The 57,121-nt window shown below is 45.2% G+C and carries 58 protein-coding genes and 2 pseudogenes (2 of these 60 only partly in view); 29 read left to right on the top strand and 31 right to left on the bottom strand.

Features of this window, described 5'->3' with window-relative positions:
• Both ACS5PU_RS16895 and ACS5PU_RS16890 read left to right on the top strand, forming a co-directional pair.
• Positions 1–577: the final stretch of an FAD-dependent oxidoreductase gene (locus tag ACS5PU_RS16895; RefSeq protein WP_439460331.1), read on the top strand. 968 nt of this gene lie to the left of the window's left edge; only the last 577 of its 1,545 coding nucleotides appear in the window; its start codon lies off the left edge, out of view; it ends in the stop codon at positions 575–577.
• A 108-nt stretch (positions 578–685) separates the two neighbouring features.
• Positions 686–2,884 carry a hypothetical protein gene (locus ACS5PU_RS16890; protein ID WP_439460330.1) on the top strand — a complete coding sequence of 733 codons (2,199 nt, stop codon included), beginning with the start codon at positions 686–688 and terminating at the stop codon, positions 2,882–2,884.
• Between the two features lie 439 nt (positions 2,885–3,323).
• Here the strand turns inward: ACS5PU_RS16890 and treY are convergent, their stop codons facing one another.
• The 3 genes from treY to ACS5PU_RS16875 all read right to left on the bottom strand — a co-directional run bounded on the left by treY (position 3,324) and on the right by ACS5PU_RS16875 (position 9,553).
• Positions 3,324–7,373 carry a malto-oligosyltrehalose synthase gene (gene treY / locus ACS5PU_RS16885; protein WP_439460329.1) on the bottom strand — a complete coding sequence of 1,350 codons (4,050 nt, stop codon included), beginning with the start codon at positions 7,371–7,373 and terminating at the stop codon, positions 3,324–3,326.
• Entirely contained in the window at positions 7,366–9,243 is a 1,878-nt protein-coding gene (gene treZ, locus ACS5PU_RS16880; RefSeq protein WP_439460328.1) for a malto-oligosyltrehalose trehalohydrolase, read from the bottom strand. The genes treY and treZ overlap by 8 nt, the downstream gene beginning before the upstream one ends.
• 76 nt (positions 9,244–9,319) lie before the next feature.
• Positions 9,320–9,553, bottom strand: coding sequence for a hypothetical protein (locus ACS5PU_RS16875; RefSeq protein ID WP_439460327.1), 234 nt, complete (start codon positions 9,551–9,553; stop codon positions 9,320–9,322).
• Positions 9,554–9,691: 138 nt separating this feature from the next.
• Here ACS5PU_RS16875 and ACS5PU_RS16870 point away from each other — a divergent pair, with 138 nt between their 5' ends.
• Complete coding sequence (locus tag ACS5PU_RS16870) at positions 9,692–9,967, top strand: hypothetical protein (RefSeq protein ID WP_439460326.1); 276 nt, start codon at positions 9,692–9,694, stop codon at positions 9,965–9,967.
• Positions 9,968–10,015: 48 nt separating this feature from the next.
• Here the strand turns inward: ACS5PU_RS16870 and ACS5PU_RS16865 are convergent, their stop codons facing one another.
• On the bottom strand, positions 10,016–10,858 hold the full coding sequence (locus ACS5PU_RS16865) for a DUF72 domain-containing protein (RefSeq protein ID WP_439460325.1): 843 nt from the start codon (positions 10,856–10,858) through the stop codon (positions 10,016–10,018).
• 218 nt (positions 10,859–11,076) lie between these two features.
• Between ACS5PU_RS16865 and ACS5PU_RS16860 the strand changes: the two genes are divergently transcribed.
• The 3 genes from ACS5PU_RS16860 (at position 11,077) to ACS5PU_RS16850 (ending at position 13,962) form a co-directional block, all read left to right on the top strand.
• A complete protein-coding gene (locus ACS5PU_RS16860; protein ID WP_439460324.1) occupies positions 11,077–11,541 on the top strand; it encodes a low affinity iron permease family protein in 465 nt (154 codons plus the stop codon).
• A gap of 26 nt (positions 11,542–11,567) precedes the next feature.
• Positions 11,568–12,812 carry a DUF2252 domain-containing protein gene (locus ACS5PU_RS16855; protein ID WP_439460323.1) on the top strand — a complete coding sequence of 415 codons (1,245 nt, stop codon included), beginning with the start codon at positions 11,568–11,570 and terminating at the stop codon, positions 12,810–12,812.
• A 580-nt stretch (positions 12,813–13,392) separates the two neighbouring features.
• Positions 13,393–13,962: a YciE/YciF ferroxidase family protein gene (locus tag ACS5PU_RS16850; RefSeq protein WP_439460322.1), complete on the top strand. Its 570-nt coding sequence runs from the start codon at positions 13,393–13,395 to the stop codon at positions 13,960–13,962.
• Between the two features lie 507 nt (positions 13,963–14,469).
• Here ACS5PU_RS16850 and ACS5PU_RS16845 read toward each other — a convergent pair.
• From ACS5PU_RS16845 to ACS5PU_RS16835, 3 genes are read right to left on the bottom strand one after another with little or no spacing between them, the layout of a single operon-like run.
• On the bottom strand, positions 14,470–14,763 hold the full coding sequence (locus tag ACS5PU_RS16845) for a hypothetical protein (RefSeq protein WP_439460321.1): 294 nt from the start codon (positions 14,761–14,763) through the stop codon (positions 14,470–14,472).
• Positions 14,764–14,803: 40 nt separating this feature from the next.
• The gene (locus tag ACS5PU_RS16840) at positions 14,804–15,316 is read right to left on the bottom strand and encodes a DUF4385 domain-containing protein (RefSeq protein WP_439460320.1); all 513 of its coding nucleotides are present in this window, start codon (positions 15,314–15,316) and stop codon (positions 14,804–14,806) included.
• A 12-nt stretch (positions 15,317–15,328) separates the two neighbouring features.
• On the bottom strand, positions 15,329–15,529 hold the full coding sequence (locus tag ACS5PU_RS16835) for a hypothetical protein (protein WP_439460319.1): 201 nt from the start codon (positions 15,527–15,529) through the stop codon (positions 15,329–15,331).
• Positions 15,530–15,798: 269 nt separating this feature from the next.
• Here ACS5PU_RS16835 and ACS5PU_RS16830 point away from each other — a divergent pair, with 269 nt between their 5' ends.
• From ACS5PU_RS16830 to ACS5PU_RS16795, 8 genes are all read left to right on the top strand, one after another.
• Positions 15,799–16,296: a DUF421 domain-containing protein gene (locus tag ACS5PU_RS16830; protein WP_439460318.1), complete on the top strand. Its 498-nt coding sequence runs from the start codon at positions 15,799–15,801 to the stop codon at positions 16,294–16,296.
• 86 nt (positions 16,297–16,382) lie between these two features.
• Entirely contained in the window at positions 16,383–17,363 is a 981-nt protein-coding gene (locus ACS5PU_RS16825; RefSeq protein WP_439460317.1) for an SDR family oxidoreductase, read from the top strand.
• Positions 17,364–17,939 carry an arylesterase gene (locus ACS5PU_RS16820; RefSeq protein WP_439460316.1) on the top strand — a complete coding sequence of 192 codons (576 nt, stop codon included), beginning with the start codon at positions 17,364–17,366 and terminating at the stop codon, positions 17,937–17,939.
• An 18-nt stretch (positions 17,940–17,957) separates the two neighbouring features.
• Complete coding sequence (locus ACS5PU_RS16815) at positions 17,958–18,581, top strand: hypothetical protein (RefSeq protein WP_439460315.1); 624 nt, start codon at positions 17,958–17,960, stop codon at positions 18,579–18,581.
• A 271-nt stretch (positions 18,582–18,852) separates the two neighbouring features.
• Positions 18,853–19,053 (top strand): hypothetical protein, encoded by a 201-nt coding sequence (locus tag ACS5PU_RS16810; protein WP_439460314.1) that lies wholly within the window; start codon positions 18,853–18,855, stop codon positions 19,051–19,053.
• A gap of 44 nt (positions 19,054–19,097) precedes the next feature.
• Positions 19,098–19,538 carry a hypothetical protein gene (locus ACS5PU_RS16805; protein ID WP_439460313.1) on the top strand — a complete coding sequence of 147 codons (441 nt, stop codon included), beginning with the start codon at positions 19,098–19,100 and terminating at the stop codon, positions 19,536–19,538.
• A 307-nt stretch (positions 19,539–19,845) separates the two neighbouring features.
• Complete coding sequence (locus tag ACS5PU_RS16800) at positions 19,846–20,364, top strand: RNA polymerase sigma factor (RefSeq protein ID WP_439460312.1); 519 nt, start codon at positions 19,846–19,848, stop codon at positions 20,362–20,364.
• 131 nt (positions 20,365–20,495) lie between these two features.
• Complete coding sequence (locus tag ACS5PU_RS16795) at positions 20,496–20,996, top strand: CinA family protein (RefSeq protein WP_439460311.1); 501 nt, start codon at positions 20,496–20,498, stop codon at positions 20,994–20,996.
• 402 nt (positions 20,997–21,398) lie between these two features.
• Here the strand turns inward: ACS5PU_RS16795 and ACS5PU_RS16790 are convergent, their stop codons facing one another.
• On the bottom strand, positions 21,399–22,556 hold the full coding sequence (locus ACS5PU_RS16790; RefSeq protein WP_439460310.1) for a zinc-dependent alcohol dehydrogenase: 1,158 nt from the start codon (positions 22,554–22,556) through the stop codon (positions 21,399–21,401).
• A 244-nt stretch (positions 22,557–22,800) separates the two neighbouring features.
• Here ACS5PU_RS16790 and ACS5PU_RS16785 point away from each other — a divergent pair, with 244 nt between their 5' ends.
• Positions 22,801–24,837 carry an ATP-binding protein gene (locus tag ACS5PU_RS16785; RefSeq protein ID WP_439460309.1) on the top strand — a complete coding sequence of 679 codons (2,037 nt, stop codon included), beginning with the start codon at positions 22,801–22,803 and terminating at the stop codon, positions 24,835–24,837.
• Between the two features lie 357 nt (positions 24,838–25,194).
• A pseudogene (locus ACS5PU_RS16780) lies at positions 25,195–25,416 on the top strand (DUF3471 domain-containing protein); the annotation flags it as partial.
• Between the two features lie 301 nt (positions 25,417–25,717).
• Here ACS5PU_RS16780 and ACS5PU_RS16775 read toward each other — a convergent pair.
• Together ACS5PU_RS16775 and ACS5PU_RS16770 are read right to left on the bottom strand one after the other, a co-directional pair.
• On the bottom strand, positions 25,718–27,166 hold the full coding sequence (locus ACS5PU_RS16775) for a S41 family peptidase (protein ID WP_439460308.1): 1,449 nt from the start codon (positions 27,164–27,166) through the stop codon (positions 25,718–25,720).
• Positions 27,167–27,457: 291 nt separating this feature from the next.
• Positions 27,458–27,631, bottom strand: a complete 174-nt coding sequence (locus ACS5PU_RS16770) for an SDR family NAD(P)-dependent oxidoreductase (RefSeq protein ID WP_439460307.1) — start codon at positions 27,629–27,631, stop codon at positions 27,458–27,460.
• Positions 27,632–27,825: 194 nt separating this feature from the next.
• On the opposite strand from ACS5PU_RS16770, the gene ACS5PU_RS16765 reads away from it, so the two are divergent.
• The 4 genes from ACS5PU_RS16765 to ACS5PU_RS16750 all read left to right on the top strand — a co-directional run bounded on the left by ACS5PU_RS16765 (position 27,826) and on the right by ACS5PU_RS16750 (position 31,319).
• Positions 27,826–28,689, top strand: coding sequence for a helix-turn-helix domain-containing protein (locus tag ACS5PU_RS16765; protein ID WP_439460306.1), 864 nt, complete (start codon positions 27,826–27,828; stop codon positions 28,687–28,689).
• Positions 28,690–28,773: 84 nt separating this feature from the next.
• Positions 28,774–29,634, top strand: coding sequence for an NAD-dependent epimerase/dehydratase family protein (locus tag ACS5PU_RS16760; RefSeq protein WP_439460305.1), 861 nt, complete (start codon positions 28,774–28,776; stop codon positions 29,632–29,634).
• 374 nt (positions 29,635–30,008) lie between these two features.
• On the top strand, positions 30,009–30,179 hold the full coding sequence (locus ACS5PU_RS16755) for a hypothetical protein (protein ID WP_439460304.1): 171 nt from the start codon (positions 30,009–30,011) through the stop codon (positions 30,177–30,179).
• Between the two features lie 252 nt (positions 30,180–30,431).
• Complete coding sequence (locus tag ACS5PU_RS16750) at positions 30,432–31,319, top strand: YwqG family protein (protein WP_439460303.1); 888 nt, start codon at positions 30,432–30,434, stop codon at positions 31,317–31,319.
• Positions 31,320–31,491: 172 nt separating this feature from the next.
• Here the strand turns inward: ACS5PU_RS16750 and ACS5PU_RS16745 are convergent, their stop codons facing one another.
• Positions 31,492–31,923: a hypothetical protein gene (locus tag ACS5PU_RS16745; RefSeq protein WP_439460302.1), complete on the bottom strand. Its 432-nt coding sequence runs from the start codon at positions 31,921–31,923 to the stop codon at positions 31,492–31,494.
• 371 nt (positions 31,924–32,294) lie between these two features.
• Between ACS5PU_RS16745 and ACS5PU_RS16740 the strand changes: the two genes are divergently transcribed.
• From ACS5PU_RS16740 to ACS5PU_RS16730, 3 genes are all read left to right on the top strand, one after another.
• On the top strand, positions 32,295–32,891 hold the full coding sequence (locus ACS5PU_RS16740; protein ID WP_439460301.1) for a GIN domain-containing protein: 597 nt from the start codon (positions 32,295–32,297) through the stop codon (positions 32,889–32,891).
• Positions 32,892–33,350: 459 nt separating this feature from the next.
• Positions 33,351–33,830, top strand: coding sequence for an Hsp20/alpha crystallin family protein (locus tag ACS5PU_RS16735; protein WP_439460300.1), 480 nt, complete (start codon positions 33,351–33,353; stop codon positions 33,828–33,830).
• 58 nt (positions 33,831–33,888) lie between these two features.
• Complete coding sequence (locus ACS5PU_RS16730; RefSeq protein WP_439460299.1) at positions 33,889–35,397, top strand: sensor histidine kinase; 1,509 nt, start codon at positions 33,889–33,891, stop codon at positions 35,395–35,397.
• A gap of 235 nt (positions 35,398–35,632) precedes the next feature.
• On the opposite strand, the gene ACS5PU_RS16725 is transcribed toward ACS5PU_RS16730, so the two are convergent.
• From ACS5PU_RS16725 to ACS5PU_RS16710, 4 genes are all read right to left on the bottom strand, one after another.
• Positions 35,633–36,001, bottom strand: a complete 369-nt coding sequence (locus ACS5PU_RS16725) for a response regulator (RefSeq protein WP_439460298.1) — start codon at positions 35,999–36,001, stop codon at positions 35,633–35,635.
• Positions 35,994–37,535 (bottom strand): PAS domain-containing sensor histidine kinase, encoded by a 1,542-nt coding sequence (locus tag ACS5PU_RS16720; protein WP_439460297.1) that lies wholly within the window; start codon positions 37,533–37,535, stop codon positions 35,994–35,996. The genes ACS5PU_RS16725 and ACS5PU_RS16720 overlap by 8 nt, the downstream gene beginning before the upstream one ends.
• A 218-nt stretch (positions 37,536–37,753) precedes the next feature.
• Positions 37,754–38,020: a DUF3253 domain-containing protein gene (locus ACS5PU_RS16715; protein ID WP_439460296.1), complete on the bottom strand. Its 267-nt coding sequence runs from the start codon at positions 38,018–38,020 to the stop codon at positions 37,754–37,756.
• A gap of 297 nt (positions 38,021–38,317) precedes the next feature.
• Positions 38,318–39,682, bottom strand: coding sequence for a hypothetical protein (locus ACS5PU_RS16710; RefSeq protein ID WP_439460295.1), 1,365 nt, complete (start codon positions 39,680–39,682; stop codon positions 38,318–38,320).
• 254 nt (positions 39,683–39,936) lie between these two features.
• On the opposite strand from ACS5PU_RS16710, the pseudogene ACS5PU_RS16705 reads away from it, so the two are divergent.
• The 6 genes and pseudogenes from ACS5PU_RS16705 to ACS5PU_RS16680 all read left to right on the top strand — a co-directional run bounded on the left by ACS5PU_RS16705 (position 39,937) and on the right by ACS5PU_RS16680 (position 44,857).
• Positions 39,937–40,923, top strand: a pseudogene (locus ACS5PU_RS16705) (2-hydroxyacid dehydrogenase).
• A 627-nt stretch (positions 40,924–41,550) separates the two neighbouring features.
• Positions 41,551–41,991 carry an Hsp20/alpha crystallin family protein gene (locus tag ACS5PU_RS16700; RefSeq protein ID WP_439460294.1) on the top strand — a complete coding sequence of 147 codons (441 nt, stop codon included), beginning with the start codon at positions 41,551–41,553 and terminating at the stop codon, positions 41,989–41,991.
• 79 nt (positions 41,992–42,070) lie between these two features.
• A complete protein-coding gene (locus ACS5PU_RS16695; protein WP_439460293.1) occupies positions 42,071–42,382 on the top strand; it encodes a hypothetical protein in 312 nt (103 codons plus the stop codon).
• A 71-nt stretch (positions 42,383–42,453) separates the two neighbouring features.
• Positions 42,454–42,885 carry a response regulator gene (locus tag ACS5PU_RS16690; RefSeq protein ID WP_439460292.1) on the top strand — a complete coding sequence of 144 codons (432 nt, stop codon included), beginning with the start codon at positions 42,454–42,456 and terminating at the stop codon, positions 42,883–42,885.
• Between the two features lie 212 nt (positions 42,886–43,097).
• Positions 43,098–43,457, top strand: coding sequence for a hypothetical protein (locus ACS5PU_RS16685; protein ID WP_439460291.1), 360 nt, complete (start codon positions 43,098–43,100; stop codon positions 43,455–43,457).
• Between the two features lie 830 nt (positions 43,458–44,287).
• Positions 44,288–44,857: a Crp/Fnr family transcriptional regulator gene (locus ACS5PU_RS16680; RefSeq protein ID WP_439460290.1), complete on the top strand. Its 570-nt coding sequence runs from the start codon at positions 44,288–44,290 to the stop codon at positions 44,855–44,857.
• A gap of 511 nt (positions 44,858–45,368) precedes the next feature.
• Here ACS5PU_RS16680 and ACS5PU_RS16675 read toward each other — a convergent pair.
• The 16 genes from ACS5PU_RS16675 to ACS5PU_RS16600 form a co-directional block, all read right to left on the bottom strand.
• A complete protein-coding gene (locus tag ACS5PU_RS16675) occupies positions 45,369–45,635 on the bottom strand; it encodes a helix-turn-helix domain-containing protein (RefSeq protein WP_439460289.1) in 267 nt (88 codons plus the stop codon).
• A 284-nt stretch (positions 45,636–45,919) separates the two neighbouring features.
• Positions 45,920–46,630 carry a hypothetical protein gene (locus ACS5PU_RS16670; protein WP_439460288.1) on the bottom strand — a complete coding sequence of 237 codons (711 nt, stop codon included), beginning with the start codon at positions 46,628–46,630 and terminating at the stop codon, positions 45,920–45,922.
• Positions 46,599–47,441 carry a DNA adenine methylase gene (locus ACS5PU_RS16665; RefSeq protein ID WP_439460287.1) on the bottom strand — a complete coding sequence of 281 codons (843 nt, stop codon included), beginning with the start codon at positions 47,439–47,441 and terminating at the stop codon, positions 46,599–46,601. The genes ACS5PU_RS16670 and ACS5PU_RS16665 overlap by 32 nt, the downstream gene beginning before the upstream one ends.
• 15 nt (positions 47,442–47,456) lie before the next feature.
• On the bottom strand, positions 47,457–47,657 hold the full coding sequence (locus tag ACS5PU_RS16660) for a hypothetical protein (protein ID WP_439460286.1): 201 nt from the start codon (positions 47,655–47,657) through the stop codon (positions 47,457–47,459).
• A 4-nt stretch (positions 47,658–47,661) separates the two neighbouring features.
• Positions 47,662–48,495 carry a hypothetical protein gene (locus ACS5PU_RS16655; RefSeq protein ID WP_439460285.1) on the bottom strand — a complete coding sequence of 278 codons (834 nt, stop codon included), beginning with the start codon at positions 48,493–48,495 and terminating at the stop codon, positions 47,662–47,664.
• 10 nt (positions 48,496–48,505) lie between these two features.
• Positions 48,506–48,838, bottom strand: coding sequence for a hypothetical protein (locus ACS5PU_RS16650; RefSeq protein WP_439460284.1), 333 nt, complete (start codon positions 48,836–48,838; stop codon positions 48,506–48,508).
• A gap of 9 nt (positions 48,839–48,847) precedes the next feature.
• Complete coding sequence (locus ACS5PU_RS16645; RefSeq protein ID WP_439460283.1) at positions 48,848–49,636, bottom strand: DUF4099 domain-containing protein; 789 nt, start codon at positions 49,634–49,636, stop codon at positions 48,848–48,850.
• A 16-nt stretch (positions 49,637–49,652) separates the two neighbouring features.
• Positions 49,653–50,192, bottom strand: coding sequence for a M23 family metallopeptidase (locus ACS5PU_RS16640; protein ID WP_439460282.1), 540 nt, complete (start codon positions 50,190–50,192; stop codon positions 49,653–49,655).
• Positions 50,182–50,625, bottom strand: coding sequence for a hypothetical protein (locus tag ACS5PU_RS16635; protein WP_439460281.1), 444 nt, complete (start codon positions 50,623–50,625; stop codon positions 50,182–50,184). The genes ACS5PU_RS16640 and ACS5PU_RS16635 overlap by 11 nt, the downstream gene beginning before the upstream one ends.
• Before the next feature lie 28 nt (positions 50,626–50,653).
• Positions 50,654–52,690: a type IV secretory system conjugative DNA transfer family protein gene (locus tag ACS5PU_RS16630; protein WP_439460280.1), complete on the bottom strand. Its 2,037-nt coding sequence runs from the start codon at positions 52,688–52,690 to the stop codon at positions 50,654–50,656.
• Between the two features lie 155 nt (positions 52,691–52,845).
• Entirely contained in the window at positions 52,846–53,682 is an 837-nt protein-coding gene (gene traN / locus ACS5PU_RS16625; RefSeq protein ID WP_439460279.1) for a conjugative transposon protein TraN, read from the bottom strand.
• Between the two features lie 2 nt (positions 53,683–53,684).
• On the bottom strand, positions 53,685–54,893 hold the full coding sequence (gene traM / locus ACS5PU_RS16620) for a conjugative transposon protein TraM (RefSeq protein ID WP_439460278.1): 1,209 nt from the start codon (positions 54,891–54,893) through the stop codon (positions 53,685–53,687).
• Between the two features lie 11 nt (positions 54,894–54,904).
• Positions 54,905–55,294: a hypothetical protein gene (locus tag ACS5PU_RS16615; protein WP_439460277.1), complete on the bottom strand. Its 390-nt coding sequence runs from the start codon at positions 55,292–55,294 to the stop codon at positions 54,905–54,907.
• Positions 55,284–55,904, bottom strand: coding sequence for a conjugative transposon protein TraK (gene traK, locus ACS5PU_RS16610; protein ID WP_439460276.1), 621 nt, complete (start codon positions 55,902–55,904; stop codon positions 55,284–55,286). The genes ACS5PU_RS16615 and traK overlap by 11 nt, the downstream gene beginning before the upstream one ends.
• 3 nt (positions 55,905–55,907) lie before the next feature.
• Positions 55,908–57,044, bottom strand: a complete 1,137-nt coding sequence (locus tag ACS5PU_RS16605; RefSeq protein WP_439460275.1) for a plasmid transfer protein — start codon at positions 57,042–57,044, stop codon at positions 55,908–55,910.
• Between the two features lie 4 nt (positions 57,045–57,048).
• Positions 57,049–57,121 carry the end of a hypothetical protein gene (locus ACS5PU_RS16600; RefSeq protein ID WP_439460274.1) on the bottom strand. It continues 650 nt past the right edge of the window, so 73 of the gene's 723 nt are visible here — the last part of the coding sequence; its start codon lies off the right edge, out of view; its stop codon occupies positions 57,049–57,051.

Raw genomic sequence — 57,121 nt, 5'->3', positions numbered from 1 at the left:
GTACTTTGATATCAGCGAAGTAAGCTTCAAGTGGTCATCCCAATATTATGTCCCTGTTGACGGCCTTCCCTATATCGGCCAACTGCCGGCCGGAGATGAGGGTATTTTTGTGGCCACGGGATTCAATGGCAATGGAATGATCCTGGGCAGCCTGTCGGGGAGGATCATTAGCGATGAAATCCTGGGCAGGGAAAACGAACTTACCGAGCTGTTAAGCCCCTCCAGACTAAAACCCTTATCCGGCTTTAAAGAATTTATAAAGGAAAACGCGGACGTGGCCTATCATTTCCTAGCAGACAGGTTTGGCGCAGCCGAACAGCCTATAGCCGATCTACCCAAGGGCAGCGGTAAGCTCCTGGAAGTCGAAGGCGAAGAGCTGGCCGTTTACAAGGATCCCGAAGGAAAAGTAACGGCGCTCAATCCGGTGTGCACACATGCGGGATGTATCGTGCAGTGGAATCCCACCGAGCTGAGCTGGGACTGCCCCTGCCATGGCGGGCGCTTCTGCGTTCAAGGTAAAGTCCTTACCGGTCCGCCCCGTAAGGATCTGGAACAGATTGAACTTAAAAAACCATAACCCAGCCAGAATGCAGTTTCGGGATGCTTTAAGAAGGTTCCCGGATAAGGGATGACTAAACGATACCAATTGAAAAACTCTTTTAACGACATACAAACCCCTCAGGACATGAAAGGATTATCGCCATGGGCATTAACTGCGATGAACGAATTCGCAGCTGCCACCCAGCTACACCGTAAAAATATTGGAGAGACAACCTTTACCATTATCAAGACAGTATCCGCTATATGGATAACGGTGACTGAAGGATCGGCTGAGCCTATCCATTTTAGCCCATGTCCGGTAGAAACCCGCGGCATACGGGGGCTGAAAACCCGGACCGCAGAAAATTCGCTCCACATCCACATTAGCTCGCTCATAGGAGAAATCGAAATCAGCATCAGCTTCGGTGAAGACGCTTTCCGCTTCCTCACCTATACCTGTTCGCTAAGACCAAAAGCTGACTTATTCATTCCCTACTGCCCAAGGGACATCCTGACCGCGCAATTCTTAAAGGACAGCCAAAAATCCTGGGGAGATCTGCACCTTAGCCAAAAGGGCACCCGTTCAGGCATCGCCTATTTTACAAGGGTAAAGAGCAAACTGCGCGTACTCTACCTCCAGAACCTCACCGCATTATCATCTTATGCTGAGCAGACTGGGACCAGCCTATCTGGCGTGGTATCAGGCCAGTTGCCTGAAATTGGACTTTCGCTGCCTCCTGCCACCGAAAAGCCCTTAAAAAAAGGACAGCAATATATCATCTCCGAGGCTTACATTTGCCTAAAAACCCTTACCAATGAAAATAGCGACCTTAGCCTAGATTACCTGGACATGCTCTCGGCAGCTTATCTGTTGATGCCCCGGCCAGAGACCCGGTACCTGCCATGGCCCGAAATCCTGAAAAAAGGGCTTAAAGACCTGATTGAAAACCACGGCTGCTGGTCAATGCTCCAGGGCAACAATTACCTGAATGCCTATGTCAGCGACTACGATACCCCGCCTGAGATCATGGTACAACTAGCCGTATTGCTTCCACTTATCGATTACATGGAATGGAGTGGCGAAAAACTGGATATCACCAGCACGATCAGGCAGGGACTACCCTCATTTTACAGCAAAAAACTAAAAACCATTTTGCGCTGGCACCCGGCGGCAGAAGATAAGCTCACAGGCGAAGAGGAACAAAAAATGCCGATGGTGATGGATTCCTGGTACCTCCATCATCCCCTTTTGAATCTATCTAGAATGGCACTAAAGGGTGACAAAGATGCCCGGAAATTATTTTTTGATTCCATCGGCTACGCCATTAACGTTGCGCGAAAATTCGCGTATCAATGGCCTGTATTCTATAAAATGGATACCCTGGAAATCATTAAAGCGGAGACCGCGGAAGGTGAAGGGGGAGAACAGGACGTTCCAGGCCTTTATGCACTGGTGATGCTCCAGGCCTATGAACTGAGTGGGGATAAAAAATACCTGGCGGAGGCTGAAAAGGCCGCCCGAAAACTTTCAGGCATTGGCATGAACATCATGTATCAGGCCAACAATACCGCTTTTGCGGCAGGTGGATTACTAAGGTTATATAAAATTACCGGTAAAGAACTTTACCTCACCCTAAGTTACCGCTGCCTGGCCTCAATTTTCCAAAACGTTCAGTTATGGGACTGCAATTATGGATTTGGCAAACATATACCCACCTTTTTTGCACTCTTTCCGCTCGCTGATGCACCCTATACCGCCGCTTACGAGGAGCAGGAAGTTTTCTGTGCCCTGCATGATTACTTAAAGCATGCCGAAGGCATTGCTATCCTGCCAAGCCTGAGGCTGCTCTGCACAGAATTTATCCGCTACCTGGTTGAGCGTGCCCCTTATTATTATCCTCCGATGCTGCCCAGGGAAATGGTCTCAACGGAAGTGAAGACCGGAGAACTGGACCCTGACCTATGGATTGCCATTGAGGATATTCAGGATGGAAATAGCCCTAGCGGTACCGTCGGTCAGGAAGTTTACGGCGCGGGCAATGCCTTTGGAATATTACCGCGACATTTTATCCGCACCGATGACCAGGATTTTCTCATCTTCTGCGACTATCCTATGACCGCCGTGCGGCATGGAAAACAGCAGGTCAGTTTCCGCCTGCAAGGTGACCTGCGCATGCAATGCAGGCTGCGAATAGTCCCGGCTGAGGAAAACAAACGCCTAAACGGTGTGACCTTCACTATCCATGCAGACCAGGTAGCGCTCAAAGTACATCAGGGTAAAAAGGGGGAGCTGGAAGGAGAATTAGCAGGAAACGCGAAGGTGCTCATCTCCTGGAAGGCATGAGATAAAGTCTTTTAGGGCGAGTGTACCAGCAAGCCTACTAAGGCATGAAACCTGCAGAAACCAAGGCAAGCGCCCAGTTATAGGCATTAGCACCTTGCTAAACTAACCTTAAATGCAAAGGAAAATTCCGTTAAAGAAACGAATTAATAAAATATTATAAATGCCATTGTCACCAGGATGCCTAGCAAGACGGTCGCCGCCATTAAGCCGGCAATCAGGCGTTCAAAAGAATCCAAACTTTTCATGTTAATGGCAAGCAGATTAGCCTTTGAAAATGTTTGTAATAATAGCACAAAAACCTTTAAACGAATCATTCACAGTATCATATTTTCCTTTTTCTAATTGCGCAAGCGAAGGCAATGTTTTCAGGGGCCAGTGATGGACCCGGGGAAACCCGGTCCATTCCAATTCGGTCAAAAAGTACTACTCTCCCTCAACCCTAGCCAATTCTGCCAAAAACCTCTGCCTGCTGGCCAAGCCAATGGCTATGTTCTGCGCTCAATTCATTTGCTCCCAGCCGCCAAAGCCAGTTACCTGCCAGGCTGCCCGGACTATTCATCCTTGAATCGCTCCCGAGTCCCAGCACATCCTGAATAGGTACGATTGCGATTTTTGCCTTCGATGAATAGGCCATCCTGGCCGCCAATTTATGCACGTTTCCCGCACTAAGCCCAGGCCCTGCATACAACTCTAAACGCTTTTTCCCCTCAGCGTCCAGTTCATTTTCATACCAGCCCCTGACCGTATTATTATCATGGGTACCGGTGTAAACCACACAGCAATCATCAGAAAAGTTATGCGGGATATTGGGTGATACCAACAAATCCTCACCGAAAGCAAACTGAACAACCTTCATGCCTGGAAAGCCAAATCCTTTGCGTAGCGCATCTACATCATCAGATAGCTCACCCAAATCCTCGGCGATGAAAGGGAGCGAACCAAGCGCTTTCTCCATCAAGCGAAAAAACGCCAGACCCGGGCCTTTCTCCCACAGCCCCCCACTTGCATCCTCTTCTGCGGCATCGACCTCCCAAAAATTTGAGAAAGCTCTGAAATGGTCCAGGCGCACGAGGTCAAAAAGTTTACTATTTTGCTCCAGTCTATTCTTCCACCAATTAAAATTATCAGCTTTCATCTGCTGCCAGTCAAAAACCGGCATGCCCCAGAGTTGCCCTTTATCGTTAAAATAATCCGGCGGCACCCCCGCTATCTTTAAAGGGTTCAATTCGCTATCCAGTTTAAACATCTCGGGCTGTGCCCACACCTCAACCGAATCCCTGTCCACGTAAAACGGGAGGTCACCGATGACCTTTATGCCATTTTCCCCGGCATACCGCTTCAATGCTGCCCACTGCCTGTAAAAAATAAACTGCTGCCATTTAATTTCGCTGATCTGGGCGGCATTAGCCTTTGAAAACGACCGTAGCACTTTTTGATCCCTTCCTCGATACTCCCGGGGCCAATGATACCATTCCCTGTTTTGATGATGATTTTTAACCGCTGCATACAGGGCAAAATCTTCCAGCCATCCGCCCTCATCGGTGCAAAACCCCTGGTACTCTTCCCAGAGCGGACTACCGGCCGTTCTCTGAAAGCGCTCATAAGCCAAGCTTAAAAGCCTGAACTTCGATTTTTCCACTGCTGCAAAATCGATCCTAGTATCCTCAATCAGCTTAGCATCTGCTAATTCTTCTTCCCTTATCAGCCCGTCCTCCAAGAGCCCCTCTGGACTGATGAGCAGCACATTGCCTGCAAAGGCTGAATTGCTGGAATAGGGCGAATGCCCGGTATCTGCCTTGGTTGGGTTTAGCGGCAGTATCTGCCAATAGCGCTGGCGTGCAGCGGCCAAAAAGCCGATAAAATCCTTTGCGCCTGGCCCAAGGTCGCCTATCCCAAAAGATGACGGCAGGGAACTGATGTGCATGAGGATTCCAGCCGACCTTTCGGGTTGCTGCTGCCAAAATGCAATCACTGCAATGGGAACCTGCCCAAAGATTTGGTTGATCCGGATCCCCTCATGCAGGATATCTTTAGCTCCGGTCTGCTCCCAAAGTAAATCACGCCACCTCACTGGCAGCGTTTTTGGCAGAACGATCTCGGTATCCAGCCAGTCGAAAGGCTCCTCTGAGATGGAATCAGCTAAGCCTGCCATTCCCAGTGGAACGGCTACCAAAATACATTCGCCTTCAAAGCTCCTTAAAAATGCAAAAATATTTTCCCGGTATTTTCCCCTCACCGTCAAAGGAATGTACTCTCCCTGCTCAAAAACCGCAGGATAGTTGCTCCTAATTTTCATCAGCACACTGGTCAGCCAAAGCTTAATCTTGCCCGAGTAACGCTGCTGCCAAAGTTTTTTAAGGTCTAAGCCGGTCAAATCGCCGAGCATTTCCTCACTTGTTTTAAAATCCACCGGTCTGCGGTTATCCGGATCAACCAGGCTTAGATCCCATAGTTCGCAGCCCTGATAAATGTCGGGTATCCCCGGACAGGTAAATTTAAGCAACAGCTGGGAGAGGCTATTTACCACCGCGAAGTCGGCAATCTTATCTAGCAACTTAGCCATGATGCGATAAGCCTTGCCTTCGGGGCGGATGAGCCTGTTCACAAAATCCTTTACCCGCTCTTCATAGACTTCGTCGGGTCCTGCCCAGTCTGAACGCTTTTTCGCCTCCCGCAATGCCTTCCGGACATATTCCTCTAAGCGCTCGCCGATATCATCCGCCTCTTCTCCAGGCATCGGCAAAATTCCCAAAATGGTCTGGATCATCAGGTAAACATCGTTTGAATGCAGCCAGTTAACCCAAGCGTCTTTTTTTTCAAGGCCCTTCGACCAGTCCGACAATTCCTTCAACACTTTAGCCCATTCTTTGGGAATATCGCTGAGCACATTCAATCGCGCCCTGACATCTTCTCCCCGTTTGGTATCATGGGTAGCGGTTGCATTGAGCGCTAGCGGCCAAAGGCTTTGTCTCTCCTGCATGCGATCATGAAATTCCGCGACGCTTAAGCCAAACGCATTGGGAGCATCGCCCACCTCATTATGCGCGATAAAACGATTGTAAGTGAACATCAGCGTATCTTCAATTCCCTTAGCCATCAGCGGCCCGGTAAACTGCATACAACGCTGGTAAAAACGCGATATTTTTTTATTAAGCGTATTGCTATTACTTTCCGGTTCGGTCAAAAAAAGTGCTTCGAGCAGGCTGCCCGCATCATGCAAAGCCTGCTGTGCAGTAACCTGGTGGAGCAATTCTGCAACCTTATCCCTTTCATCGGCAGGCAAAGGAAAGCTATAGTTGTAATACCGGTAAACTGGCATCGCGATCAGCATTTCTCCTAAGGCCTTTTTCAGGTTTTCCCTGCCGACCTCTTCCACCTTTTTCCGCTCTACCAACTCGAGCTGCAACAACAGGTGAATCAGGTTGTCCAGTTCACCCTTCATGTGACCATACAAAATGGCACTTTTCTTCTCGTGCACCATCGAGCCGACATCCAATTTTTTTCCGGTAACCTTTTGATAGAAGTCATTAAAAGGTTTTCTGGCATTTTGATTGGTGAACAGGTTATTTACCATCGCCAGGAAATCATATCCGGTGGTACCCTGCGCCGCCCAGCCCGATGGCAACTTCTCCCTATCTTCCAATATCTTCTCCACGGTAATATATACCTTCTGCCCAACACGCTGCCTTAACGCCTGCAGGTAAGCCTCGGGATCAAAAAGCCCGTCAATATGATCGATCCTTAATCCCTGAAATACCCCTTTTTCTACCATATCAAAAATATAGGCGTGATAGGCATCAAAAACTTCCTTATCCTGGATATTCAGACAGATCAGGCTGTTCACGGTAAAAAACCTCCTGTAATTGATCCTAGATTCTGTCTGCTGCCAATGGCATGGACGGTAGTTTTGCATGCCGATCACCTCGAAAAGTAAACCAGGATCCCGGTTTACTTGCCTTGTGCCATGGATTTTCAAAAAGCTCAACCCCGATTCATTTACCGGCCAGCTGTGCCCGCCAAACTCAAGGCAATATCTGCCTTCTGCCTTTTTTACCCGGATAGCTCCCGTCGCTACTGCCTCTTCAAGGTCAGTGCCTAAAAAAGGTACCATTATCTTATCGCTAAAATCAATATCAAAATAATTAGCGAACGCTGACGCTTTCCCATGCTTTAGCACATCCATCAGCCAGCTGTTGTCAGGATGAAAGGCCATGTGATTGGGCACAATATCCTGCATCCAGCCAATCCCAAAAGCCTTCAATTTCCTACTTAGGGAAATTAGCTGCTTTTCGGTACCGATTTGGGGGTTGATCATCAGCGGATCGGTTACATCATAACCATGGGTACTTCCTGGCATGGCCTTAAAGACCGGGGATGCATATACGGTATCAACGCCTAGGCTTTTCAGGTAGGGAATAATCCGCTCAAGTGATTTAAAGTTAAAGTCTTTATTAAACTGAATACGGTAGGTAGATCTTGGTTTATACATTTTTAGCTGTTAATATTAAAAGTGATTCGGCTTTAATGCTGATGCCCCCAACAGCGGAAACCTGATTTATCGTACGGCCCGGTCCTCCCCACTTGAGCGAGGATGAATCCAGCAGTGTCTCCCAGTCCTGACTAGTAGTAAGCTGGAAGGCCTGCTCCTTGCCCGAAAAATTCATTAGCACTATAACCTGAACTTCATCGTTCCAGCGTTTAAGTATCAGGCAATTCTGATCCGGTAGCGCTGTGGCCTCTAACCGGGTACGGTCTAAGCAGGCGAGCACGGGATGGTTTTTTCTAAGTGCTATCAAAGCCCTGTAATAGTCTAACAGCTGCTGCTGCTTAAAACCTTTCATACCTGCCCAATCTAACCTCGATTTGATAAAAGTTTTTTCATCCTGGGGATCCGGCGCATCGCCGGATTGATGGAAAGCTGCAAATTCTGCTTTCCTTCCCTTTCTTACCGCGTCAATTAGCCCGGGATCGGAATGGCTGATAAAAAACTGGAAAGGATGCTCCTCTCCATATTCCTCCCCCATGAAAACCAGTGGAACGAAGGGACTGCAGAACACCGCACCTGCCAGCAGTTTGAGCATTTCCGCGCTTAAGAGCTGGCTACTGCGTTCTCCTAGCATGCGGTTGCCTACCTGGTCATGGTTCTGGGAAAAAACGATAAACTGTTCTCCCGAGTTCCCCGCTGCAGGCGCTCCGAAGGTTTTATCCCTATGCTGGGAATATTGCCCATCGTACACATAGGCACATTCGTAGGATTTAGCAAGGTGGTCCACACCATTAAAATCGCTATAGTAACCCTCCTTTGCCTGTCCTGCCGCTACACGCAGCGTATGGTGAAATTCATCCACCCATTGCCCATCCATGCCATAGCCTCCGAAACTTAAAGCATTGATATACCGGTTATCGTTCAGGTCAAGCTCGGCAAAAAGCTGGTATTGTCTTCGGGTCTGTAAAGCAAGCTGGTCAGTATATGATCTAATCTCAGCGAGGATATGGACAGCACCAAAATCCTTAATTGCATGAACTGCATCCAGCCTCAACGCATCGATATGAAAATCCCGGAACCACATCAGCGCATTTTCAATAAAAAAACCTCTCACGCCATCGCAGCCCGCATCATCAAAATTGATTGCCTTTCCCCAGGGAGTGAGATATTTCTCTGTAAAATACGGACCAAAATCACCGAAGTAATTTCCTTCAGGCCCCATATGATTATAGACCACATCCAGTATCACAGCCAGTCCTTTACTATGGCAGGCATTTACCAGCAGTTGCAAATCCGCTGGACCGCCATAGCTATGCTGCACCGCAAAGGGGTATACTCCATCATAACCCCAATTCCTGCTGCCTGGAAACTGCGCCAGGGGCATAATTTCGACAGCTGTGATGCCAAGTGAAACCAGGTGATCTAGCTTAGCTTCAACGCCCCTGAGATCACCACCTTGAGTGAAGGTTCCAACATGCAGTTCGTAAATGATATAATCTTTTCGGGGAATCCCTTTCCACTCCTGATCAGACCAAGCAAATTCCCCAGGATCGAACGCCGACGAACTTCCGCCAAGTCCATCCTTCAAATACAGCGCAGCCGGGTCAGCCCTGACCACCCTGGAGATACCGGAGCCATCTCGCCCGTCTTTGTCCTCCTTCCAGATTTCAAAGGCATAACTATCCCCTGCTTTTATTTCATTTGTAAGGATGAACCAATACCCGCGCTCCAATTGCCCCATTTCCAAAGGGCTGGGTAATTTAGCTGAAATGAGCAATACCTTGCAGGCAAATGGAGCCCAAAGCAGGACCTCTGCACTGCCGTCCTGCAAAAAATTCAGGCCGATTTTTCTCCGGCCGATCGCTATCTGCATAATTTTTAGTAATAAGATTTAAATGTTCGGACAACCGGCAAAGGGCCTCCATGAAATTGACAAGAGCGCACAGCTTTTACTGGTTAAGTGAGAAACTATCCAGAACCCCTCCCGAAGATGATAACAGGTTAATTTTTGCCAGGGTAGATTCATCAATAATCTCTATAACATGGGCCTTAAGCTCGGCAGAGCGTGTTACCGGATTCTCATTCTCAGCCAGGACCAGGTTGATCTCAGCGGCTCCCTTAATCTCTATCCGACCAATACGCCTACGTAAGAAAGCTTTCAGCTGTACAATTAACTCTTCCATATGATCTTTCTTTAAAAAAGCCCGGATCGGGGGAAAAAGTTTTACTATAGAAAAAATTGTTGATTATATCCTGGATCAGTTGTCCACTAAAGATGATTGCGCTTAAAACAAAAGACCTTCTTTTAGAGTTCCACTAGCATGACAGCCTTTGATATCCGAATTTCCCATAACGGGGAACCCACCATCTTAAGCATTATCCCAAAGGATGATTATTTTATCATTACCCACCATGGGCAGATCATTGGCGCAACCAGACGGGAAGGTTTGGATTGGATATTAATGGAACGGACTGAAATTGAAGAATGGCAGCTAGCTGCATACGAACAACACGCCATAGGAAACAGCAAGCATCTAGTTCTCGGCGCAGCAGAAATAAACCTGATTGCAGGTGAAATCGAAAACCACCTGAAGTAAAAAGCCCGACAATCCACTCAGCACTACAATTACCCCCAACAAGAACCTTTACCGGACATTAACCATTTCACCGACCAATCTGCGGAGCGTTTGTAAATTCCCATAGGCATTCCCCATGGTATTATTAAAATATACATAAACCTTTTTCCCCTCCGATAACCAGTCTCTAATATATTCTGCATACTCGCACAGCACGTCCTCGCTGTAGCTCCCCCTGTAATTGCCGCCAGGCCCATGAAAACGCAAATAGCGAAAATCCGTATCGGATCTTTGCACAGGCCCTGCTCCCATCCCTTTATCATGAACAACCATTCCCAGGCTATACTCATCCAAGCGCTCCATTACCTCATCCACATATAGCGAAGGATGGCGGAACTCCAGGGCGATCTTCCATTTTCCCTCCAAATCATTTTCGCGCAGATCGGACATTAGGCGGGAGAGTTGGCTGAACTGGCCTATTCTGACGCTGGGTGGGAACTGCACCAAAAGACAGCCCCTTTTTTCCCCGGCAGCTGAAACCACATCCATAAACCTGTGCAGCTCATCAGCATTATAGCCGAGTTGCGCCCCATGGGTAATCCCTTTGAAAAGTTTAAAGGTAAACCGAAATCCCTCTGGCACTTCAGCTGCCCACTTTTTAACCGTCGCGGACATCGGGATTTTATAAAACGAACTGTTGATCTCGATACTATCCATCAATGAGCTGTAATAGCAAAGCCTGGACTTACCTCTAAACTCCTCAGGATAATGCAGTTTATTGGGTACGGGCAATATCAGCCCGCTTGTTCCCGAATAATAACCTTTGATTTGCTTTTCCATTAACCAAACAACAAGGCCCGCTACCAAATTGTTGCCAGATCGGCGTATTAGATCCTTTTCTGCTTTCCCCATCTCGGTATCTATATTTTAGTAACCTACTGGCAAAATAAAACAAAGCAATATAAGAAAAGGCATAACCCTTTGAAGATCTCTTCAATTTATAAACCAGGACAAAACCGATAAACACTCTGCGGGAACATAACAAAAGACACTGTAGATCAACCACCTGCAACGAGGCTAAAACCATTCACAACAAAATATTGTACTCTGTATAACTTTAAACAATCAACATGAAAAAACAGAACCTATTCGAAAGCATCTCCAACCAGATTACCTGCTGGACAGGTAGCCCCTGGGCCTTTATCATCGCCTTTGGAATCGTAATCATCTGGGCTGTCAGCGGTCCGTTATTCCATTACTCGGATACCTGGCAACTGGTCATCAATACCGGAACCACCATTGTCACCTTCCTGATGGTCTTCCTGATTCAGAAAACCCAGAACAAGGATTCAAAGGCCATACAATTAAAACTCAACGAACTCCTTGCCGCCAGCCGCTTTGCCAGTAACCGCATGGTCGATATCGAGGACCTCACCGAGGCAGAGCTGGACACGCTGCGTAAATATTACCAAAAACTCTCGGAGGTAGCTGAAAAAGATGACGATATCCACAAATCACATTCAATTGATTCGGCAGAAAAGCTTGCAGAGAAAAAAAGCCAGGCACCAAAACGCAAGAAACCGAGTCAAAATTAACCCGCATCCATTTTAATACCTACGATATGTCATCACGCAGCGAAAAGATAAAAGCATTCAACAAAAACAGAATCCATTCCATAATACCTTTAAAATATGCTGCGATGCTGGAAAACGCTTTCCGGTTTTACCGCGGGAGCTGCCACCTTTTTTATGAACGGATCGCAGCACTCAACTCCATGCCCAAATCCCCTACCGGATGGATCAGTGGCGATTTGCACCTGGAAAACTTTGGTAGCTACAGGGGCAATAACAAACTGGTCTACTTTGACCTCAATGATTTCGACGAGGCTGTCAAAGCACCAGTATTATGGGAAGTGGTACGCCTGGTGACCAGTATCTTCATCGCTTTCCAGACCCTGGAGATCGACGGCGAACAGGCGGTGAATATGGCTGCGCTCTTCCTGAAAACTTATGGCACAACACTCGCCACAGGAAAGGCGATGGATCTTGATCCCAGGACAGCCAAAGGCATAACCGGTGATTTTTTAAAACGCGCTGAACGGAGTTCTGCAGATGAACTTTTAAAGAAACGCACTTTAAAAAAGGGAAGTAAACTACAGCTGAATACCACCGACGAACGCCATTTTAAACTCAAAAAAGAACTCAAATCCGATCTGATCTCCTACATGGAAGAATGGCTATCCCAAAATAACGATAGCCCTTACAATTACCGCGTAAAAGATGTGGTTTATCGCCTGGCCGGAACAGGAAGCCTTGGACAGAAACGCTACCTTTTCCTGCTCAAAAGCACACAAAGAAAAGACCGTTACCTGCTCATCGACATGAAACAAGCCTATCCCTCTTCGTTAATCCCTTTCCTCCAAATCATGCAGCCCAAATGGGCCAATGAGGCGGAGCGGATCGTATCGATACAGAAACGCATGCAACATGTGTCCGCATCTCTGCTTTCCACAGCAAATTTCAGGAATGAGCACTATGTGGTACAGGAACTTCAGCCTGTAAAAGACACGCTGAAATTCAAACTCATCAAAGCAGAGTACCGTAAACTTTACCAGGCCATAGATGACATGGCGATGCTCACCGCATCCTCGCAGCTCAGGAGCTCAGGGATGGATGGCTCTGCTACCAAGGATGAACTCAAAGCTTTTGCAATCAAGGGACACTGGCAACAGCAGATCCTTGACATCGCTAAAGAACAAGCTGCGCTAGTAGGCGCGGATTTTGGTGCCTTCCAGCAGGACTACAGAAACGGTGCTTACAAAACTCGGCATGAAAGTAAAGCAAAAGATGAGCTCGTTTTAAGCTAAGGGGCAAGGTTTCGTAATTAAATTTAGCAGACAGCTATGCAAAATGGATAATCTTATTATATCCCAACCAATCTCACTTGATTACCAGTATCGTCCCTAGCCCTCTCTCCAAGCGAAAATAATACTGTACTTCCGCATAACGCAGGAGGACTTCAACATTGCCAACGGTCCCCTTTCTGCCGTCCGCACCCCTAATACGGTCCCCGATCTTTATACGGGCAAGTACGCTCTCACAGGTCTTCTGACCAACCTCAATATAATGGTCTGCAACTATAAACCGGCCACGAGCTACCCTCTGCGGCTTTCCCCATGCCGGGACTAAATGATGGTTTTCTGAACGCATGGATATTATTTTAGAGAAGATCTACGAAAAAAAATCCTTTTTGGCTTCCCGAAGAAAAAAACACGTATAACTACGTGAAATAACCGCTATGACATCACCAGATGTCCCGTAGCAATCGTCCCAGAGGCTGCCTGCAAAACGCCATACCAGGTAAAAATACGTGTAAGCGAAATCAACAAAACTATTGCTGCCAACCGATGGTTCTTTTTCTAGACATAACCTATAAATGACATCACTATGGCAACGACAAAAACAGCAGCCAAAGCCCCTGCTAAAACAAAGGGCACAACGGCATCAAAAACGGGAAAAATTGAAAACACGGAATTCCACGAATTCTTTGTAGATGAACTAAAGGACATCTACTGGGCAGAAAAACACCTGGCTAAAGCGCTCCCAAAAATGAAAAAAGCTGCCACCAGCCCTGAACTAGCATCAGCATTTGAAAAACATACTGCCGAAACCGAGCAGCATATCACAACCCTGGAGCAAGTATTTGAGCTATTGGAAGAAAAAGCCACGGCAAAAAAATGCGATGCCATGGCAGGCCTACTGGAAGAGGCTGACGGGATTATTGCTGATACCGACAAAGGTACCATGATACGCGATGCGGGCCTTATCCTAGCAGCACAGAAAGTGGAACACTACGAAATTGCTACCTACGGTACCCTTAGGGTATTTGCCCAGAACATGGATCGCGAAGATATCGCCGATCTTTTGACCGCAACGCTTGAAAACGAAAAGGCTACTGATGAAGCCTTGACGCAAATAGCCACTGGTACAATAAACGCAGAAGCAGCAGCAGAATAATCCCTTCTAGCCAACTGCCTTCCCACAAAAGGATCATGGAAAAACCTTCCATCAGCTAAGCCAAACACGGGCTGTCCGCTTTCCGGACAGCCCGTGTTTATTATCCGCCCTCCCGGATAAACACCATCACCGATGCGCGCATCGCCAGTACCCCTCACCAGATCATCGACCTGGCCGAAGAGGCTATCAGCGTATTGGCTGACCGCGAAAAAATATCAATGGTACTCACCAACCTAATCAGCAATGCGCAGAAATACTCGCCCATGGGAGCGATATTACTGTTAGCTGCAAACCGAAAGCGGACGAAGTGATCGTCAAAATAGGCGATAAGGGCATGGGTATCCGCGCTGCAGATCAAAAGCATTCCCGGATTCGGGATAGGGCTTTACCTGGTGTCAACTATTCTCGACCAGCATGGATCTTCTATTATCCTGCAAAATGTGCTACTTTTTCTTTCAGCCTTCAGGCCGTTACTGCAGCAGCACCTGCCGCATGATCAAGCTAACATTATTCCAATTCCCCTTCAGCCAGCCCCTCAAGAAACCAGCCTGATTTGTAGTCAAAAAATGCTTCCCGGTCTCCTGCTTCGCTGATCACTCTACCCTTAAAATCATGGGCAATATCCTTTTCCGACTCTAAAACTGATTTGGCCAGTGCTGCATATTCCTCTACATCCAGGCCGTCCCTAACCACGTAATAGGGCTCGCCCTGCTCAGTATAGCGGGTTTCCACTAGCCCTTCTTCAAACCTGGCCCTATCATCACCGCCCACGCTGGGGCTTCTCTGTTTATCTTTCATCATTATTTATTTTATTATCATCATTATCTCTTCCCGAAAGCAATCAACCGTAAACTTTTTTCCAATACGCTTTCGCCTCTCTATAGACAGGATGCTCCTCGGCTCTCATCCAGTAAGCATAGAACACAGCGGCAGCCTTCGCTTTCAGCTCATCGCCCGTTCCCCTCTCTAAAACCGCATAATCTCTGTCCTTATCATACTTACGGCCTCCCTTATAATTCGCATAGCGCCTGGCGCGGGTGTAGCCCATTTGCAGGTATTTCCGCGCAAGATCTGCCCCCACAAAATCTCCATTATCCATAAAGCCGGTAAACATTTCATAAATAGCCTCAGCGCTGGAGCGTGCAATACCGGGATCCTTAAAACGCCACAACGGGCCGAGTAGGGACTTATAAGGCTCACAGATCAATACGCCCTGTTCTCCCTTACCAACCCGGTACAGCTCTGGATGCTCCCGATAATCCACATCACTTTTCCAGCTATAGCCCGCATGCTCAAAACCCAGATAAGACGGCCTGCGGGGCCTGGTACTTTTAGTATCTTTCCCAACCCTCATCCATCTTTCCCATTATCCGCCCGGCATCCTTGGCGCGTTAGTGGTACTATCCTGGTGCGCATCACCCGAAAGCGAATCGGCAGATTTACCGGTAGTATCAACCACCTTATAGGAAGTATCTTTCTGACCATCTTTACCATTGGCACTTTTGCCCATGCATGCAGCAAGGCTGAATGCGCCTGCTACAAAACAGATTACAAACCATTTTTTCATCTTATGCAATTTAAATTTATCACTCTTAGAGCCAGCCAAACCACCACAGCACTTTGTGGCAGTGGTCCTGATCCCTCTGGTTTTAACAACAGTCCCCGCAAAGAAAAGGTTTGCTCCCTATTCCAATCAACCATCCATAATCCTAATCTTAATATTACCCATCAGGCTCATAACTATCCGGTCAGGCTGTTTAGCGCATTACTGCCATTTTCCAGTAAAACAATCAAAACAATTTTTAGGTTCTTTAATAACCTTATGCCTAAAACACCATGTCACTAGAAGAACTGATCGGAACCCCAAAGGATATTGGCACGCTGGCCATCTGTACCAGGGCTGCTGCTATCTTCTTAATTGCATACGTACTGATTCGCTTATCGGGCAGGCGTTCTTTCGGACAGCACAGTCCACTGGACAATATCATTGTAATACTACTGGGTGCTATTTTAAGCAGAGCTATCGTTGGTGCTTCCCCCTTTTTTCCTGTAGTCGCGGCCTGCATACTAATTGTGCTGCTCCACCGCGGCCTGGGTTATCTGGTTAGTATCAGCCCCGGCTTTGGAAAACTTGCTGAAGGAGAAAAGATCAAACTTTACGAAAATGGCAAGTTTATCGGGCGCAACCTTAAAAAATCACTCCTGAGCGAGGAGGAGGTAATGCATGCTATGAGGGCAAAACTTTTCACCCAGAACCTCGCTACAGTAGATAAGATATACATGGAAAGAAACGGAGAAATCACCATCATCAAAACAAGGGACACTGAAAAATAACCCCACATAGCATCAGCTTGATAATAAAACCTGCAATAATATAACCATGGTGCAAACATTCACCCTTAAAGCAAGTTTAGCTAAATATGGAACAGCATAAAAACACAGCACACAACACAAGGACAATAGTCGTTACCGGTGCCTCGAGTGGAGCAGGAAGGGCTATCGCACTCGCCTTTGCCGCAAACCATGACCGGCTGGTTATCTCCTCGAGAAACCTGGTGGCCCTAGAGGAACTCGCCTCTGAATGTGAAAGCCTTGGCGCTGAAGTCAAATGCGTAGCCTGCGATACCTCAGACTATCACCAGGTAATTAACCTTGCAGCTCAAGCGGCAGACTTTAGAGACGGGATCGACGTTTGGGTCAACAATGCCGGTGTACTGGCTATGGGCAGCTTCGATGAGACGCCTATGGAAGTAAGCGAACAGGTGATCCGGACCAACCTCTTAGGCTACATGCACAGTGCTCATGCAGTAATGCCCTACTTTAAAAATCAGGGACATGGTATCCTGATCAATAACATCTCTATCGGCGGGTTCCTGCCCGTGCCCTTTGGCGCAGGCTACTCGGCGGCAAAATTTGGTCTGCGCGGTTTTTCGGCCTCCCTAAAATCTGAACTCCGTGCTTACAAGAATATCCATATCTGTGATGCCTTTCCCGGTTTTCTAGACACGCCCGGCATGCAGCATGCCGCCAACTACACTGGTAAAGCGCTCAAACCTGGGCCACTGGTTTACGATCCTAACCGACTGGCCAATGAAATCCTTAAACTCTCCCTGAACCCCAGACCAGAAAAAATGATAGGCAGTTTTTCCACGCTCATGCGCCTATCACGGGCACTATTGCCAACCCTGACCACTACCATTGCAGGCAGCCTCATCCGCAGCTACCTTACACATGCCAAAACGATAGGCCCTACCAATGGCAATATTTTCAGCCCTGTAGCTTATGGCAACTCTGTTCACGGCGGCTGGGGCATGCCCGGGAAGCCGAAAGCACACCGCAAATATATCGCGATCGCTGCAGGACTGCTATTAAGTGCTTTACTCATTAAAAGGAAATGGTAGATGGCCAGCAAGATTATCTTTTTCGGGGATAGCCTGGTAGCAGGCTATGGGCTTAAAGACCCGGCTACAACGTCCATACCGGCCCTGATCGGCGCAAAGCTAAAGCAGCTAAATTTAACTTACAGCGTGGTCAATGCCGGCATTAGCGGGGACACTACCTCCTCGGCTTTATCCAGGCTTGAAGGGGTACTAGATCAAGAACCTGCCATCTTCATACTGGAACTTGGCGCCAATGATTTCCTGCGCGGCACCAGCCCTGTGCTGATCCTGGCCAATCTGCAACTAATCATCTCAAAAGTAAAATCCAGCTGCCCATCTACCTCGATCCTGCTCTTGGGTATTGAGCTCCCGGACTGGGCAATAGGCCTACATAAAGCGGATTATAGTGGCATATTTCAAGCGCTTGCCGAAAGAAACGGCATCCCGCTAGTGCCCTCGCTGTTAAAAAACGTAGCTGGCATCCATTACCTGAATATGTACGATGGCGTTCATCCGCTAAGGGAAGGTTATCAGATTGCGGCAGAAAATATCTGGCCGGAACTCTACAAGATTATCCTTCAGCGCGAAGCAGCATAAAAACCAACCAGATTAACCATGAGAAAAAGAGCAAGGATCATAGAACAGGAAAAATTAGAAAAGGCAAGGGCTTTCGAACTTGCAGCTGATTTCCCGCAAGCCATTAAAACCTACCGGTCAGTGCTCTCTGGAAACCCTGTGCATTTAAAGGCAGCATCGCGGCTGCTCATTTTGCTGCGAAAAACCAAAGACTCATCTTCCGAGCTAAAATTACTAAAAGCGCTAATCCGCGCCCAAAAGGAGCACCTGGAAACCGTTCATCAAAACTGGATCACTAAACACCCTGGCCTGGCCGAAGATACTGCCCCGCTGGCCAAAATCCTTGGCCTTATCGGCAAGAAAAACCAGCCTATCCCCAAAGATGAAATATTAAATAAATGGCAGGCCAGACTGCTTGCCCTAGAAAAGCGCCTGAACGCTAAAGGAGCGAAAGCACGCGTAAAATCCAGGCTTAAAAAGAGCACAGCAGCGCTTAAACAAAAATCAAAATATGCGAAGGCAACGGCGGGTGATACAACACGGGCAACATCCCCTGCGATATCACCGTCTAAACCGCCTTTAAACAAGGTTAAACAAAAACTAAAAAAAGCAAAAACAAAAGCTGGTGACAAAGCAGCCAAGCCCTTAATCAAAAAGCGCTAGGCCAGGCCCTGATGGCCTATTATTGTTTTCATCCTTGTTCCTTTGCGTTGCTAATCTCCGCATCCACCTGCCAGCCTTTCAGCAGATTATCATCCACAGGGTGCAGGACATTTAGCCTGGTTGTAAAACACAACCCCAGGGAATAATCAATTTCGAGCTTAACAAAAACCATTCATCATATACTTTGTCTTTAAAAGAAGCCCGGCGATTTCCGGAAACAAAATATCAAAATATGGAAAACCTCACATTATCTGAAAACGCGAGGCGTTTCATGGACTACGCTGTCGATACCCTTAACGCCATGGACGGCGCGCCTGAACATACTGCTACGCAAAAGGAAGCGGTACTGGAGAAAATCGCTACACTTAAAACTTACCTGGACCAGCTTGAAATTGCTTACCTGGACAATACGCCCACTGACGCGCAGCGGCCCGTTGACCCTGAATATATTGCAGCTGCCGGGCATAGCTAACCATCTCCCGTTTAAACCTCCTTATAATCCCTAAAACAGACAACATGGGCAAACTCACAAATCTAATCTCAGGCCTGGCAGGGGCGGTGGTGCTGAACATCCTGCATGAATCCCTCAAAAACAAAGACAGCGGCATGCCACGCATCGACCGCATGGGCGAAGAGGCCCTGCAAAAATCACTGGGTTATCTGGGCACGGGAATTGAAGATCAGCACAATCTCTACCTGGCCACCCTTGCGGGGGATATTGCAGGGAACGCCGTTTATTATAGCCTGATAGGTGGGAGAAATAGCCTGATCTGGCCCAAGGCAATCACTCTGGGCCTAGCTGCAGGCATCGGCGCAGTTACCCTTCCTAAACCTATGGGACTCGATCCCAAGCCTATTGCTCGCAATGAAAAGGCCACTGCGCTGACCATTGCCTATTACCTCACCGGCGCACTGGCGACAGCTGCAGTACTGAAGCTATTTAATAAGCACCTCTGATCAAAAAAAATTACCTGCCGTAATATAAAGCTTTAAAAAAACGCTTATTATCTTGATAACGTTAATTTAGATTACACGGGAGCCTCTCTGATGATGGGTTCCCGTTTTCATTTATCCCCATTAAAGAACCGATTAGCCCATCCACAGGTCCGCAATTATGCAGCTTGTTCCTACCGTAATTAATACCTATTTGCCCCTAGCCCCCCTAAGTATAAATACGGACTTTTCCACCCGATCGCCTGTAAACCGAAACCAAAGACCTGCCCCTTTGTTAGCTATTAACCTACATCACCTAAATGAAAACAACATGGATCAAAACGAATTTTGCCTGATCGCAGGCCAACATGCCGGCGCACTTCACACACATGCATTAAAGTTTACCAGGGATGAAGACGAGGCGAAAGACCTTGTCCAGGATACGCTGGTTAAAGGGGTACGTTTCTGTGCCAATTTTGACCGGGGAACCAATGTCAGGGGGTGGCTGTATGTGATCATGCGCAACACCTTTATCAACGATTATCGAAAGGCCCAGAAAAGACAGGCGCTAATCGGCCAGGAAGAAGAAATCAACAGCCCCAACCTGTTGAAAAGCTCAACACGTAATTCAGCGGTTTCCACATTTATGATGGAGGATATCCGCAAGGCTATGGCCAGTATACCCGAAACCTATAGCTACCCTTTTAAACGTTATTTCGAAGGTTACAAGTATGAGGAAATCTCCAGGGAACTTGGTATTCCGCTGGGAACGGTCAAAACACATATCCACCAGGCCAGGCTGCTGTTAAAAAAATACCTTAAAAACTACCGTGACGGGGCGGGAGAATAAACATCCGATCAATTATGATAACAAACGGGAACTGTACTAACAGCCAACCCGTTTGTAAACACCAAATCACCCCTTAGAAAACCCTTAGGGTATGTCTGCTGTTATTAAATGGTAGGAAAACCAGAGCCGAATTGAATGATGATATGATACACAGGGAGAAAATGGAGGAGGTGGGCAAAATGCTCACCACAGGCGGGCTTACCATCGCTTTCGCAGAAAGCGCAACTGCAGGCAGGCTAACTGCTGAATTTTCGCTCATCAATGATGCCGGAAAGTTCCTCAAAGGCGGCATTGTCTGTTATGATGCCTGCCTGAAAGAGACACTTCTGGGTGTAGATCCGGAGCTGATTGAACAGTACACACCTGAATCCATGGAAGTAACCAAGGCGATCTCTAACGGCCTTCACAAGCTAATTCCCGCTGATATAGCCATTGGCATAACAGGGCTAACTGCTCCTGGAGGCAGTGAAACCAGTGAAAAACCGGTTGGAACGATCTTCATTTATGCATCAAGTCCCTGGGCGCAACTTTTCTCGCTGCGATTAAATTTCGCGGGCGACAGAGAGGACATTGTCCAGGCTACAACAGCACGCTGCGCTGAACTTCTCTATGACTACCTCTCCTCGTTGTAAACCGAAAGGTTACAATCGGTCAAGATCCCGATAATAAATCTACCAGCGGTAATGAAACTATTCTACCAGAAAAAAGCCCAGCACCTGTGAAGCCAATTAAAAAGAAAACCTTACAGACCATTCCTGCTGCAATCAAAGGCTTTCAAAAGCAGCACATCAAAACCTAACGCTGGCAAATACCTAAATTATGCTGCCGGGCAAAAGCTCGTAACGAGCTAACCCGTCAAAAGAAAAATGCATAATTTATCCCGCCATGAAAACCTCCTATCAGATAACCAGCCGATGACATCAAAATTTGCTAAATGCACCCTATAGCTCTCAGGTCCATAAAAAATCCCCCTTTTTAGAAAGCAAAGGGGGATCCATTATAACCATCACATCAAAACTGGTGCCGTATATTTCTTATGGCTTAAGCACTACCTTTACACAGTCCTCCTCTTTTTCATCAAAGATCTTATAGCCCCTGGCCGCATCCGCCAATGGCAGCGTATGGGTGATAATATCATCCAGCACCACATCCCCGGCATCAACCAGCGAGATTAGCTTATCGATATAATTAAGCACCGGAGCCTGGCCCTGCCTGATGGTAATCCCCTTATCAAAAATCCTGAACATTGGAAAGTTATCATAGGGAGATCCGTAAACCCCCATAATCGATACCGTTCCCATTCGCCTAACCGCCTCGAAACACATCTCAAGCACCTTGATCGAACCTTTTTCGAAATTAATTGTCGCCTTCAATTTATCGAACAGTGTCCGCTCGGGCTCAAAACCTACTGCATCCACACACACATCAGCACCCCTGCCCCCGGTCATCTCCCTGATAGCCTCGACCACATCAACTTTATGGGGGTTGAGCGTATCTACATTATTCACCGCCTTTGCTTTGGCCAGCCGGTAATCCAGTGGATCGATCGCAATCACCCTTCCTGCCCCATTAATCCAGGCTGCTTTCTGCGCCATCAGACCCACTGGTCCTGACCCGAATATGGCTACTGTTTCCCCCCCTTTAAGCTGGGCCCAGTCTATTGCCGACCAACCGGTGGGGAAGATATCGGTCAAAAACAGCGCCTGCTCATCGCTCAAATGATCAGGAACTATCCTCGGGCTGATATCTGCATAAGGCACACGGACGTACTCCGCCTGCCCGCCGGAGTAGCCCCCATACAGATCGGTATAACCAAAAAGCGCACCACCTTTCTGGCTGGCCAGGTCGCCGTTAGGCCCGTAATTCTTATAATTGGAATTCTCGCAGGCAGGGCTCGCCTCATGGGTACAGAAAAAACAGGTCCCGCAGGCAATAGGAAAAGGCACTACGACCCTATCGCCCCTTTTAAGGTTAGTGATGGCTGATCCCACCTCTTCGACTATCCCCATAAATTCATGCCCCATCACCAATGGGTCCTTCTGGGGAACTGCACCGCTCAGGATATGGAGATCAGATCCGCAGATCGCCGTCGAGGTTACCTTTAGGATCACGTCCCTTGAATCAAGGATCTTCGGATCCGGAACGGTGTCTACCCGGATATCACCGGGTTTGTGAAAAACTGCTGCTTTCATAGATTTGGGATTAATAGGTGAAATTATCTTCCTTCTGGGGACTTAAGGAATGGCAAATACAACTGCCCGTCCCGGTTTCCCTGAAGATCGTTCAATAACACAACATGGTGAGAAAAAGAAAGGTTTGATAAAATGCGATCCATAAAATTTCCATCCCCACAACCTACTGTGCTATAATTCCTACAAAAAACACACAAAAGTCTGACCTGCTTTAAGCCGCCGATCCTTATCTTTACTCCCTGATATGAACATCAACCAGCCACACCATGCCTTGCCCGCCTTCACAGATGACCTGCTTTTAAAAGCCCTCCAGACCTCGCAGGATGCCACCGCAATTTACATCACTGAAGACCTGCATATCCGCTTTGCCAATGATGCGATGCTAAAGATATGGGGCAAACCAAAAACTATCGTAGGCATGCGGCTGGAAGATGCGCTACCTGAGCTGGAAGGACAACCCTTTGGCGAACTGCTTCGACGCGTTTGGCGCACCGGGATAACCTATTCTGTATTTGATACCCCTGCAGACCTGGTCATTGATGGCGAACTGGGCACCTATTATTTTGATTTTGAATACCGCGCGCTCAAGGATGCGGACCAAAAAACCTGGTGCATCATCCACACCACCAAAGATGTTACCCAGCGCAGGGCGCAAATGCTAAGGCTGGAACAAAAGGAAGAAGAGGAACAGGCGCTGACCGAGGAAATGGCAGCTACGCTTGAAGAACTGCTATCCACCAATGAGGAGCTCAATAACTCGCTCACCCTGCTGGCCGACAGCCGCGAATATATCCGCACGCTGATCCAGCAGGCACCTGTAGGCATTTGCATGCTCGAAGGCCCGCAACATATCATCGCGATCGCGAATTCTGCCATCCTGAAAATCTGGGGCCGCACAAAAGCCGAGGTGATCGACAAGCCGCACCGCCTGGCACGTCCCGAGCTGGAAGGACAGCCGGTAAACGGCTGGCTGGATGCAGTTTTCTCTACCGGTAAGCCCCAGGTCAACAGCGAATTTAGGGTCATGCTTTATGCCGAGGGCAAACGTCGGGAAGCCTTTGTCAATTCGATCTATCAACCGATACGTTCTTCTATAGGTGAGATTACCGGTGTTCTGGTGATACTCGAGGAGATCACCGATCAGGTACGCGCACGCAAGGAGCATGAAAAAAACCAGCAGATGCTCAGCATGGCCATCGATGCCGGCGGCCTTGCAACCTTTTACTATGAAACGCAGACTAACCTCTTTTCGGGTAACGCCATGCTCAAATCATGGTTCGGACTGGGCAACGAAGAAAATCTCGATCTAGACATAGCTCTTTCGGCCATTGAGGAAGATGACCGCGGGCGCGTAGCAGCTGCCATTGCCCGCGCACTGGAAAAGGGGTCAGATGGCAACTATGGCATCGAGTACCGCATCCGTTCAATAAACGATATGCCTGCACGCACCATCCAGGCTACCGGAAAAGTATTTTATGACGTGCTAGGCATCGCCACCAGCCTGAACGGGACGCTTCGCGATGTGACCGAACAGAAAAAGGATGAGCAGCGCAAGGATGATTTTATCAGCATGGTCAGCCATGAGCTGAAAACCCCGCTAACTTCCCTTACCGCATATATCCAGCTATTGCAGCGCAAAGCCAAACTTTCCGGTGATACGCAACTACAGTCCACCCTGGACAAAGCGCTAAAGCAAATCCGGAGCATGGCCGCAATGATCAACGGCTTTTTAAATGTTTCCCGGCTCGATTCGGGAAAAATGGCCATCGATGCCGCTGCATTCAACCTGGATGAACTCTTCGGTGAACTTCAGGAAGAACTGCAGTCCACTATCCTCACTCACCACATCCATTTCGGCCCGGCAACTGGACTCAACCTGGTAGCTGACCGCAACAAAATTGCCCAGGTCATCCAAAACCTGGTCGGAAATGCGGCAAAATATTCTCCGATGGGTTCTAAAATTATGATAAACGCCGGCAAAGACCTAGATCAGGTTTCGGTAAGCGTATCTGACCAGGGCATGGGCATCTCGAAAGAAGACCAGCAATTTATCTTTGACCGCTACTATCGGGTAAAAAACCGGCAGATGGGGTCCATAGCGGGTTTTGGAATCGGCCTTTATCTCTGCAGGGAAATTATCGAACATCATCGGGGCAAGATCAGCCTTTTAAGCGAACCACAAAAGGGTACCATCTTCACCTTCAGCCTGCCGCTGGAAACTGATCGAAACCCTGCAAAGAAAAAAAAAATGTTCCAGGGTAAAATCACCATTAAGCAGTAGCCTTGCAGCTTATCTAAAGAGCTTCTGCCTGAACCCCTGTCCTAAAATTCTTCATCAACAGATGCCAAAGCAGCGTTGGTCTTTTAACTAAAGAGCCTTCCATATTTTAAAGGTCACTAATCTCTACCAGGGTCAAGGGGTAAACATATACTTCAGAATCATCATGCTTCCACATAAGTCCTTTAAATCTTGCATTAAAAATCTGCGCCATTAAAGGGGTTTGAAACGACTTTTCATTAAATACGATTATCGGACATATTCCAATTTTTTCATGATCTACACAAGGCATTTAAAAGCACCAAGCCAAACGAAGCACCTCAGATATTGAAATTGTGAGATAGTGTTTTAAAATCGTATGAGGGAAAATATAAGAGGGAAGATGGAGTTGATGTCACTGTTACTTTGACAGATAATGCATTGGTAATAAGGCTTTCTGGAATACCTAATTTACTGCCGCGAACTGAAGAAAACATTTTCTTAATGGATTTGGATGTGTCAGCATTTTTTACAAAAAATAATGACGGAACCGTCAACGCGGTTTCAATAAAAGATCTAGAGAACAATTATCAACTGCCTTAAGGTTGTTGATTAAATCAATCACAGTTCCCTGGTTATTTGATTTCCGATAGTGAAAGAGACGTAAGCGATTTAAGTTTAAATAGCGGATAAAGCACACATTTGTGGGTATTCGGCTAAGAGGTTCTTACCCCTCCCCTTGTAGCACAGCCCTACAACATTCCACAACAGTCCCTCACCAAGAATTCACCGATGCCAAAAAAATCTTTTGGATTGACGGCATATTCAGTCAATGTAATGATGACCATGTAGCCAAGCCAAAAGATGAAATGGAAGAGTACAATCTTTTGTTGCCTCCACATCCCTATCTGTCCTCCCTGGATTCTCTTACATAATCAACCCAGTCGGCAATCCCCTTTGGTATTGTTTTATCCGGTGCGATCCCGATGTTATCGAGCGGGTAAGCCGGGAGTCTCAATGACCTTGCAGCAGGATATCCCAGGCTGTAAAACCCACAGGGCAATTTAGCCTTCACCACCTCGAGGTAATCGATAGCCCCTGAGGAGTTACTGCCATAAAGTTTCACCTTGGAACTCTGTCTGGCCTGCAAGATGAACAGCTCCGCTGCACTTGCCGTATTCCTGTTGACGATCAGGGAAACCTTTTTAGGGTACGGGTGAACCTGTGGCATCTTGATGGTATCTACCGGATAAAGGGTATAAAGCTGGTTGACATGGGCTTTTATGTCCTGAAGGTTTTTGGTAAACACATTTTTCAAGCTATCAGAAACGTTTGTCGGAATCTGGCTGTAATAGTCCCGGATATTTTCTTCGGTGGCGAGCACCTTTGCCCCCTCTGTTAATATCGGACCGGTGTAAATGTAGGGAATCAGTTTATCATAGATCAATACAGAACCACCATAATTATCCCTTAAATCTATGATCAGATGCTCATGTTTATCCAGTTCTACAGCGTTCGCCTTCAGCAGACTATCCATCACGCTTACGTAACTTAAAACAGCATAGGAAGGCATTTGGATCAAAGCCGTTTTTTCATCCAGAATGCTGAACCGCGGACGCGGAATACCAGCTACCGCACTCTCTTTGTTAGCGGGCACGATAACGTTACTTTTATACCATTTTGAGCTCACCGTTCGGTCACCCATGGTTAGGGTATCCTTCTGTTTACTAAATGAAAGCCGGTTTAGGGAATGGTCTACAGCCCTGAAATATTTCAACGAGTAGCCATCTTTATTTTTGGTGATCCTTAACTTTACCTGCCCGGGTATCCAGCGCGCTCCATCCGCCTGAAGGATAAACCCAACAAAGTCATTTCTGTCGTTTCCGTCCCTGACTATGCCGATCCGATAGGCTCCGGTATTGTCCTTCCAGACGCCTTCCAGACCGTCGATGGTGTTTTTATTCTGCATTAGATAATTGCTGAACAAGGAATCTGTCCATTGCGTTTTCTCCTCTTTTGCATAGTATTGCCTTACCAGCTCCCTTGTAGCATTTCCCTCACTGTAGCTGATATTCATGTGCTTATCCTGAAAAAAGGAAAGCCACTGCCTTAGGATGGGCAGGCACTGGTAGGGCCGGGCTGTGGCTGATTCCTTGAGTAGGCTATCGGTAAAAAAACGGAAGCGGGTTTTGTTAGAAGCATTAATTTTGTCGCTATAACCGGCATAGTTGTTTTTAACCCGTTCAATGACAAACTTAAAATTATCGCTGCAACCACAATCCTGGGCGCTAGCTGAAAAAAAAGAAATTAGTAAAATAACGGGAAGGAAATTCCTCAAGTGTACACGCATCATTATTCGCATCGGGCAATTAGTGTAAAGATGTTTTAAAGAATCACAGTTCCAGGGGCGGGTTTATCTTCCACGCATCCGGTCAGCGTAGATAACAGTGGGTTTTCGGATATAGCTCCATTTCCGCTCCTGATCATAGGCATCTCTTCCCTGCTAAAGCCACTAAACATTTTTTAAAATAAACGGTTTTTTTTTCATTTTTCCTGTTTTCATAGTAGTATAAATATTTTAATGGCAGTCTTAAATGTATCATTTCTTTATACCTCTTCCAAATTTAATTTACCAAACAGCCTTCTAAGATGACAAAACCAACCTATTAAATCCTTCCAGCGATACTGCACCGAATTCAGTAGCAATAAAACCTGGTCCCAATACGATCACATTGATATGAAATTGCTTTATTTCAAGTCGCAGGCAATCACTCAGCCCCCCCACGGCATGTTTGCTGGCATGGAACCAGGCCCCCATTGGAAAATACATTTACCCAACCATCGAAGCGCTATTTGTTATAGTCCCCGATTTAGCCACGCTCACCGGAACTAGACAGACTGTACAGTGATCATTGAACATAACCAGCTCCAAAATGCCTTAATTCCTACCAATGTTCATTTTTAACTGGATCATTTGTACTTTTCAAATACAAAGTTTCTTTAATTTGCATCATGATTGATCAACAGGTGAATGGCATTCCGGGATTAAATATCGATGATCTGCAATTGACTGGGTTTAAAGTGCACAAACTCGGCCCATCCAACGAACTGCCCGAGCGGAATGGAAGACGTGACTTTTACAAAATGGGGATTTTAAATGGAGAGATTAGCGTAGATTACGCTGGGGCTTTGCATGAGGTAAGGGGAACAGTTCTTTTTTTTGTCAATCCCAAAGAACCCCGCTCGATTGTGCGCCGTATCAACCGGATCTCCGGGTATGCCTGCGTTTTCACCGATGCTTTCTTAACTACCCGTGATTTGCAGGATTCACCGCTTTTTAGGCTTGGCGATAATCCGATGATACCCTTGGATTCCGATCAGGCTGCTTTTATGACAGGTATCTTTTTTAAAATGGCCGCGGTCTACGAAGGTGAATATCCCTATAAGTCATCCCTGATACGCAATTGTATCTCGCTAATTATCCATGAGGCTTTACGTATACAGCCCCCTAGAGAGAGCACTTCTTTTAAAAATGGGGTAAGCCGTATTAGCCATATGTTTATGGAATTACTGGAAAAGCAGTTCCCCATTGAAAACAGACAGGAGGCGCTGGCTATGCGAACAGCCCAGGACTACGCAACTGCACTTTCAGTTCACGTGAATTATTTGAACCGGGCAGTAAAGATGACGACTGGTAAACCTACATCTGCCCATATTTCAAACCGCATAACCGCAGAGGCAAAAGCAATGTTACAGCATTCAGAATGGAGCGTTGCCGAAATAGCCTATGCTCTCGGTTTCGAATACCCCGCGTATTTCAATAATTATTTTAAGCGTGTAACGGGCACGAGTCCGAATAAATTCCGTAAGGTTTGAATTTCATAGTTTTTGGTTTGAATTTGATTGGCGATCCTCCTCTTTAATGGAGGAACTTTGTGTAACAATTTTTAATCAAGACATATGAAAATTTTAGTTACAGGAGCTACTGGAAAAGTGGGCAGCAGACTTGTCCCGCGTCTTTTAGCAAAAGGATATGATGTCGCCGTTCTAGTAAGGGAGGCTTCGAAAGCCTCAGATTTGGCAAAACTAGGCGCTGTTGTGGTCACGGGTGACCTTTACGATCCCCAAAGCCTGCCATCAGCGGTTGCTGGTGTCGATGCTGTTATTCACCTTGCGGCGCTGTTCCGAACCTTTACAGACAACGAAGGTATTCTCAAAACCAACCATGAAGGTACTTCCGCACTTGCCAAGGCTGCGATTGCTGCAGGAGTCAAAAAATTCATTTTTACGAGTACCAGTAATGTTTACGGTTCAGGCTACCGCAGGCCTGCTAAGGAAGATGAGCTGCTAGATACCAATGATCCCAGGGCTTATTCGGCTAGCAAGATTGCAGCAGAACAGGAACTGCTTGCATTGAATAGTGACAAAAATTTCGACGTAAGGATACTCCGCCTGGGCTTTGTTTACGGAGACAGAGACACACACATTGAAGAAATCATTCCAGTACTGAAAAGATTCAATAAGCATTCGGGTTCACGGATGCACATGGTCCATCACCTAGATGTTGCCCAAGCATTACTTTTGATGTTGAAAACGCCGGGACTCAGTGGTCAGGTATTCAATGTTGGTGATGATGCGCCTATTACAATGTATGAGCTCGCAGATTCACTTGGGAAGGCCAAGGATACTTTTGAAGTTGAAGAAGGGCCGTTAAATGACCCGTTCGAGGGTATCCAGGATATTGCAAAACTCCGTGAATTAACCGGTTTCCGTCCTTTGGTGCCAAGCTTCTACCTTGCACAGCAACTTGACATCCTTTAACCCCGGTGAAGAAAGTTTACCAGTTCAGCTTCCTTCTAAATCAGCTTTGATTTAAACTTTCATCGGCAAGATCTTTGCCGATGAAAGTTTTTTTTGCTCATAAAGTAATATTTCTGCTTTTAAGCCTAAGCTCGCCAGTGCTAATCCCCAATGAAAAAACATTTTCATCATAAACCTACCCGACAAACTGCTCTTATTTCTGCAGTGACTCACCCAAACTTCCTGAAAAGATAAATATCCCACCAACTTCAATTTTATCTCCGAAAAGTCCCTATAAGTATAAGCCTATTCCTTTGCGTGCAACCAATAGAGGATATTGCTTTCAGATAACATGGAAAAATAAATTTTATGGAACATTTATACTAGGTAAAGACATGAATTTCACTGTACAGGGGGTATATACCGGGACCTTACAAATAATAGCCTTGGACAAGACAACTAAAGCAGTGATGGGGAAGTTTTCTTTCAAGGCGCTGGAAAACAGAAGCAAAGCCATTGCAGATATTTCTGAAGGGGAATTCAATCTGGTTTATCAGACCTATTAATCTATTAAAAGATTAACGGCTTACCTGTGATCCTAAATACACCTTTAGGATCTTACCTGTCTGGCTAGATGGGATACGACCAATTAAACCACGTTAACCTAAGCTATTCCAGGATGTTCTGACGATCATCATATCTTAAAGACAAACCGCGAGGGATAATTTATGATGCAGTTACGCTAAGCGAATAATGGCGGTGAAGCTATTATATTTTTTTAATAACTTAAGCCGAAATTCAACAATTATATATAGCTAATGAAATCGTTTTTTAGCCGTCTTTTTGGTGGTGGCTCAAGTGAGCCTGATGTTGATCCCGTGGTCAGTTATACTATGCTGGAGCCCATACAAGTTGCTCCGGATTTAATATTACCTATTGCTTTTGCGGAACATTTTGATAAAGTGAGGTCTTCGGCGCTCCTGACGGTAAAGATTAAGGCTATTCCCGCTGAAGATATCCATTTTAGAAACAGTAGTTTTGGGTCTTATCCTTGCCTGCCCAAAGGCTTTGATTATCCAAGAGATAAAAACGGGAACTTCATGTATCCCCTGGCGCAGATTAATTTCAGTGAGTTTCCTCCTTTAGAAAATTTTCCTAAATCTGGTTATCTGCAGTTTTATATTGCTGCTGATGATATGTATGGGATAAGTTTTGAAGAAAAAGTACCCAGCGACATTAAGGTGTTGTTCTTTGAGGAATCTGATCTCGCCTCTGCGAATGAAGATTTAAGTTTTTTGGATGAGGTATTAGGGTCTGGGCTTTCGCCGGTGGATGAACCTCACGCTTTAAGTTTTGAACTTAAAACCGAATATGATGGACTGGGGGATGTGAACGGCCTAAGTGAGGAAGACTTTAATCTCAATGGCATTTTGGCTGCGAATCCCAAAATCAAAAAGCAAATTGAGGATGCTGTTTATGAGAACTTCTCTCCCACCGGTCATAAGCTGGGTGGTTATGCTTACTTCACCCAATGGGATCCCAGGGATGCTAAAGTTCCGCAAAGCAATTATATATTGCTGTTCCAAATGGATTCAGATGATCATATTATATGGGGAGACCTCGGAGTTGCGAATTTCTTTATTGATCCTGTTGATTTAGCCAATAAGGATTTTTCAAGGGTCTTTTACCATTGGGATTGTCATTGATATATTCCATTGAAGTTGATCCTCGCCCTTAGTAAATTAAATGTATTTAAATCAAAACAATCTCTCATTAGATTGGTTAAGCAGTGTATATTTATTAATTATATTTGGTTATGCTAAAAAAGGCTACCGGTTTTTCGGTAGCCTTTTCTATTACATTCCATTCCTGAGCATTTTACGGGTCATTAACTTTTTTACTGATCTGTTTTCTACCTGTTAAATAGCTACGGTAAGCCGAACGCGCAAGGTCATCAAGGGCTTTGCTGTTATTATACTCCAAACAGCCGTTTATCAAAGCTTTCTTTCCCGAATAGTCCAATATTTCAGCGGGCTGAATCTGATTGCTGTATTCTTTTCCTAAATTATCCGCCTCTCTAATGTAAAACGTATCTCCCATCACTTCCATATTCATTGATTCGGAAATATCACTCTGTAATGTAGCAGTATTAGCGGGTTTCATGCAGGAGATAACTACCTGTTTTTTATAACTCTTCAGCCAATCTTGTTTTTGTTGACTCTTCTGAACCGAACAGGCAGTTAACACCGTGCAGAAAAGCATTGCAACAAAACAAAATCTTTTATCAATTCTTCTAAATTCAGTTCCCATCTGTTAATCCGTGCTGCTCGTTTTTCCCAGTTATGCGGTTGTTTTCCTTGTGTAGTAATAATACAGGCTAAGGCGAATTAATCCGTTTCCGGTGAATAACGATATGCGATTATCACCTCTTTCAAACCTAGAACGATCTATTTCATTTACCTGCTTGCCATTTAAAGAAAGATGATTTCTGCTTGAACCAAAGGAAAACGGTTATATTTTTTGTCAGGTGAGCAATTTTTCGCCCGGTGTAAACGGGCGTTCGTCGAGAACTTATAGCTGTTGGTATAATACGGCTAAAACCGCTGAAACGTTTCTTATCTCCTCACGTCTTATTATTAAAACATTCACAAATTATTATAAAACTATAAAACGAAAATATTATGAAAACTTTATTCTCAACCCTATCAAAATCTTTAATGGCAGCTGTTGTTTTAAGCGCTTCAATCTTTTCTACAAACGTTATGGCTACCGAAAAACAACCTGTTAAAATCTCTGCTCCTAAAAACTTAGATAAAGTAGTAGTAAGCGGAAATGTAGAAGTTACCTTAATCCAAAGCGGAACTGAAGGTATCAGCTATGCCGATGATAACAGCGGAAAAGTAAAAGTGATCCAGGATGGAACGGCTTTAAAAATTACTTCAGCAGATAACGAAGTGGCTAAAGTCACTGTTTATGTAAAAAGCATTTACCGCGTAATGGCATCAGATGATGCGGTTGTAAAAACAGACGGCAAATTAAATGTAACTAACCTTCAGGTGTTCTTAAGCGGAAATGCGGCAGCTAAAATCGACTCTAAAACTGAAAACCTGTACACGGTGATTTCAGACCGCGCAGATTTAAAATTAAGCGGAACTACTCAAAACCACAACCTGGTAATGGGAAGTACCCCTAAATTAAACTTAGATCGTTTTGCGGCAGGAAAAACAGAAATGACCACTCCAGCAGCTGCCATAAGAACTGCAGCGTTGGCTAAATAGGCGGATAAATTTTGATGATGGATAAACGATCTCACCTAAAGCATAGCCGGAAGAAACATCCGGCTTTTTTTATCTCTGATATTTCAAATTCCAATTCATTGGCGGCGAGTGTAATTTGCTGTTCTTATCGCCCTGTAAATTCCATTTTGCTGTCCGCTCTTGCACTTTTTAACGTCATCAATAGCGCTTCCTTGCTCGAAATCTAAGGCCTAAAATTTTAAGGCAAGTAGGCTATAAAAGACTCAACTGTCAAGCTTAAGGATGATGATCGGGTCTTTTAATATGAATTTTTGACATTTAAGAACTGATTTTTTTTCATTTTTTATAATTTTTTTTCAGTGGATTTGTTTTTTTTCGGCATTGGCATTTTCCTTGAAATACCGACCGGGAACCTATGCGTTCAAAAGTTTAATTAATTATAAGTTTTAATCAATAATTTATTTTAAGGAGACAAGACCTATGACACTGGTTAAATTTAATTCAGAGAACAAGAAGAAAAATGCTGTGCCAAGCTTTAACAATGTTTTTGATTCTATCTTAAATGACACCTTTTTTTCAGACCGCATGCTAACGCGCGTCCCTGCGGCAAATATCAGCGAAACTACCGATCACTTTCACATTGAACTTGCTGCTCCGGGATTAAACAAGGGGGATTTCAAGCTTAAGCTGGAAGGAGATATACTCTCGGTATCAGTGGAACAAGATAGCCGAAACAACCAGGCTGAACGCACTTATGCCAAACGCGAGTACAATTACAGCTCATTCCTGCGGGCTTTCACGCTACCTGATAGTGCTAATACCGAGCACATTCAAGCCAGGTACACCGACGGGGTGTTATGCATTGAAATTCCCAAACAACCACATACTGGCCATCTTCCCCCCCACCGCTCCGGGCGTAGCGACCAAGATAATATCCCCGGTAAACCATCCCCGCTTTAATCTCCAAAAGAGTGAAGACCAACAGTGCTAAACGGCCTACAATCCGTAACTTTGCCCCATGGCAGCAGCGATCTCTTCATTACAACCGGACGGCAATAACCTTAACAAAAACAACGGCACCAAAAACAATGGTCTAAAGATCTCCATCGATTCCATACCGCAACAGGCATGGGTAGCGGATAACTCGGGAAATATCATAGCAGTGAACCGGATGATCTGCCATGATTTTGGCCTGGACAGTGAGGATATTATCAGGTCTCGCTGGACAGCCTTCGTGCATCCCGATGACCTCGGGGCCAGTATCGCAAGCTGGCAGCGGGCGCTCGAGACCGGAAGTGATTACAGCACAGAATTCAGGCTGCTCTTCTCGGATGGCAGCTATCACTGGCACCTGGCTAAAGCCATTAGGATCCGCAACGAAGGGCGGGATGATTTCTGGATGGGCATTAACACCAACATCGACCTGCAGAAAAAAAACGAATCTATAAAGGACGAATTTATCTCTGTTGCCAGCCATGAGCTCAAAACCCCGATGACCACCATTAAGGGGTATAACCAACTGCTCATGCGCATGACGGGTGATCCCCTTCCGCTTTCACTGCTTGAGCGCTCGGCATCACAGCTCATCAGGCTAGAAAAGCTTATCGCTGATCTAATGGACGTAAGTAAGATCAATGCCGGAAAAATGGAACTCAACAGGGAAAACTTTGATTTTGCAGCCATGGCACGCGAAACCGTTGCCGGAATGCAACAGATCAGCCCCTCTCACTGCATTGAACTCAGAGGAGAGCTAAAAACCCTATATCATGGCGACCAGTTCCGCATTGAGCAGGTCCTGCAGAACTTTATCTCCAATGCCATCAAATACTCTCCGGGGGCGGAGCTGATCATCGTATCGATGGAAACCCAGCAGGAAAACATCATTGTCTCGGTAAGGGATTTCGGGATAGGCATCGCGCGGGAGCACCTCCACCGTCTTTTTGACCGCTATTACAGGGCAGATAACGCTGCTACCAGGTTTGACGGCCTAGGCATGGGCCTGTTCATCTCTGCAGATATCATCAAACGCCACGGCGGTAGCTTCTGGATAGAAAGTGAACCTAGGCAGGGTTCCACCTTTTTCTTCAAACTGCCCTTAAAACCCTACCGGCCGGCGGTACCATTACAGCGCAGCTCGAATTATTACCGGGATGCCTTCATCGAGATCTCCTGCCCGGAAGGAAGCGATATCATGTCCGTTGACTGGGTAGGCCATCAGGATATGCACTCGGTGAAACATGGGGGCAAACTGATGATTGAATACCTGGGCAGCAACCACTGCAGCAAAGTATTCAACGATAATAGAAAGGTGCTCGGCACCTGGTCGGAAGCCTCGGACTGGGCAGCGGAAACCTGGTTGCCGCAGATGGAACTTGCCGGCCTTAGGCAGTTTGCATGGGTATTTTCCCCCAGTGCCTTTAGCCAGCTTTCAGCGGTAAAAAGTACGGATAATAACAGCAAAAAGGCACGGATTGCCTTCTTTTCAGACGCGGATGAAGCGCGCGGATGGCTTTCATCGGACCAGTAAAAAAGGGTATCAATCCACTTAAAGCTTTTTAATAAGAGGAACTGAGGCTGTAGAATAACAGAAAGCGGCATTCCGGGCCTTTTAAGCTTTACGTGTTGTGGCAAGCAGCTACTTATTCCCCGTCGCAATGCCTTGGGATAGGACGTTTTTGAAGATGGCTAACAGCGCCCGGAGCACGTACCAAGCCATCATATCATAAGTAGAAGACCCAGTAAAACCGGGACTGGAAACAGCCTCAGCTACTTCTTCTGAGCATTTGGTGGACCATTGCAATAAGTTCATCCACATCAAAAGGTTTCGATATGAACTCATCCGCCCCGGCATCCTGAGCGATCGACTCACCGTCCTGGGCCGCGGACATGATGATAACCGGCAGTTTAGAAGTACTTATGTTTTCACGCAATCGCCTCAATATCTCATCGCCATTGATCACCGGCATCCATAAGTCCATTAACAATGCATCCGGAACCAAGTCAAGGATCAGCCCATAAACCTTTTTACTGTCCGTTTCTGTAATAATTTCAAAACCATTCCCTTCCAGGATAAGCTCGAGCATCTCAACGATATCCTGATCATCATCGCATATCAACAACTTTTTAACCATCTGCCTTCTCCTTTAATGGAAGTGTAAAGCTGAATGTAGCGCCCTTACTAGGCTCACTGTCAACCCAAAGTGTACCACCATGCTGCCTTACGATCTGGGCGGAAATATATAAACCGATTCCCATACCCGGAAAATGTTTTTGTACCGAAGACACCCTAAAAAAGCGGTCAAAGATACTTTTCTGATCTTCGATACTTATCCCCAGGCCGTAATCACGTACCGAAATTTTTGCATAATTGCTAACTTCTGACAGCGCCAGGGTTATTTTTGCAGAACCGGGTGCATATTTAATAGCATTGGAAACCAAATTATATAATACCTGTGAAATCTGCGATTCATCTATCATCACCGGCCTGGAAACCGCTCCCTCTATGCTCAGGTGATGGCCTGGATTGCTTTCCCGGAAATCTTCCACAACATCAGCGATCAGCACGCTTAGATCGACCTCCTCGCGAATAAGGGTAAGTTTTCCGGTTTGGATGCGGGACATTTCTAAAAGACTCGTCACGATCTTGTGTAGCCGGTCAACCTGTCCGGCCGATTTTTTAACCATTGTAAGTATTTTCGGATCTATATCGGGCGGTAACATCCTAAGCACCGATTGATTATAGCCTTTAATCGTTGTTAGCGGCGTGCGTAACTCATGACTCGATACAGCTAAAAAATCATCCTTTCTAATCTCTGCGGCACGTATCTCGGTAATATCCTCGATTGCAATCAGAATCCGGTCCTTAAAGTCCCCCTCAAGCTCGATGCGGTGGGCGTTAAGCAGCATCAGCTTTCTCCCGATATGGGGAAACTCATGATCCACCTCGAAATCCAATACAGGATTATTGGTAGGTAAAATCCGCTCTAAAAGTGTTTTAAGCTGCTCGATATTCCACTGTCCATTTCCCAGCTCGTAGAGTGAACGGCCAATAGTATCCCTTTTTTCAACTTTAAAAGTCTTAAAAAAGAAGTCGTTGGCAGAGATTACCCGGTAATCGGGATCCAGCACCAGCAGCCCCTGCCTTATCGTCTGGATGATACTATCCAGATACTCCTGGTTCTCCTTAAGCTCCCTAGTTCTCTCCTGGACTTTTTTTTCAACCATATTGCGTTCATGCAATAGGTTCTCTTCCGCATTTTTTCTTCTTGTCACATCATTCTGGACACCTATAAAATGTGTCACCTGCCCCTCTGGATTTTTGATCGGTGAGATATAAAGTTCGTTCCAGAACAATGTACCATCTTTCCTATAATTCCTAATTTCTACCGTTACCGGATCGCCGAGCCCTACTGCCTTCCTGATGGCCTCCCTGGCAGGCTGCTTACGCTCATTGCCTTGTAAAAACCTGCAGTTGCGCCCGATAACCTCGCCGCGTTCATATCCGCTTAACTTTTCAAAGGCTTTATTACAATAAATAATCGGGTTATCATACTGGCAGTTATCGGTAATAATTACGCCGGAAATCGACGAATCAAGAGCCGCTTTCAGCAGTTTTATATTTGCAGCATCATTTCCAAATAGCGGTAATTCCGTTGAATTTGACATAAACTTAAATTGTGGTTGAAAATATCCATTTAAAAACCGGCCTGTTATAATATTGTTTTCCCAAACTGTAATATTATTTCCCTTTTACTACCTGCCCAAACTTACCGGAAATCCCATTTCTTAAAGTTTTTTTTCATGTCCAAAGGATTGACCAAATTATCCAGGCTCGGACCTGCAGAGTAAAGGTTAAGATAATATTGCCTGTAAACCCCGTTCAGCTATTCAGGCCGGGCAACGATGGAGATGAACTTTAAACGGATCGGCCCACGTATCTGCACGGGATCAACAGGAACACCTTTTTGCGTAATCATTATCTTACCCTGCCTCTCAAGTTCGATAGCAGAAGCCACCACCTCGCCCATATGGGCGCGCCAGTCGTCTGGAAAGAGGAATCGCGCGATTTCCGAGGGACATATACTCTTACTCGCTCCGCGCTCCATGGCGAGCAATATAATTTTTTCTGCAATAGCTGAACCTTGTTCCACAAGGCTATAACAATGAAAGCGCCCAATTGCTTTTATCTGGGTAATATTTTAAACTTAAAACGAATCTGAGCGAAGCCTATTTTAGTGGGTACCAGGCCAGCTACTCCGGGATGAAAGCGGACCCCAAAATAAATATCCGCATATTTTAAGCGCAATACCCAAATCGAGATCTTTGGGAACCTTGTAGCTAATTAATTAGATTATAAGAAAAAACGGAAGGTGACCATGCGCTGATCACCTTCTTATCACTATCCGGCCATCAGGCCATCATTATAAAAAACAACTCAACATTACCGTTTATGAAATATAATGCGGTTTAAAAGTGAGCTCCAGCCAGAACCAGTAGGCAAACTTTTCGCTGGCATCCCTGGCTGAGCGCAAATTGGTAACCTCATAATTTGCAGGAATCTTAATTTCCATGTACTTCCATGCCCTTTGTTCATTTGGCATAGCCATCTCGCTCTCTGTGCCATCACTATAAACGAAGTTAATAGATTTTAACTCGGCAAGGCCATAACCTGGCTGCGAATGGTAAAACCGCAGTGCAACAAATTCTTTATCGGGATCAACTTTAACGGCTTTGGTTTTATTGCCCCCGATTTTACTTACCCTCTCCCCTTTATGGTTATCAAAATTCACCTGAAAACTATCCATGCTGTCCCCGAAATTATAAACGATTTCACTGATCTTTCCGCCCATCTGATTCTCGTTTGCAGGTTTCATCGGGCGTAATTCATTGTCATTGCCCGGAGAGAAGGGGCCTATGGTAATTTTATTGAAAGCAGGATCGATTACCGGCGGTGCGGACTCAAAACCCCTCATCAGGCGGTTGACGTAGAAAAAGGAAGCGTAAGACTGCGCAAAATCCGCCTTCCAGAAAGACATCCAGCCTTCCTTGATTTTGAGCAGTTCTGCTTTTTTATAATCCTTGCCATCAACAAAGCGGCGATTCTCTTTAAATGATCTTTTGGCAAAAATATCTTCCAGCGCGATATCTGTGTCTTTTATAAACTTACCCGTGGTAACGCTATTGTAAATAATCTGCGATTCACGCCATTTGATGAGCTCTGGAATCTGCTCGGTAAAAAATGACTGGTAGTTTTCTATCTGCCGCTGCAGGTCAATCTCCCAGGCATCATCAAACTCGCCATAAAGCGCTTCTCCGGAATCAACCCTTTCTTTAAGAATAGTCAGATGCACCAACGAGAAGGCAACTGTAAATGGGATCAGCTTGTGTTTGTTTTTGGATTTAATTAGCTTAAAATACATCTCATTGCACTTGCTGATCAGCGTATTGAGCTGCATAGCCTGCTCTAATTTGTTTTTCGCCACGACATAAGACACCATGTCGCTTTTGATCGCCATAAGCTCACTCCCATCACGGGTAATTTCAAACTCCAGGATAGCCAGGTCTACCATCCTCTCAACATTTTCACTGACCTGGGCCCAGATATCAGCTTTGGCTTCCTGCCAGAAACTTTTTATTACATAACTAATAGCGCCCCCAATATAAGGAGCCTTGGCTGCAAGCGCAATAACAACTGTTCTTGCTTTGGATTCCCAGCTTGCCTTCGGTGAAGGCGGCGGGAAGGGAAAAAAATCATTGCCGGATAACATCAGGCGTTCATAATCTGTGGGCGTAGGTTTTAGATTTGTGGACATAGCTATAAATTGTTAAAATTGGTATAACGGCAAAATGAAGAGTGCTCTAGGATAATTTATGTCAGATGAGATGAGCGTTACCTTAGAACTCTTAGATATTGAAATCCTAAAATATAAAAAAATCTAAGCAAACACGGACTTTTACTGGAAAACAGGATACCTTAAACCTTTTTTATTCCCTTCCAATCGCGGCAGGTTAAGATTTTTCCATCAAGCGGTTATTTATCCCTACCTTACAACAAAATCCAACCATAATGAAAATTGCAGTTTTCAGCACCTGCTCCTATGACCAGCAGTTCCTGGAGAGATACAATACCGGCCACGAGCTGATCTTCTTTAAACAGGCATTGGACTCTGATAACCTTAGCCTCACCAAAAACTGTGATGCCGTATGCCTTTTTGTAAATGACCAGGCCGACAGGCAGATCCTTTCTGCGCTTGAAAAAAATACGGTAAAATTAGTCCTTTTACGCTGCGCGGGATTCAATAACGTTGACCTTGAGGCGGCGGAAGAACTTGGCATCCGCATTCTCCGGGTTCCTTCCTACTCGCCCGAGGCCGTCGCCGAACATGCCATTGCGATGATCATGACCTTAAACCGTAAAACCCATAAAGCTTATAACAGGATCAAGGAAGGTAATTTCTCTCTGGATGGCTTGATGGGCTTTAATCTTCACGGCTCAAAAGTTGCGCTAATCGGAACAGGTAATATAGGCAAAGCTATGTACGGGATCCTGAAAGGCTTTGGCTGCCATATATCAGCCTATGACCCTTATCCCGACCCACAACTAGCGCATGAGGGTCTTCACTATGCCAGCCTGGAGGAAGTATTAGAAGATACGGATATCGTGACATTACATTCTCCCTTAACACAGCAGTCCTTTCATATGATAAACTAGCAGACCCTGAAGTATTTTAAAAAAGGGGCAATGCTGATCAATACCAGCAGGGGTGCACTGATCCATACCCCAGCCGTTATCGCCTCGCTTAAATCCGGGCAATTAGCTTCCCTAGGATTAGATGTATATGAACAGGAATCGGGACTTTTCTTTCGCAACCTATCCGATGATGTTATTCAGGATGACCTCATTGCCCGTCTAATATCATTCCCCAACGTACTCATCACCTCCCACCAGGGCTTTTTTACCAGAGATGCGATGCGGCAGATTGCTGAGACCACATTTTTAAATGCCGATGCATACGCTTCAGGGAAAGTGCTTAAAAATGAAGTTGAGGGCTAAAGCAGGATGACGAATCTATTTTCTCATACCTTAGACAGTCTCTTTTTTTTAGTTCATGGTAATCTTGGTCAAAACAGAGGCTGGCCATTTATCCAAATTGCAAGGCGACGTTTTCGCTAGCAGTCACCTTACCCTCAATACTATGGGAGATCTCATCGAGAGATTAATAAAGTAAAAGCAGCCTGCCGATCCCTCTGGCGATATCCGGACATGAAACGGGAAGACCTATATTTCCCCTGTAAATTGGCTAACACCTAGCAAATTCTATATGCATGGCAAAAAAAAGCCAGGCCCTGCACTCACCGAAAATGACCATCTGCTGGGATTTATCGGCATTGATCTCATCTGCAGGATCAGATAAGCTATTAAGAAAACTCCAGCCCGAACATACTGTTAGCAGCATAAATCCATTTTTAAGCTCTCGCCACTGAAAAAATTTCAGCAGCAAACTGAAAAAATTTCAGAAAAAATGAAAATTTTTCAGCATTCACCCCTAGATCTCTTCAGAAAGCCCATTGGCACAGCAGTTGATATCCTTAACGCGTGCCCCTAAAAGCTAGGGGTCTATGAGAAAATTAATTGATTTGTAGTCCATTTATTATTAAACCATTAAAAGGAGAAAAAACTATGACATTGGTTAAATTCAATCCGGAAAAAAAGAACAGTGCATTATTGCCAGGCTTTAACGACATTTTCGATTCGGTATTAGGCGACACCTTTTTCAGCGAGCGCCGCACCACCAATATTCCAGCAGCCAACATCTGGGAATCCGGCACTGCCTACCATATCGAGCTGGCCGCTCCGGGGCTGAAAAAGGAAGATTTTAAGGTATCCCTGGAAAGGGACATGCTGAAGATCTCCAGCGATCAGAAGAAGGAAAACAATATGGAGGGAAAAAGCTATAACCGCAGGGAATATAGCTATTCATCATTCACCCGGTCATTCAGCCTGCCCGAAACTGCAGATGCAGACCAAATACAGGCTAGTTATTCAGCCGGTGTACTCAGCCTCCAGATCCCCAAAAAGGAAGAGGCCAAGGCGGTCTCCAGAGAGATTGAAATACAATAATGCCAGGTGCCGCTCAACGCGGCACTTTTTTATGGATAGCCTTTCAAACTCAACTCTAACCAACTATAGCAATAAAAAAATGGATAAGCGCTTTACGGTAAACATCAGCCTAGAGGGGCCTGATGATAAAACAATTACCTATGGGAAGTTTTGCCTGGGAGCAGACAAAGAGCTAGCCCTGGGAATCTTCTCACAACTTTCAGGCAGTCCTGAAAAGCTTAGGGCATTTCCTATCAAGATAGCTTTTCTGGAGGAGCTTATGGGGCTGCCGGTGCCATGCGGTATACTGTATTGTTCACTAGATGAACTCAAAGAAAATATAGCCCTGATATCAAAGGAAATCTTCCGTACCGCCCATCTGGAAAACAAAGATATTGGCCCCCTGATCTAACATTTAAAAACCTTAAGGCACCCATGAGTGTCCGAGGTAAACGACAGCTAAAAAAGAAAATAAGCATCTGAATGGAGCGTAAAAAGATATTGATTATAGAGGACGACCTGGTTCTTTTGGAAATTCTTACTGAAATCTTAACCTCGAGCGGATATAACTGCCGGGGCTGCGATCAGAGCGAAACGGTACTCTCAGTGGCTGAAAGCTTCAGGCCCGATCTTTTTATTATTGATTATATGCTGCCCGAATGGAATGGCGGGGAACTTTGTGGCGCCATCAGGGGAATGGACGGCTTTGAACAAACCCCTATTGTGATCACCTCAGCCTATGCCAAGATTCTGCTTTCCCTTGACGATTACGGCTGCGATGCGATCCTGGAGAAACCCTTTGGTATAGATGAGCTGCTGGGGCTGGTAAGCTCCCTGCTTGGATCCGCCCGCAGTGACAGTGGCCTGCTTCCCCGGATCAAAAAGATAGTCAAAAACGTAATCCCTAAGATTTAAGGCCCTATCATGGCCGGCTATCTCCGCCGTTCCCATCAAGATAATGGGACTGGCGGAGATAGCTTTCAGGAGAAAATCCCATAAAATCTTTGCTAGCTTTAGCAGTGGTAGCTAGTCTTAGCAAGCGGACAAAGCCAGCGAAGCATTTTCGCATAGATTTGCCAAACTTTATCAGAAGGGAACTGTTAGATAAGAAAAGAACTCTCGGGGATATGACAGCAGATAAGAAAGAACAGGCAATTGCCTTATTGAAACAGGCTTTGGAAACCATTCAGGACCGGGCTTACGCAGAGATAGCTGAAATACCCACTGAAGGGCAGGATGATTTTCAGGTCAAATACAGTTTTCTGCACGACCATTTGGAGGGCATTTTCACCGTAGTCGGAAAACTAGCCCCTCGGCAAAGCGGAGGCGCGCCAGACCGTTTTAGCTTATCGGACGAATTTGACCAGGATTCGAGCCAACATAACTTGATAGCAGCGCAAAAAAAGGTTAACCAAGATCTCTTAAGCGCCGAAGCTTATCTGAACGCACAAATCAGCGGGCAAGAAGTGAATATCAGCAGCAACTGATTACTGGAAAAGCCCCTGCTCAGCAGCGAGGATACGGATAATTCCCCGCTGTAATCGAAGGCCTACCCTAAACTCATTCCCGGCTACAAATCCACTTAGCGCCTAGTTATCAGGGAGAAAAAACTGGCAGATAAGGCAGAGATAGCACTGCTAAGCGTTGGCAAAACTGATCTCTGGTTTAACCCCCAACCATAACGCCCTGAAGCGTAACACAAGCGCTGAATGTTAACCGGCATAAGCGCCAAGGCCGATATAACCTTGTTTAATACTCCACATACTTTCCGAAAATAAAGGGCCAAGCAGGGGCTTATCACAAAAATTATTTAATTGCTGAGATAACCCTAAGCAACTTCCTGCCAATAGAACTGCGCTTAAAAAACCTGATCACTCAACTACCCTTCCCCATTCCAACAGGCAAAATACATCAATCTTCTCCAAGGGGACCTAGCACCCTAAAAACACTTCAACAAAAACCATTCATATAGTCTGCTATCCCATTTATTTACCTTCCTGGCTGGCCATATGGAACTCCCCATCATTGCCCGCGATATGGAAAAAATACTTCTCGGCCCCTGACCAAATAAGCCTGACCGGCCAAATTCACAGACCTCAAGCTAATAAGGAGCCATACTCTCAACGCACCGCATTACCTCAAGCGAAGATGATGATAAAAATCCGCCTGTATTTCCCAGGCGCTGCGAAAGAAATAAAAAAAACAAAAATCTTCTGCAGATCAAAACAATCATAACTTTACCCTTGTTACAACCCATAGTTGTATCAATGTAATATAGCTATTGAACAGCCACACCAAACGAAACAACAAAACATATATGGACATTTCCCTGCTTATCAATTACTTTAACAAGATCTCTCCCCTTACAGAAGAAATGGAACAGGCCATAAGGTCCAAGGTCCGCAAGCTACAGTACAAAAGGGATGACCTCATACCTAACAATCCCTATCCTGAACTCCTGTTTGTTATCGAAGGTTTACTAATAGGCTACGTGGACGTAGATGAGCTCGGGATTGCCTCCTGGCTGGCTCAAGAGGGAGAACTGACTTTGACCAGCCAGATCCCGCTCGGCAGGGAATCTGGACCTGAAAGGATTGTAGCAATAGAGGATACTCACGCGCTTGCCATCCCGGCAGACCTCTTCGAAGGCCTTTCCGGAAATCGTATTCAAAGCCAGCGTTTCGAAAGGGCGCTCTGGAAACATTTTTTAAGCACCGCCCGCCAGCGATCGCTACTTGTGAGCCTTCACTCGGCTAGACGCAGGCTGGAAATATTTAGGCTTAATCAACCCGGACTTGAAAAACGTGTACCCGATGAAGCTTTAGCAAGCTACCTGGGGATTACAGTACACTTGTTACGGCGTGCGCAGCAAGGAACGGCGGCCTGATCAACTATATGGCTATATTTCATGCTATTGGAAATTATGAACTATTCCATGGAATCCGCTCATCGGGGCGGATTCCATGGATTTTCTTTAACCGATGGCACTATTCGTAAATTTGGCCCCTAAATCTGACCAAGCCTCCACAAGTTAAGCTCATCTCTATAGCGCATTCCTATACGCTTATTACCGGCTATCAGCCATTGCCAAAGCTAAAGGCAGCCAGCCTTCTAAAGAAACATTTACAACTAAATAAACAAATTAAATGAACATCCTATTGAACATTAATTAAGTATTTTATGTAAAATTATTATTCTAATTTTTTTTATAAAATTAGGCCAACCTTCTATAAAAGAGGAACAATAATTAATTTATTTTCAACTAATTGATAGCTATAAATAGATCAATAGATTTATAAAATCAACATAAAAAACTGTTTTACAAACTAATAAACAATTGACATCTAAAATTATCAGACAGGATTATAGGATCCTACCATTCATCTTTAACGCGCTTATTATTCATTATTGATCAACCTCTCGATGTCCTCATATTTATAATACATCAGCCCTCCTATTTTTGAATAAGGGAGTATTCCATTTCTTCTAAATGCATTAAGCGTGCCTGCGGAAATGGAGAGCATTGCCCTAACCTCATAGCTCTTTAACCATTCCTTTTTAACCGGTTTTTTTAACTCAAGGTAACGCACTCTTCTGATCTCCTCAAAGATTTCTTTTTTAAGGTTCTCAATATCTTCCTTAGTTACAATCTCAGTAATATTCATCTCTAATTCAATTAATAATTATCTCTTATGATTATCTATATAAGCATTTATATAAAGTATTCCTTCATTTAGTCTGATCTTCAATTATGGGCGTTTTAGTGCTCCAGCTCCTCTGGCAACATACTCCCAATTACCTATTCTCTAAGGGAGATCTGCCGCCAATTACCGGGATAAGCCCTTCTGCATCTCTATTTTTTTTTAGAAAATAACACATCTATCTCCCGCATATTAACGCTTAAAGGGATCCCAAACACTTTATAGGTAACCAGCTAAAAAAAAATCACTCATCTGCCGATCTCTCCCGCTCTGTCTTCGAAAATATCCTCTTTTTCGCTACTACTATACCCAATCTGATGAAAAGAACTTATCTGATCCGCGTTATAAATAATTACTGTATAAGGGGCCAAACTTTCCCACTCAAGCAGGCAGGACTCCCAATCCACCCCTATACCCGAAGGGTAATAATCCCATCCTTGCCAAGCTGATTCCAGCGTCATCAGCCCATCGTACCCAAGCGCTTTAGTAAGGTGTTCCTTCTCATTTCCCACCAAATCAAAACTGCTAGCTAATATATCGGCGGCGTTTCTGAAGCTTCTGAGCTGATCATCTTTACAAAAATTAAGGTAACTTTTAGAAACTCCAGCGCGCTCCAAGATATCCCGGACGCTGGATGCGTCCAGGACACTAGTAGCATCTAATATTTTAGTGCTGCCTTTTAATTTGATATTATAAAGCTTCGGATCCAGTGAAGGCCATAGCTCTTCTTCGGAATTGAGTCTTTTTTTGATGTAATCGAGATGAGCAAACAACATTGAAGCGTCTTTGCTAACGCTTGTGTAAAATCCATTACCCAGCGTATAGGCATTCCATCCCACTCCAGTATTGGACTGGACTACTATCTTATCGCCAACAATACCTGTGGTTCCATGATAGAGCTTAAGGCCTGAAGGATTTTCCAGAGCCTTAATGCTCTTTTCTGATGTAGCCCTCATCATCACTAGCTTTCGAAGAGGTAATAGGATAATTCGCGGTGAGCATCTCCACTTTGATTTTTTCCTTTCCTGCCTTTGGATTAACTGAAACGCGCTGCTCGATAGACCAGTTATTCCAACCATATTCTTTGGTATATTTTGCCAGCAAGGGAGAAGGGTAAGAAGACAGTAGGAACTTTCCCTTAATTCTGCTCAATAGAAATAGCAGCGCCTCGTAGTCGCTCTCGGAATACCCGTCATAATGACCGCAATTAGAATTATAATATGGCGGATCGCAATAAAAGAAGCTCTCCTGCGTATCACGGCTTCCGATAATATAAAGCGCATCAGCACACTCGATCTGGCAATTCTGAAGGCGAATGGCCATCTCTTCAACAAAATTTTCTTTTTTTGATTGGATTTTTTTGCTGGTGGTATTAGATTTTTTATCGTAACCCCAATTGCTATCCAGCTGAGAAGAAAAACTCTGTGAGGAAGTAAGCCATATGGCCCAGGCACGCTTTATCTCCGAGAACATATCCGGATTATTATAAATAACAGAAGCCTTTCTATGGAGGTCGCGGCTGTGCAAACTTATCCGGATTTCTTTTTCCAGGGAGACAAAATCCTCTTTAGCCACGCGATAGAAATTGATAAGCTCCTTATTGGTATCATTGATAACCTCAACCTTTGATGGCAACTTAGCGAAGAATACGGCAGCACCGCCAATGAAAGGCTCACAATAAAGGGTATGTTCGGGTATTAGCGATACGATTTTACGGGCAAGTTTCTGCTTCCCACCGTAATAAGTTATAGGTGTTTTTATCTGGATCATAAAGATTGAGCTGATTTAAATCACCTGGTCGATATTAAAATCCACCAGCTGATTTTCGATGTAAAGGGTAATGCGGCATTTGATATCAGGAGTGCCCATGCTATGGATTTTAAAGCGCTGACCATTACATGCTGCATAGGGCGAATTTTTTGCAACACTCAGAACGGCATATCCGCCCAATCTCAAGCGGTCTATCTTTTGAAATAGCTTACGCATAGCGCTAACGGCTTATCTGCTCACCTGTATCCCTTTCCTTATCTTGCCTCCAGGCATCTGAAGACTGCTCCAGGGGCGGCTCGCCTGAGAACGTTTTCTCCTCTCTCCTAGCTGATCTATCGGGGAATATTTCATTCTCTCTGATTGGCACCATTTTCTCTGAATAAACCTCTAAAGCCTTCATCTGTGGATTTGCAACAACGAAAACCGGCACAATCCGCTCATCCACTTTCATGGCCAAAAGCGGCATATTTCCTAATTCCAGCTGTTTTACCGCCGTATCTTTCTCCCTTGCACTTAAATTTTTGAAAGGATATTGATCCAATGTCTGGGCAAGATTAAAATTGTACTCCGGATAAAAGCGCCTCAATGGATGATTTCCATATGCATCCTGAATTTCCTGATCAAGTTTGAACCACACTTTAACCTTCTGGGATGCTGCTTCCCCATTGTTTGATTTCTGGCCAATCTCTTTAAGCAAAGCATTACCAGAAAGCAGTTTATAGGCCTGCTGTCCTGTCATCCGATGATCCCGTTCCAGATCAAAGGTATGCTGCCGCCTGGCCTGCTCGCCATATTTCATCATCGTGACTGTATAGTCATTTAGAAAATAGGTATCATTTTCCTTAGCCCGATTGAAATTGAGCTGATAATGAACATGATCCGCTGCCACACCTGATCCATCGCTAAGCTCAGGGCGACTGAAACGCTTTGAGATGCCCAGCGAGAATTTGGGAATCTCTTTTCTTATCGCCGATTCCATCACTTCGTTCAATTTTGTACCAAAGCCCAGATAATCCAGGCTCTTTTTTAAATACTCGAGATTTTGCTCGTTCATAAATTATGTTTTAAAAATAAATTAGAATAGACTTAAGCTCGCTAGCAGGAGCTGGAGGATCAAAGCCGTTTTCCTTTGCGATAAACTCAGCAGCAGCCAATGCGAACTCTTCGATCCCCTTATACGCTCCGCTCTCCAAAAGCCGGGACTGAAAAAAATAAGAATAATACCCCGTCCCACTTACCGGACAAGGGGCGGCGCGGAACTCAATATGGCTGATCAGGGGATCGATCTGCTCAGGCTCTCTTTTCTCCTGCGAATAAAACCTATAACAAACCTGCACTGGAGCCCCGAAAGCAATGATCTCAAAGGAGCAATTCTGTTTAAAAACCTCTGGGATCATGGTCTTTATTTATCTGGATATTTCTCCAGAGGCACCTTCTGAGCTCATTCGATACCACTCGTCCAACGCGCGGAACTCGGCACGTTTTTCTTCTGTTATCTCCTGGGCCTCCATCATATGCGATTCAAAACCGGTAGAAAAGAAATGAACACTTGGGTGTTTTCCAGGATTTATCTGACGGATATCCTCTAGTAACAAGTCTTTCGGCTCATCCATATCAAAGCGTAATAACAGCTTATCTGTGTCGGAGATAATCCCAAGCGGCTCAATTGCTGTATGCATAACCTCTAAGCCGCTGTGGAGCTCTACCGGCCGGCCAAATCTAAAATCATGCTTCTGGTCCGAGTCCAACTCTTCGCCGTTAATCATAAAAGGGACCTGGACTTTTTGCGGATCATATGAGATAAACTCTTTGGTTTCGCTATCATACTCAACGACAGATTTCACTTTTGAACCATCCTCCTGCTCTGTCTCTATGAGCTTGGGGGCAATACCCCGGCTAAAAAATAGCCCAGCCTCTTCCATTGGGATACGACCATACTGGGGTTCTTTGTATATGGGATGTATTTTTAAAACAACCCTATCGCTATCCTCTCTGCTCAGGGAAAGCTTAGCATCGAGGCTGTCAATACTCGCAGTTCCACTCTTAATCCCGTAAAATTTCATCATCGCTGTTCTTCTGCCACTAAGTAATGCCATAAGATCACTGGCAGAGAGCTTTTCCTCTGGATTTCCATTTAGGCCCAGGCTAGCCAAATCTGCCAAGGGCAGCTCAGCTAATTCAAATGCTGTTTTCATGTTATCACTGTAAAAATTATCTGATTATTTTCTCGGCTGCTATCCCACCACTGCATCTGGTACCGGCTTCCCTGTCGCATCCTCTCTGGCTGGAATTATTTTCCGACAGAAAAAAAAGATATTTCAAGGGATCGATGTAGATCTGATTAAAGCAGATGCTAAAATGGAGATGCTCTCCAGTAGCCCTTCCGCTATCGCCCGTAACCCCTATAAACTCTCCCGCCTTCACTTCTTTGCCCATCTGGACCATGATGCTTGAGAGATGCCCATAGATGCTTTCTAGCTCACCATGGACAATTCTTACAAAATTCCCTAGTATCGGGTGATAGCCACAGGCGGAGACCTTGCCTGGTAAAATGGCAAATACCGGCTCTGATCTCGCCTGCAAGTCTACCCCCTTATGGAAGTCCAGCTTTCCTGTCACCGGATGCAATCTGCTACCAAAAGCTGAGCTGAGCTTAAGGACGCGAAGCGGCAGGGCATAGGTATTCTGAGCTGAGGCTATTCTAGCGGCAATAAACACGAGGGCTGATACCAGAATTACCCTACCTATCAAAGTAAAAGGAATTGTAGATAGTAGGATCACGCTTGGTATCTGCTATTGAGATATCCATCGTCAGCTTTTCTTCTAACGATATAAGGCTATACTCCATCAGCTCTGGAGAACCTTTAGCCATCTCTATGGCATTAGCCATTCGCTTCAGATCGCCGCTGTATAAATCCATGCTCATCACAAGCAGGGATTTATAGGTATCAGGTTCCATTTGCTTGTGATTATTCATCGCAATCTCCCATAACTTGCTGTGGTCTTTTAATACCATCAGCGCATCCGAGGAATACACCCCCAGCTTTGATGTTCCAAATCCGACAGCTATGCTATCGCTTTTAAGGTCTGCCCCTACAATAACTCCGACGTGTCCCTGCCTGGAAACAGGATCTGAAGTCAGCTCCGGATTTACCAGAACCAGACTCCCTGTTAAATTCTGCATATTAGATTGATTTAAATTGAACAATAGCTTATTTAGCCCTCTGGGCTTTCATTGAGGCTTTATCCTGTTTTGGAATCTGAGGGATAGATTCTTTTGAAGCGGCTACAATTTTCGCCACCTCACTATTAATTCGGTTGAAATTTGACCTCAGCACCTCTTCTTTTTTCCCTTTGAAATCGTAATACAGCGGCATTATCTGATAGTTCTCTTCCTCGAGCCTGATAGCTTTCATATTCAGGTCGACCTTGCCATTCACTGCCGAAGTCTGAAACTCTCCCGAAAAATCTGAGGTAGCATCCGATGCCAGCATTCCAACCATTTCGCCCGCTTTGAGCGATGCTATTTTTCCAGCTGGAATAAGCGGTTCCAATCTCTCAGAAAAGGAAACCGATGTCTTCGCCCGATCAATGGAAAGGCTCTCGGACTCTTGCTTCACTTTTCCAAAAAGCCTCTCCAGCCACTCTAGGGTTTCCTTATTTCTAACCGAACCTGACAATACATTCCCCACAACTGCTGTAATGGTACTAGCAGTATCTTTTCCATATTGCTGCTGAAACTGGGGCAATTCCTGAAGTCCCATGAGCACGGCGACTTTGTTACTTCTAGCCGTAGCAATAAGATTTTCTATACGATGAACAAAAAGCGTTGGCAGCTCATCTATGATTAGCGCTGAAGGTAAATTACCTTTAGCATTCAGCAACCTAGTGAGCCGATTAAGCACCAGGGAATAACAGGCCGAATTGATATTCTGCGTATTGGGATCGTTCGCCAACACCAAAATAGATGGGCTCTGGGGAGAAGAAATTTTAAGATTGAAATCATCCCCAGAGAAAACCCAATACGTTTCTTTCGTGGCCAGCCGCGACATAAAGATTTTAAGCGTACCGATCTGGCCTTCAAGCTGATTATATGCCTGGGCTTTATAGGCTGTCATAAACGGCGAAAGCAGGGAAGCCAGTTCCGCATTTTTAGTCAGCGTCCCAAATATCTCCTCATAAGAACAGTTAAGGAAAGACATAATATGCGGGAATGTTGAGTATTTCCCATTCTCAAAGCATGCAAAGAAATAGATACATGATGCCAGGAAGTTTACCGCACTCTGGGTAAAAAACTGGTCGCTACCACCGGATTTATCTCCCTTTTTAAGCGCTTCGACCAGGCCTTCGGCTGTCTCTGAAGCATCGGCCAATGTCCTGATGTAATCTGAACGCAACACATTAATGCGCCTACTCTTCTCAACCTCTGTTAAATTGACCACATGAAAGCCATATCCAGAGCATTTACCTCTCTGTTTTGCCAGCAGATAGTGATAATAGGCCACTTTGGCCAAATCCGGGTTCTTAAAATCATAAAGACAAATGCAAAACTCTTTTGCAATAAGCTGCCTGATAAAGGGCATGACCACGCCAAAGGATTTTCCCGAACCTGGCGTTCCAATCAGCATCGTCCCTCTAAATATATTCTCTAGGTTAATAAAGCCGCGATGGACCTTTTTTCGGTAATAAAAAAGCATCGGTATACTCACCGTGTATTTTCCAACTACTGGCCTGCGGGGCTGCATAAAAGACTCACCCTCTACATTCCAGATATCCTTCCCCAGTTTTGCGCTAATGATTTTTGATATGTTATCCAGCGATATATGAAGCAGGATTGTGCCCAGCAGAAGCAGCGCCATATACGCTATCTCGTAACCATTAAGCTGAAAACAGATTATTTCATCGCTTTTCCCATAGCTCCATAATCCACAGATGAGACAAACTAACCCAGCTGCCATGGGATAAACTATGGCATTTTTCGGATCCAGGTTTCTATTCTTTTTGGCTAATGTGCCTACAGAAGTAAGCAAAATGAGTATCAGGGTGAAACAGCGGCTGTAAAGGGGATGCTGGTAGATGATGATTTTCCGCATTTTCAGCAGAAACTTAGCAAGTCCATAGCGATCCAAAGTGTGCATCTGCTGTAGTTTATCTAAATAGATAAACAAAAGTATATCGAATGCCAGGGAAAGATATATAGCAAACTGTAGGAAGCGGTGAAGGCTTTGCTGTTCCTTTGATTCTTCCATTATTTTAAAATTTAGGGCATAAAAAAACCACCGCTATGGGTGGTTCTTACTATTTCAAAAGTTTAACACAAGGCTATATTAGCATTAATCATTTTTATGAATAATTGATCCCGATCGAGCCAACAGAAAAAAAAATGAGTTTTCAAAAACCATCGTTAAAAAGTATCAGCATTTAACACATCGCCATATCTGATAGATAGCGTAATATTACGACCTGAAAGCTGCTTTTCTGTTAGCGATATATTAAGCAGCTTGTTCTCGGGAAATGTAGCCTTTTTAAGCGCGTATATATTTCGGAACCTACTTTTGAACCGCTCGAAGGGGTATAACTGAAACAAAGGTTGGATTTCTGTGGACTGAACATTGGTAGCCTTGTTGATCTTTTTATCCTCGATCTTAAACCTGAGCTCATCCACATCATAAGGGATATTTGTCCTGTTATTAAAACTGATATCCAAAAACACTTCATCCCCTACTGTGTAAATCCGATTAAGCCTGATCCCGATTCCATAATCATCTGATTGCCTGATACAAGCAGCGCATCTCTCTTTAAGCATTGCCAGCGCATTTGCCTTTCTCTCATTTGTTGAAAGCCCAACAGCGGAAATATCCAAAGGTTTCATATACTCCGGTTGAATATCGATCTGTGAAGAGATAAATTCGGTCTTTTCAGGCGGAAGATAGCAGAGCCTGTATTGGGCAATAAATTTTTCCCCGACAATGGTAACAGTTCCCCCATCCTTTGAATTTGCAATCTTTTCCAGAGAATCTGCAAGCACCTGTAATCTCAATACATTTTTTATAGGTAGATCCCCTTTTATCGCATGGCTGGACAGATCAACATACTGTATAGGCTCAGGAGAGATAAAATGTAGCGAAACTGATTTAGATATTCCAATTACCGGAAGATCCGCAACTTGGGTAGCTCCTGGGTATTGCGCTTTCACTAAAAATGCCTGAAGCATCAATAGCATTAAAAAATATTTTTTCATGTTTAATAACTGTTCTGTTTTTCTTTGAGCTGATCGGGATCGATCAACATCACCTGGGTATTATATTTGATTTTAGCTTTGTTTGATCTGATCAGCTTTCCAACTGCAGCAGTAGTAGACTGGAACATTTTTTGGAGCATGCCCATCACCAGCTGATTGTTATTTTCAGCCATTTGCTGAAACGTTACGCCTTGTGAGGAATTTGCACCAAGATCTTTGGTAAACTCTCTAAATGCTGAGGCCGGCACATAAAGTCCGCGCAATCCGTCATGATCGTATAAATCAAGCTTTACCGGTATAAGCTCGCCTCCGCTCATTATAGAAGTTACACTGAGCAATACCCGTTGCCCTGAAAAGCCGTTGATAAGCGCATATAGATAGGTACCCTTTTTAATCAGGAACTTGCCGGCCAACAGATCATCGAGCAATCTGATACGAAGTCTGGAACCGGAAAAGCCTGTAATATCCTGATCGACTACGGCCGATAAAAACCTATTATCCTCATCTGCCCTAATAGTATTAAAACCTGTAGAGAAACCAGCTCTCACTACACTGACTTTTTTCTGCCCTTTGAGCTCCCTCTCGGCCTCTGTAGCTCTATTCTCTTCTTCCCGACGCTGACGTATCTCAGGATCGTTGGCTTTTCCAATACTATCGACTAATGCCATCTGAGCCCTGAATAGCTGCATGGGATCCGCCTGTCTAGCTGGCGGAGCGGGGACCGGCGGGATAACAGATCTATTGATTTTAGAAAGCGCTTCTGCCAGAGCCCTATCCTGACTGGTACCTTTATTATCGTATCGGCCTGCATTAAAACTGGGAATCTCTCTAGATGAGCCTGACGGGTATCCTGTCCCTTTTCCATATTTTGCCTTCATAACCTGGTCTATGGAATCCAGCATTCGCTTCTCTCGCTCGTTATAAGCGCTTGAGGCCATTCCTACCTTAAGCTCTTCATCCGCTATACTTCCCACTGCAGTATATCCGTCGCTTTTTTTATATTCCTGCCTATATGCATCGAGTTTATCTGCAAGCTCTTTTGTTCTCACCTGGCCGGAAACATCGGCAAGGGAAACCTGCAAGGAATCCTTGCCGGCCGCTTTTGGCTTTTCCTTACCATAGCTACTCTTATAGACATAAAAGAATACAAAGAGAAACGGCATTATAATCAAGGGTATCATATACCTTGGTTTTTTGAAATCTATTTTCATTTCTATTTATTTTAATGACTACGCATTGACTCCACTTCTTTCATAATCCGTCTAAAAGCCACACTATCTGCTGCGCCTAATGTATCTTTCTTTAAAATCGCTTCCAGCTCCTGCTGCAGGCTAAGCATTTTCTGTAAGTTGCCAATAGATAGCCCCACATTTACGCCAGCCCCTGTCAATGGCTTTAAAACTGATTTAGCTTTACTCTTCTCTGATCTTACCCTTAAAACCGTAAAACAGAGTATTAGCGAAGCAGCTAGTAATACCACCATTGACGCAAATACCACTTTTGGATTCCGGCTAAAAAAGAAAACTAAACCTGAAGAGATTTTAATATACTGGCGGGAGAATTCCTTTCTGATCTCAGAGAGGATATTCGGTCTCGTGATCTTATAACGCATTTTTTTCTCTTGTCTCCAGATCCTCATTTTCCAATGTCTTCCATCTTGTTATCAGCACCGCATGAGGATTATTATCCGATCTAGCCTCCAGATCTTTTAAATAACCCTCTGTAACCAGCGAGCGAATGACGGTGGAACTTCTCCTATCTATTTTCTGCCGGCCATAATACCTGAAGTATTTCCTGGGCTCATCTAAAAAAATAGAATCCATCTGTATGCTAAGCACCGCTGAACTGGAAAGGATGCTATTAAAAAATCCCTTTTCCCTCAGGTTATTATACTGCGCAGCCCCGCTTTCATCCACCAGGTACATCGCTTGCTTCATCTGGTACTCGATATATTTATCATCTGGCGTGAGCGAAAAGAACAGCGAATGGAAACGGGCGATATCTGACCGGTATTCTGCAGCCCTATTCACCCTCACGTCTGCCCTATTGGCAAGCAATGGTAGATTTCCAGCTCCAAGGACATAAATACTTTTTCGAGCATCCGCTACCTGCAGATAGGAAAAATAAGCACTGACCGCTGTAATGGCGAGGGAAAGAATAAAGCTGCCAAGCGAGAGGTATGTTGCCAGCCGTATTTTTGATTCAATCGATTTGATTATCATAGCCTATCCTCCTCCCAATACACTAGCTGCCATTCTACCCATATTCGACGCGTTTCTTCCCATCGAGGAAGCCGCTGAACTCACTCCTGAAGTTGACACGATCCAGGTAGATATACTAGGAACGGTAAGCATGGTAAGCGCCCCGATAATAAAAGTAACAATCACCATTCCAAAGGAAAGCACTCCATTGGATGCAAACCAACTGAGTTTCTCTAGACTAGGCCCCGAAGTTCCTACCAGCTCCTGATACCGCGTAATCTCAGCCTCCAGCGCGTAGTGCTGAAATAGCGAGGCTACATACATCACCAGATAAGCAATACCCGAGTAGAGATTCACTGAAGTGAACCTCGCAATCCAAGTAGTGAAAGAATCGCGAAATGCCGGCAAAATACTTACAGCCACAGAAAAAGGTCCCAGAATGATAAGAATGGTAGAAAAAATGATCTGCACAATAAAAATGATATAAACACAAATCCGGAGCAGCCAGATTGCAAGCGTCTCAATAATGGAAGTTGCCAGCAGCTGCAGCCCCACCTGAAGGCGGTTTCGCATCTCGACTATCGGATTCCAGACTTCTGAAAAACCATCTTTGACCGAGGATTTTACCGATTCCCATGCTTTCTCATACCAGGTATCAGCTTCAGCTTTTGCTGTCTCTGTTTCTGCCTGCACGGTAAGCAACTGATCAGCTACTTCGACCATCAGCTTTGCCCGCTGTAAGCGCAGATCATTGACCTCGGTCTGGCTGCCATCGAACATGGCCTCCGTTTTTGCTGCTACCACATCTGTAGGATATGCTACCACTCTGGTAAATATGCCCCACCAGAGAATAACCATTGTAAGGGCAAATGGCCTAAGCAAAGGCATAACTTCCAGCTTTTTATCCCCGGAAATCATCTCATAGGATTTTATAGCAAAGAATATCAGCATAAATATTGCAGCCAAGGCCTGGGCATCGGCAATAAAGGAATCATAATGCGTCCATATCGTATTCTTCATTTCTTTGAGGAAATGCATCATCCCTTCCTCATACACTCCATTGCCTTGCAGGAAATTGAAGGTGTCTTTGAAAGAATCAGGGACGGAAACAGGAGCGGCCTGAAGGATAATCCCCAGGCCGCTGGTAACATTGTTTATCATTGAGTTATAGTTTTGATTTTTTTAAGATCTCATCTGCTATCGAGATATCGCTCTTATGCCCTGGACTTTTTGTAATT

Source organism: Pedobacter sp. GSP4 (genome assembly GCF_051857575.1).
Lineage (GTDB): Bacteria > Bacteroidota > Bacteroidia > Sphingobacteriales > Sphingobacteriaceae > Pedobacter.
Note: the sequence above shows the minus strand (reverse complement) of the source record. Positions and strands in the feature narration are given on the sequence as shown.

What these genes read in the sequence shown, in the direction of transcription:
- ACS5PU_RS16650 (WP_439460284.1), bottom strand. Translation starts at nt 48,838, where the DNA reads ATGATCCCAGAGGTTTTTAAACAGAATTGCTCCTTTGAGATCATTGCT.
- ACS5PU_RS16710 (WP_439460295.1), bottom strand. Translation starts at nt 39,682, where the DNA reads ATGTCCACAAATCTAAAACCTACGCCCACAGATTATGAACGCCTGATG.
- traN (WP_439460279.1), bottom strand. Translation starts at nt 53,682, where the DNA reads ATGAAAAAATATTTTTTAATGCTATTGATGCTTCAGGCATTTTTAGTG.
- ACS5PU_RS16655 (WP_439460285.1), bottom strand. Translation starts at nt 48,495, where the DNA reads ATGAACGAGCAAAATCTCGAGTATTTAAAAAAGAGCCTGGATTATCTG.
- ACS5PU_RS16790 (WP_439460310.1), bottom strand. Translation starts at nt 22,556, where the DNA reads ATGAAAGCAGCAGTTTTTCACAAACCCGGTGATATCCGGGTAGACACC.
- ACS5PU_RS16825 (WP_439460317.1), top strand. Translation starts at nt 16,383, where the DNA reads ATGGAACAGCATAAAAACACAGCACACAACACAAGGACAATAGTCGTT.
- ACS5PU_RS16890 (WP_439460330.1), top strand. Translation starts at nt 686, where the DNA reads ATGAAAGGATTATCGCCATGGGCATTAACTGCGATGAACGAATTCGCA.
- ACS5PU_RS16740 (WP_439460301.1), top strand. Translation starts at nt 32,295, where the DNA reads ATGAAAACTTTATTCTCAACCCTATCAAAATCTTTAATGGCAGCTGTT.
- ACS5PU_RS16850 (WP_439460322.1), top strand. Translation starts at nt 13,393, where the DNA reads ATGGCAACGACAAAAACAGCAGCCAAAGCCCCTGCTAAAACAAAGGGC.
- ACS5PU_RS16635 (WP_439460281.1), bottom strand. Translation starts at nt 50,625, where the DNA reads ATGCAGAATTTAACAGGGAGTCTGGTTCTGGTAAATCCGGAGCTGACT.
- ACS5PU_RS16810 (WP_439460314.1), top strand. Translation starts at nt 18,853, where the DNA reads ATGGACTACGCTGTCGATACCCTTAACGCCATGGACGGCGCGCCTGAA.
- ACS5PU_RS16765 (WP_439460306.1), top strand. Translation starts at nt 27,826, where the DNA reads ATGATTGATCAACAGGTGAATGGCATTCCGGGATTAAATATCGATGAT.
- ACS5PU_RS16750 (WP_439460303.1), top strand. Translation starts at nt 30,432, where the DNA reads ATGAAATCGTTTTTTAGCCGTCTTTTTGGTGGTGGCTCAAGTGAGCCT.
- ACS5PU_RS16760 (WP_439460305.1), top strand. Translation starts at nt 28,774, where the DNA reads ATGAAAATTTTAGTTACAGGAGCTACTGGAAAAGTGGGCAGCAGACTT.
- ACS5PU_RS16800 (WP_439460312.1), top strand. Translation starts at nt 19,846, where the DNA reads ATGGATCAAAACGAATTTTGCCTGATCGCAGGCCAACATGCCGGCGCA.
- ACS5PU_RS16680 (WP_439460290.1), top strand. Translation starts at nt 44,288, where the DNA reads ATGGACATTTCCCTGCTTATCAATTACTTTAACAAGATCTCTCCCCTT.
- treY (WP_439460329.1), bottom strand. Translation starts at nt 7,373, where the DNA reads ATGTATAAACCAAGATCTACCTACCGTATTCAGTTTAATAAAGACTTT.
- ACS5PU_RS16685 (WP_439460291.1), top strand. Translation starts at nt 43,098, where the DNA reads ATGACAGCAGATAAGAAAGAACAGGCAATTGCCTTATTGAAACAGGCT.
- ACS5PU_RS16670 (WP_439460288.1), bottom strand. Translation starts at nt 46,630, where the DNA reads ATGATGAGGGCTACATCAGAAAAGAGCATTAAGGCTCTGGAAAATCCT.
- ACS5PU_RS16605 (WP_439460275.1), bottom strand. Translation starts at nt 57,044, where the DNA reads ATGATAAACAATGTTACCAGCGGCCTGGGGATTATCCTTCAGGCCGCT.
- ACS5PU_RS16835 (WP_439460319.1), bottom strand. Translation starts at nt 15,529, where the DNA reads ATGAAAAAATGGTTTGTAATCTGTTTTGTAGCAGGCGCATTCAGCCTT.
- ACS5PU_RS16785 (WP_439460309.1), top strand. Translation starts at nt 22,801, where the DNA reads ATGAACATCAACCAGCCACACCATGCCTTGCCCGCCTTCACAGATGAC.
- ACS5PU_RS16700 (WP_439460294.1), top strand. Translation starts at nt 41,551, where the DNA reads ATGACATTGGTTAAATTCAATCCGGAAAAAAAGAACAGTGCATTATTG.
- ACS5PU_RS16820 (WP_439460316.1), top strand. Translation starts at nt 17,364, where the DNA reads ATGGCCAGCAAGATTATCTTTTTCGGGGATAGCCTGGTAGCAGGCTAT.
- ACS5PU_RS16690 (WP_439460292.1), top strand. Translation starts at nt 42,454, where the DNA reads ATGGAGCGTAAAAAGATATTGATTATAGAGGACGACCTGGTTCTTTTG.
- ACS5PU_RS16770 (WP_439460307.1), bottom strand. Translation starts at nt 27,631, where the DNA reads ATGGGGGCCTGGTTCCATGCCAGCAAACATGCCGTGGGGGGGCTGAGT.
- traK (WP_439460276.1), bottom strand. Translation starts at nt 55,904, where the DNA reads ATGATAATCAAATCGATTGAATCAAAAATACGGCTGGCAACATACCTC.
- treZ (WP_439460328.1), bottom strand. Translation starts at nt 9,243, where the DNA reads ATGCAGATAGCGATCGGCCGGAGAAAAATCGGCCTGAATTTTTTGCAG.
- ACS5PU_RS16665 (WP_439460287.1), bottom strand. Translation starts at nt 47,441, where the DNA reads ATGATCCAGATAAAAACACCTATAACTTATTACGGTGGGAAGCAGAAA.
- ACS5PU_RS16720 (WP_439460297.1), bottom strand. Translation starts at nt 37,535, where the DNA reads ATGTCAAATTCAACGGAATTACCGCTATTTGGAAATGATGCTGCAAAT.
- ACS5PU_RS16630 (WP_439460280.1), bottom strand. Translation starts at nt 52,690, where the DNA reads ATGGAAGAATCAAAGGAACAGCAAAGCCTTCACCGCTTCCTACAGTTT.
- ACS5PU_RS16615 (WP_439460277.1), bottom strand. Translation starts at nt 55,294, where the DNA reads ATGCGTTATAAGATCACGAGACCGAATATCCTCTCTGAGATCAGAAAG.
- ACS5PU_RS16805 (WP_439460313.1), top strand. Translation starts at nt 19,098, where the DNA reads ATGGGCAAACTCACAAATCTAATCTCAGGCCTGGCAGGGGCGGTGGTG.
- ACS5PU_RS16830 (WP_439460318.1), top strand. Translation starts at nt 15,799, where the DNA reads ATGTCACTAGAAGAACTGATCGGAACCCCAAAGGATATTGGCACGCTG.
- ACS5PU_RS16855 (WP_439460323.1), top strand. Translation starts at nt 11,568, where the DNA reads ATGTCATCACGCAGCGAAAAGATAAAAGCATTCAACAAAAACAGAATC.
- ACS5PU_RS16645 (WP_439460283.1), bottom strand. Translation starts at nt 49,636, where the DNA reads ATGAAAACAGCATTTGAATTAGCTGAGCTGCCCTTGGCAGATTTGGCT.
- ACS5PU_RS16875 (WP_439460327.1), bottom strand. Translation starts at nt 9,553, where the DNA reads ATGGAAGAGTTAATTGTACAGCTGAAAGCTTTCTTACGTAGGCGTATT.
- ACS5PU_RS16730 (WP_439460299.1), top strand. Translation starts at nt 33,889, where the DNA reads ATGGCAGCAGCGATCTCTTCATTACAACCGGACGGCAATAACCTTAAC.
- ACS5PU_RS16775 (WP_439460308.1), bottom strand. Translation starts at nt 27,166, where the DNA reads ATGATGCGTGTACACTTGAGGAATTTCCTTCCCGTTATTTTACTAATT.
- ACS5PU_RS16840 (WP_439460320.1), bottom strand. Translation starts at nt 15,316, where the DNA reads ATGAGGGTTGGGAAAGATACTAAAAGTACCAGGCCCCGCAGGCCGTCT.
- ACS5PU_RS16870 (WP_439460326.1), top strand. Translation starts at nt 9,692, where the DNA reads ATGACAGCCTTTGATATCCGAATTTCCCATAACGGGGAACCCACCATC.
- ACS5PU_RS16815 (WP_439460315.1), top strand. Translation starts at nt 17,958, where the DNA reads ATGAGAAAAAGAGCAAGGATCATAGAACAGGAAAAATTAGAAAAGGCA.
- ACS5PU_RS16845 (WP_439460321.1), bottom strand. Translation starts at nt 14,763, where the DNA reads ATGATGAAAGATAAACAGAGAAGCCCCAGCGTGGGCGGTGATGATAGG.
- ACS5PU_RS16695 (WP_439460293.1), top strand. Translation starts at nt 42,071, where the DNA reads ATGGATAAGCGCTTTACGGTAAACATCAGCCTAGAGGGGCCTGATGAT.
- ACS5PU_RS16745 (WP_439460302.1), bottom strand. Translation starts at nt 31,923, where the DNA reads ATGGGAACTGAATTTAGAAGAATTGATAAAAGATTTTGTTTTGTTGCA.
- ACS5PU_RS16860 (WP_439460324.1), top strand. Translation starts at nt 11,077, where the DNA reads ATGAAAAAACAGAACCTATTCGAAAGCATCTCCAACCAGATTACCTGC.
- ACS5PU_RS16865 (WP_439460325.1), bottom strand. Translation starts at nt 10,858, where the DNA reads ATGGGGAAAGCAGAAAAGGATCTAATACGCCGATCTGGCAACAATTTG.
- ACS5PU_RS16675 (WP_439460289.1), bottom strand. Translation starts at nt 45,635, where the DNA reads ATGAATATTACTGAGATTGTAACTAAGGAAGATATTGAGAACCTTAAA.
- traM (WP_439460278.1), bottom strand. Translation starts at nt 54,893, where the DNA reads ATGAAAATAGATTTCAAAAAACCAAGGTATATGATACCCTTGATTATA.
- ACS5PU_RS16755 (WP_439460304.1), top strand. Translation starts at nt 30,009, where the DNA reads ATGAATTTCACTGTACAGGGGGTATATACCGGGACCTTACAAATAATA.
- ACS5PU_RS16735 (WP_439460300.1), top strand. Translation starts at nt 33,351, where the DNA reads ATGACACTGGTTAAATTTAATTCAGAGAACAAGAAGAAAAATGCTGTG.
- ACS5PU_RS16725 (WP_439460298.1), bottom strand. Translation starts at nt 36,001, where the DNA reads ATGGTTAAAAAGTTGTTGATATGCGATGATGATCAGGATATCGTTGAG.
- ACS5PU_RS16660 (WP_439460286.1), bottom strand. Translation starts at nt 47,657, where the DNA reads ATGCGTAAGCTATTTCAAAAGATAGACCGCTTGAGATTGGGCGGATAT.